The following is a 55,011-nucleotide window of genomic DNA, read 5'->3' on the forward strand; positions in this document are numbered from 1 at the left end:
CGGCACCAACGGTGAGGACTCCATCCTCGGCGGCACCCAGATCGTGCCCGGCGTCTCGCTCCCGATCACGGTCGGCGGCAACGCCATCTCCGTGATCGGCGACTCGTCGACCGGCGGCTCGAGCATGGTGGTGACCCCGGGCACCCCGGGCACTCCGGGAACCCCCGGCACGCCCGGAACCCCCGGCACGCCGGGCACCCCCGGAACCCCCGGCACCCCCGGAACCCCCGGCACCCCCGGCACCCCCGGCACCCCCGGCACGCCTGGCACCCCCGGCACCCCCGGCACGCCCGGTGAGGGTGGCGCCGCACTTCCGGGCGCCGCGCCGTCGGGCGTCATGACGTCGGGCACCGTTGCGGCGGGCATGACCACCGCACCCTCGGCCCTCGCGTCCACCGGCGCGGAGACCGGCGGGCTCGGACTCGCGGCGCTCTTGCTGGTCCTCGCCGGCATGCTCCTCGTGGGCTACCGGCGCATGGCGGCGGCACGGGACTGATCGGGTGACACGCCCTCGGCCGGGCAGGTACGGCGAACCCGCCGCCTGCCCGGCCGTCGGGCTGCCCGCGAGGCCCCCGGTGCGACCCGGGCGAGTCAGACGACCGCGGCGAGCACGCTCTGGTCGGGAACGGGCGTGCGGGCGAGCGAGCCCCACGCCCGCGCGAGCGCCTGCACCGCGGCATCCGTCACCTCGGGCGGGTAGCAGATCGGCAACCGCAGGAAGCGCTCGAAGGCGCCGTCGATGCCGAACCGCGGCCCCGCCGCGACGATGAGTCCCTCGGTGCGTGCGGCGAGGGCGAGCTGGGAGCTCACGGGCGCTCCGAGGCCGACCCAGGTGACGATGCCGCCGTCGACGTGCGGCACGTGCCAGCCGGGGAACGCGTCGGCGAGGAGGGACTCGAGGTGCTCCCGCCCGGCGCGCAGCTGCTCCCGGCGGAGCTCGAGGATGTCGTCCATCCGTCCGAGCAGGCGCGCCACGATGAGCTGTTCGAGGATGGGCGTGCCGAGGTCGCCCGGCGAACGCACCGCGAGCAGGCGACGGATCAGCGGCCGGTCGGCGCGGATCCATCCCACGCGGATGCCGCCCCAGACCGTCTTGCCGACGGAGCCCACCATGACGGCGTTGCCGTACGCGGCCAGCGGCAGCGGGTGCTCGGCACGGTCGATGTCGAGCTCGGCGGTCGTCTCGTCGGCCACGACGACGGTGCCCTGGCGCGCTGCGGCGTCGAGCACGCGCTCGCGCGCCTCGGCGCTCAGCGATCGGCCCGTGGGGTTCTGGAAGTCGGGCATGAGATACGCCGCGACCGGGTTGGCGTGACGGATGGCGCGCACGAGGTCGTCGGCCTCGTCGACCGGACCGAATCCCTCCGGGCCGACGTCGTGCGGGGCGACCGCGACCGGCACCAGCCGGGCGCCGGACCCGCGCAGCGCCTCGTACGCGTGCGGGTAGGTGGGCGCTTCGATGAGCGCGCGGTCGCCGCGCCCGACGAGCGCGCGCGACAGCAATGCGATGGCGTGCTGCGCACCGATCGTGACCATGATCTGCTCAGGGCTCGTCGGCAGGCCCCGCGCCGTGTAGCGGTCGGCGATCGCGGCCCGCAGCACGGGCGTGCCGATCGGGTCGAAGCCGGGGTCGCCGAGGTGCGCGGGCAGCTCGTCGACGGCCTCGCGCGCGACTTCCGCGAGCCAGGGCAACGCGGGCGGCGCCGCCTTCGAGAAGTCGACGTAGTCGGCGGCCGGCGGTGCCGGCAGGACCGCCGGCGCGCCGGGCAGCCGCGCCACGCTGCCGGAGCCGCGCACGCTGTGCAGCAGGTGCTGCTCGCGCAGCTCGCGGTACGCCGCGGTGACGGTCGTGCGGCTGAGGCCCAGCCGCTCGGCGAGGTCGCGCTCGGCGGGGAGCCGCGTTCCGACGGGGATCCGCCCGTCGAGCACCAGCAGCCTGATGCGATCGGCGAGGGCGCGGTAGGCGCTGCCGCCGCTCGAGCGCCAGTCGCCGAGGAGGGTGTCGAGCGCGCGGGCGCTCAGGGTGGCATCCATGGTGAAGCCACCATAGGCGAATTGGCTCTTTGCGGGAAGGCCAATCGGGGGATTGGATTGGGACCATGTCGCTCCGCACGTTCCGCGGCCTCCGCACCGCCGACCCCGCGCCCGTCTTCGCGCGCCGCCTGGTGCAGCTCGTCGTCGGCCTGTACCTCTACGGGCTCGGCATCGCGCTCATCGTGCGCGGCGAACTCGGCGTGGCCCCGTGGGACGTGCTCACCCAGGGCATCGCCAAGCAGACCGGCCTTGGCTTCGGCCTCATCACCATCATCACGAGCGGCGTGGTGCTGCTCCTGTGGATCCCGATCCGCCAGAAGCCGGGCTTCGGCACCGTCATGAACGCGCTGCTCGTGGGTCCGTTCGCCGACCTGTCGCTGTGGATGATCCCGACCGGCCTCGACCTGTGGGCGCGCATCGTCATGCTGCTCGGCGGGATCGTCGTGCTCGCCGTCGCAACCGGCCTCTACATCGGCGCGCACTTCGGCCCCGGCCCCCGCGACGGCCTCATGACGGGCCTGCATCGCCGAACCGGATGGCGCATCTGGGTCGTCCGCACCGGCATCGAGGTCACCGTCCTGGTCACGGGCTTCCTGCTCGGCGGCAACGTGGGCATCGGCACGCTGGCGTTCGCCCTCCTGATCGGGCCCCTGTGCGGCTACACGATCCCGCTGTTCGCGGTCAGGCGGCGAGCGGATGCCGCGGCGCCGGGCTCGGCACGGGACCGGGAGCTCCCGCACCCGGCGACGGGCGTGACGCCCGCGCAGGCCTGACTCCGGGCGCGGTCCGCCGATCCGGCATGGTGGCGGATCCGCCACCTGCGTCCGCCGTACCGCCGTGGATACACTCCCGGCAGGACGTCGCCGGCCGGCCCGCTGGAGCAGCGGGACCACGCGACAGGAGTCAGGGGGAACGCATGCGCTCACGAACCATCATCCTCGCCGCCACGGGCCTCGCGATCGTCGGCTCGGTCGGCCTCGCGGCGCCGGCCTCCGCGATCGAGGCGGGCCCGAGCTCGAACGCCTCGTGCGTGGGGCAGATCTTCGTGCCCCAGGCCACCGGCGACCCGGGCGCGATCGCGATGCGGATCGCCGAGATCCGCGGTTTCGCGGGCACCGGCTTCGGACCGGCCATCGCCGGCCTGGCCTCGCAGTGCGACGTCGGGTGACGCCGGCTCGACGAGTCCTCGCGCCACCGGTGCGGGCGGATGCCGCGGGGCTCGTGCCCCGCGGCATCCGCGCCGCCCAGCGTCGGCGACGGCTCCAGGCTCGCCTCCGCGGCAGCGCCTACAGGTTCGCCTCGGCGTACGCGCGTAGCGCATCGCGCACGAACGTCGCGCCCTGCTCGCCGCCGTAGTTGGCCGCGAAGCGCGGGTCGGCGACGTACATCTCGCCGAGACCCAGCACGTACGCCCGGACGTCGCCGCCGGGCGTGGCGGCCGGCGTGCCGGGCACCCCGGTCAGCCACGCGACGTGACGCCGGGCGAGCTCCTGGGCCTCCTCGCCGTCGGGCGCGACGCCCGACTCGGCGGCGGCGATCCAGTCGCGGCCGAGTGCGGCGGTGCGCTCCTTCCACGCCTGCCGCTCGTCGTCGCGCAGGCCGCGCCACCAGCGGTCGCCCTGCGCGTACGCCTCGGCGCCCCAGCGCTGCTCGACCTCGTCGCGGTACTGCGTGTGGTCGAACCCGTCGAACATGTCCTTCGCCATGATCTGTTCACCTCCCTCCAATGCCTCGATGGTCCGTTCGACCGACGCGACCTGTCGCGCCAGCCGGTCCTGCTCCTGCCGGAGCCACTCGAGGTGCCCCGCGAGCGCACGCGATTCGTCGCGCTGCCCGTCGAGCACCTCCGCGATGGCCGGCAGGCCGAGCCCGAGCTCGCGCAGCAGCAGGATGCGCTGCAGCCGCACGAGCGCGGCTCGGTCGTAGTAGCGGTAGCCGTTGGATCCGATGCGCGCGGGTTCGAGCAGCCCGATGTCGTCGTAATGACGCAGGGTGCGGCTCGTGGTGCCCGCGAGCCGGGCGACCTCCTGGATCGACCAGTCCATGCGCGTCTCCTCTCCTCCGGCATCCGCTTCACCCGATGCTAGAAGTTGACGCCGCGTCAAAGTCAAGCGGATGCTACGGCCCGACCCTTGACCTCGCCGCACACGCGATATATCGTGACTTGCGAACAACGCGATATATCGCGAAACGCGCCCGTCGGGCGCCGGCGGAGCGGCATCCGCTCGCCCAGGAACGAAGGAGCACCGCATGGCCATCGAGAAGTGGGTCGTGAACCCCGGCGAGACCCGGGTCATCGACCTCGAGCTCGTCCGCAAACTGAAGGTCAGCCTCATCGGCGGCAAGGTCGACATCATCGCGCACGACGACCCCGGCGCCCGCGTCGAGGTATCGAGCGTCACCGGCAAGGACCTGCTGATCCAGATCGACGGCGACTCGCTCGAGATCGACCACCCGCAGCTGCGGTGGGACAACTTCATCGAGGTCTTCAAGGGCTTCCGAGGCAGCGCGAAGGCCGAGATCTCGATCCTCGCGCCGCGCGCGGTCGCGATGAAGCTCGGCGTGGTCTCGGGCGACGCGCTCGTGTCGGGCTTCGACAACGACGGCAAGTTCAGTGCCGTCAACGGCGACCTCGTGATCGACAACCACGCCGGCGACATCGAGTGCTCGAGCGTCTCGGGCGAGGTCTCGGTCGGCGACCACACCGGCCGCGTCGTCGCCCACACCGTCTCGGGTGACGTGACCGTCACGGGCGAGGTCGGCTCGTTCAAGGCCGACACCGTCTCGGGCGACATGATCCTCGACGTGCGCGGAACCCCGAGCCGCGTCGACACGAACACCGTGTCGGGCGACCTCACCGTGCGCTTCGACGCCGGCAGCGGCGCCCGCTACCGGGTCAACACGGTCAGCGGCTCGCTCCTGCTCGACGACACCCAGATGCGCGGCATGCTCGGCAAGGGCTTCGAGCGCATCACGGGCGAACTGCAGGGCACCTGGCTCGACCTCGCCGCCAACAGCGTCTCCGGGAACATCTCGGTGATCCGCCGCCAGACCGCGGGGGCCACCGCCGACACGGGCGAGGCCTCCGCATGACGCCGCCCGTCTTCGCCCACGGCAACCTGCGCCTCTACCTGCTCGCGCTGCTCGAGGAGCAGCCGCGACACGGGTACGAGCTCATCCAGGCCCTGTCCGAGCGCTTCGGCGGAACCTACTCGCCGAGCGCCGGCACCATCTACCCCCGGCTCGCGAAGCTCGAGGAGGAGGGGCTCGTCTCCAAGCGCACCGACGGTCGCAAGTCGGTCTACGAGATCACCGACGCCGGTCGTGCCGAGCTCGAGTCGCGCCGCCACGAGCTCGACGCGATCGAGGATGACGTGACCGACTCGGTCCGCCGCCTCGCGCAGGGCGTGCGAGCCGAGGTGGATGCCGCGATGCGCACGCTGCGCGCCGAACTCGCCAACGCCGCGCGCGAGGCGAAGAAGGCCGCCTCCACCGAGCACCCGACCCCGCAGCCGAGCGCGGACGCCACCCGCGCCGTCCACGAGGCCGACCTCGCGATCACCGAGTTCCGGCAGCAGATCCGGCGCGAGCTGCGCAGCCAGGCCAACCGGGGCCGGGTCGACGCCGACACCGTCGCACTGCTGCGCTCGCGCCTCGCCGACGTCCGCGCCGAGGTGCTGCAGGAGCTCGCCCAGCGCTGACCGCACGGCGTCCGCCGCCATCGGCCGGGCAGGGGACCCGCATCATGACCGCTCCCGAGTCGCGGCATGATGCGGGTCCTCCTGCGTTCGCGGCGGGCCGAGCGGATGTCGGCGGCGCCGAGTTGACTGGGACCCATGACGGACGTCACGTTGCGCGCCTGGTCCGAGGACGACCTCGAGCTGCTCCGCCGCGCGAACACGCCGGAGCTCATGGACCAGCTCGGCGGCCCTGAGACCGACGCCGAGGTGCGTGCGCGGCACCAGCGCTACCTCCGCCTCGGTCGCGAGGGCACGGCGCACCAGTTCCGCATCGTCATCCCGGAGCACCCGGAGGGCGTCGGCATCGTCGGCTTCTGGCGCCGCGAGTGGCAGGGCCGGCCGGTTCTCGAGGCCGGGTGGTCGGTCGAGGCGGCGTACCGCGGTCGCGGGATCGCCCCGGCCGCGGTGATGGCGATGCTCGACACGGCGCGCGAACGTGGCGAGCGACTCCCGGTCCACGCCTTCCCTCGCGTCGACAACCCGGCGTCGAACGCGGTGTGCCGCAAGGCCGGCTTCCGGCTCCTGGGTGAGGCCGCCTTCGAGGTCGCGGACGGGCGCGTGCTGCACGCGAACGACTGGGTCGCCGACCTCGTCGCCACCGCTCGCTAGATCATGGCCATGATCTGCCGGGCGATCATGCGCCCGGCGCGGTTGGCGCCGATCGTCGACGCCTGCGGACCGTAGCCCGCGAGGAACACCCGCGGGTCGTTCCACGAGGCCCCCTGGCCCACGGTGACGCCGCCCGCCTTCTCGCGCAGCTTGAGCGGCGCGAGGTGGCGCAGCTCCGGGCGGAACCCGGTGGCCCAGATGATGGCGTCGGCACGGGCCGACGACCCGTCGCTCCACACGACCCGGTCGGCCTCGATGTGCTCGAACATGGGCTTGGCGACGAGCAGCCCGCGCTCGATGCCGGCCGCGATGCGGCGGCTCTTCGGCACGCCGGTGCCGCTCACGATCGACGGCAGCGCCCGGCCCGCGCGCGCCGCCTCGTCCTGCTTGGCCACGGCGGCCGACGCGCCCTCCAGGTCGAGTTCCTGCCGGTCCAGCCAGTCGATCGGCCGACGGGAGACCCAGGTCAGCTCGGCCGCGACGTCCTCGAGCTCGAGCATGAACCCGATGGCCGACGTGCCGCCGCCGACCACCACGACGTGCTGGTCTCGGAAGGCCTCGGCGTCCACGTAGTCCGAGGTGTGCACGTGCCGGCCCCGGAAGTCGCCCATGCCCGGGTAGTACGGCACGAACGGCGAACCCCAGGTTCCCGTCGCGTTCACGAGGAACTGGGTCCGCAGTTCGCCGACCGGCGTCTCGGGCCGCTCGGGCTCGCGGAACGTCTTGCGCCGGCGTCCGAAGAACCCTCGGGACTTCTCCTCCTCCACGGGCTGCGGCGCGAGGTCGCCGTACTCGATGCGCAGGTCGACGCCGTCGTTCGCCACGCGCCGCACGTCGATCGGGCGGTGCACGCGGAGGTCGTAGTGCTGCTCGAACCGGCCGTAGTAGTCGGCGACGACCTCCTTGGCCGGCAGCGACCGGTCGGCGGTCTCGAAGCTGAGGCCGAGCTCGGCCATGCCGGGCAGGTCGTTGACCTTGTGGGCGGTGCCGAGCCGGAGCGAGGACCACCGGTGCTGCCAGGCGCCGCCGGGCCCCGGCGCTCGGTCGAGCATGACGAAGTCCTCGTCGGCGACGAGCTCGAATCGCCGCAGGTAGAACGCCACCGACAGGCCCGCCTGACCGGCGCCGATCACCGCCACCTTCACGCGCTCGGGGATCGATTCCACCCGTCTATCTCAGCACGTTCCCGCGTTCACCGCGGGCGGGGAGGGCAACTCCGCAGGCGCCGCGGGGGACGGCGTCCGGGCGTCCCGGCGGTGCTAAACTATCGGCCGGGATTGATCATTATCAGAAGAGCCGGGTGACGTACATCCCACCCGGCCAGACGTCGTAAGGGGGTCACGCATGGGGCGCGGCCGTCAGAAAGCCAAGCACACCAAGGTCGCGCGGGAGCTCAAGTACTTCAGCCCCGCGACCGACTACAGCGCGCTCGAGCGCGAGCTCACGGCTTCCAACCACGACCACTACGACGACGAAGCGTCGAAGTGGGCCGAGTACGCAGCTGACGACGACTCGTTCGTGGCCGACGACGGAACGCACCGGGCCTCCTGATCCCACCGCATCCCCCTCGCTGACGCGAGGGCGGCCCTCTACGACCCTGCGCCGTTCGTCGGCGCCGGCTCGACCCGCACCTCGTAGGTGCGCACGTCGAGGCCGGGGACCGTCAGCGTGCGGTCCGCCGAGGCCATCACGAATCCCGCCCCGGTGAACGGACCGCGGACCTCGCCGGGCTTCAGGACCACGCGTCCGCCGTCGGGAAGTCGCACCTCGATCGTGTCGGTGCGCTCCCCCGACCTCGCCGCGGCGAGCTCGAGGTCGACCCGCTCACCGTCGCAGCCCGCGTCCGCGATCCGGTCGAGGGCCTGGCTGCGGCCGTCCCACACGGCGAGCACGTACGCGTCGCCGTCGGACCCGCACGCGACACCCCAGCCCGCGCCGGACTCCCCCAGCACCGTGATCCCGCCGACGAACAGGTCGTCGCCGGCGACGCCCGGTGGCAGGTCGAGCGTCGCCGACACCGTCATCGCGTCGGTGGCGGGCGAGGCGGTCCAGAACGGCTGCATCGCGCCCGGGGCGACGGCCCGCAGCCGGAGCACCGACCCGGCGACCTCCGCGGTCCAGCCGTCGTCCGAGGCGACTGGTCCATCGGGCTCGTCGGCGAAGTCGACCGACTGCAACGAGACGAGGTCGCGCGAGTCGTCGGTGCCCAGCAGCTGCACGCCCACAGCGGTGGCGCCGGCCGCGGCCAGCACGAGCGCGACGGCGCCCGCGACGGTCCGTGCTCGACCGGCGCGGCGCGGGCGCGGGTCCGGTGCGCCAGCGGTGTCGGCACCGGCCCGTTCGGCCGACTCGATCGACTCCCCCATCGCCTTCCCCCACGATCGGATCCGGCGCGCCCCGTCGCCGGTCGCCGGCCGGAGGCTGCGGTCGCGGCATCCGTCCCGGCGATTGCGATCACGGTACCGGCCGTTCGGCGCGCGGCCCGAGGCACAAGGTCCCGCGTGTCGCCCGGTCAGCGACGTGTCATCCGTCGCAGGCCCCACCCGGTGACGAGCGCGACGGTGAGCGCCATGAGCACCCCGCCCATCGCGAACCACGCGAACAGCTGCGCCGTCGGAGTCGACTCGTCGATGAACGGCGACGGCAGGAACGTGAACCCCAGCCCGACCAGCCAGGCCGCCATGTTGAGCGGCACCCACCGCCAGGCGCGCGGCACGCCCGCGGCGCGGAGCACCGGCCACTGGGCCACCGGGATCGTCGCGAGCAGCACCAGCCCGCCGGCGCTGACCGCGACCCACGTGGCGGGCGCGGTGAAGTCGAGCGGCGAGCCGAGGTCGGCGAGGGTGGGCGGCAGCATCCCGATCGACCAGGCGACGGATGCCGCGACCGCCGTCGCCGCCACCCATCGCCCCACCCGCACCGCGGCGCGCGTGCCCCGCAGCGCCAGCGACTGTCCGAGCCCGAGCAGCGCGCCCTCGCCCGCGCCTGCGCCCACGAGCAGCCCCCAGGCGGCCCAGCCGTCGAGGCCCAGCGCCGAGGCGATCCAGAAGCCGGTCACCGGGATGAGGAAGCCGACGCCCTCGCCCGCGACCACCAGGGCCGTCCAGCGGCCGAGGCGCACCGGCGTGCCCCCGCGCTCGGCGACCGCGGGGGCCGGGGTCTCGGACCGGAGGCTCATGCGGCCACGGTAGCCGCGGCCGTCGCGACGCGGACACGGCCGATGGTCCCGCAGCGGGGCACCCGCCGGCGCCGGACCGGTTCAGGCGAGCGAACTCCGCCAGCGCGCCGCCTCGTCGGCGAAGCGCTCGAGCTCGTCGAGCGTCCCGTCGGCGGTGATCGCGCGCAGGACGACCTCGTCGACGACGTCGTACGCGGCCAGGCGCTCCCCGCGGTCGATGGTCGCGTCGATGGGCTGCACGCCGAGGCGCGCGAAGTTCGCCGCGTACGAGGGGAACGAACCGTACCGATCGGCCTCGCGCCGGAGGGCCGCCCGGGCGGCCGCGTCGGCGATCGTGCGAACGTACAGCACGCCCCGCACCCGGTCGGCCCGATCCCCGGCATCGCGTCGCAGCTCGGCCATCGCCTGCTCGGCGGCGGCCGGGGTGAGCCAGTTCAGGACGACCGCGTCGGCCCGCCGTGCGGCGAGCCGTCGCATGCGGGGGCCGAGCGCGCCGACCGCGATCGCGGCATCCGTTCGGCCTCGGAGTTCGGCGATGCCGTCGGCCACGACGCCGAGCGGATGCCGCGAGCCGCCCGAGCCGATGCCGAGGGTCGTGCGCTCGACGGGCAGGCCGCCGAGGTCGAGGCTCGCCGCGGGCCGGCGGTCGAGCGGGATCACACCGGTCGCGAGGCGCAGCCGGTCGGTCACCTCGGCGACGGCCCGCAGCCCCGCGAGCGAGTCGCCGCCGGGCACGTCGTTCAGCCAGACGCCGTCGAACCCGAGCCGCTCGAGCCGCGGGGCGAGCGCCCGAAGGAGGTCGTGGTCGGTGGTGCCGGCGAGGCCGATCGAGACCGCGGCGCGCACGGTCAGCTCGCGTAGGTCCCGACGAGGCGCACGGCGCCCCCGTCGACGCCCTTGGCGCCCTGCTCCCAGGCGTCGGGCCCGCCCTCCGCCGCCCCCGGCCGGTCGCCGAACCCGACGGTCCCGACCTGCCACGACGGCAGCCCCAGCGCGTCGAGTTCGGCGATGACGGATGCCGCGGCGTCGGCCGCGACCACCGCGAAGAAGCCGATGCCGAGGTTCCAGGTGCCCTCGGTGGACTCGAGCGTGGCGCCCGCGAGGTCGTTGAGCACGCGGAAGACCGGCTGGGGCGACCACGTCGAGCGGTCGACCTCCACCCATGAGCCGCGCGGGAGCACGCGCGCGAGGTTCGCCGCGATGCCGCCGCCCGTCACGTGCGAGAGCGAGTGCACGGCCGTCCCGAGCGTCTCGTGCGCGAGCAGCTTCACGAGCGGCCCCGAGTAGAGGCGGGTGGGCTCGAGGAGCGCCTCGCCCCAGGTGGTGCCGAGGTCATCGGACCGATCGGCGTAGCCGATCTCGGCCAGACGGAGGATACTGCGGACCAGCGAGAAGCCGTTCGAGTGCAGGCCGCTCGACTCGATCGCGATGACCGCGTCGCCGTCGACCACGCGCTCGGCGCCGAGGGCGCGGTCGGCCTCGACCACGCCGACCGCCGCACCCGCGACGTCGTAGTCGTCGACGCCCATGAGTCCCGGGTGCTCGGCGGTCTCGCCGCCGACGAGGGCCGTGCCGGTCTCGGCGCACGCGCGGGCGATGCCCGTGACGATCGACGCGATCCGGTCGGGCACGACCTTGCCGCAGGCGATGTAGTCGGTCATGAACAGCGGCGTCGCGCCGACCACGACGATGTCGTCGACGACCATGCCCACCAGGTCCTGCCCGATGGTGTCGTGGCGGTCGAGCGCCTGCGCGATCGCGATCTTCGTGCCGACGCCGTCGGTCGAGGTCGCGAGCAGCGGCCGGCGGTAGTCCTTCGCGAACGACAGGTCGTACAGGCCCGCGAACCCGCCCACGCCGCCGAGCACGTTCGGCCCGTGGGTCTTCGCCACCGCCTCCTTCATCAGTTCGACGGCGAGGTCGCCGGCGGCGGTGTCGACTCCGGCAGCGGCGTAGGACGAGTTGGCGCTCACGCGTCAAGGCTACCCGTGCGGCTGCGCGCCGCCGGGCCGGGTGACGGGGGCCGGCGGTAGAATCGGGACATGCACGCGGGGTCCACGCCGTCGTGGGTGATTCGCGAGAATGCGAGCACCGGGGTGCTGCTCGCCCTCTACCTGCGCGAAGTGCTCGGCATCGCCTCACCCGCCGAGCTGCCGCGCCTGCGCGACGTGGGCCGCATCGGCTCCGACCCCGCGCCGCGCGACGTCGACGCGCACGACGCCCTCGAGAAGCAGTGGCGCGAATGGTGGGCCATGACCGTCGAACCCGAGGACCACCCCTCGCCGGTGCCGCTCGAGCTCATCGACGAGTACGGCACGGCGGTCGCCCTCCCCGTCTCGGGCGCCGAGGCGCTCGCCGCTTCGATCCGGCCGCACGCGGAGGCCGCGCTCGCCTGGGCCGACTGGGCGCACGAGCGCTACCGGACCGCGTCGGCCGCCCGCTCCGGCGACACGTACCGGGCCTACGCGGGCACGATCGCCGAGCACGAGCGCGAGGTGGGGCGGCGCGCGCACTCGTTCGAGCTGAACGTCGAGGTGCTCCCGCTCGCGGCATCCGGGGTCTGGTGGGTCGGCCGCAAGACGGTCGCCGTCACCGACCAGCTGCGAGCGGATGCCGCGGCCTTCGACGACGCGATCCACCCGATCATCGCCGAACTCGCCTGACGCCCCCGGGTGGTCGAGTGGGACGCGAAGCGCCCGTACCGAGACTCCGCCGCCGAACTCGGCGCCCGTGGCAGACTCGAGCGCATGAGCATCTGGTTCGGCGAGCCCTCGCTGGAGTGGGCGAACTCGCGCGGCGAGCACGCCATGATCCGCACCCTCGGCATCGAGATGACCGAGCTGACCGAGGACTCGCTGAAGGGCCGCATGCCCGTCGACCACCGCACCCGCCAGCCCGCCGGGGTGCTGCACGGGGGTGCGTCCGTCGCGCTCGCCGAGACGCTCGCGAGCTGGGGCGCCTCGTTCACGGTGGACCCCGCGCAGTTCTACTGCGTCGGCATGGAGATCAACGCCAACCACGTGCGTCCCGTCACCGAGGGCTGGGTGTACGGCGAGGCCCGTCCGATCACGCGCGGGCGCACCACCCAGGTGTGGGACATCCGCATCACCGACGAGCAGGGGCGCCTGGTGTGCGTATCGCGCTGCACGATGGCGGTGCTCGCGACGCCCTCGCAGTACTGACGCGGACCCCGCCTCGCGCGTATCGTGGGGCCGTGAAGCCGTTCGTCCTCCTCGCCACGCGGGCCGAGGACGTGCCCGCCGACCAGGAGTACGCGCTCTTCCTGCGCGCCACCGGGCTCGACGAGCACGACCTCCTGCGGGTGCGGCTCGAGGCCGAGCGGATGCCGCCCCTCGACCTCGACGAGCTCTCGGGCATCTTCGTCGGCGGCGGCCCGTTCAACGCGTCGGACCCGCCCGAGCGGAAGTCGGCGGTGCAGCACCGGGTCGAGGCCGAGTTCGCGAGCCTGCTCGACCGGGTCATCGCGAGCGACTTCCCGTTCCTCGGCGCCTGCTACGGCGTCGGCACGGTCGGCGCGCACATCGGCGCGACCATCGACCGGACCTACGGCGAGCGCATCGGCGTCGTGCCCGTGACGTTGACCGGGGCCGGCGAGACCGACCCGCTGCTCGCCGGGATGCCCCGCACCTTCAACGCGTTCGTGGGGCACAAGGAGGCGATCCGGGCGCTGCCGGGCGCGGCGACCCTGCTCGGTTCGTCGCCGGGGTGTCCGGTGCAGGTGTTCCGCGTGGGCCGGAACGTGTACGCGACGCAGTTCCACCCGGAGCTCGACCTCGACGGCATCATCGTGCGCATCCACGCCTACGCCGACCACGGGTACTTCGCGGCCGACGAGCTCGAGCTCACGCTCGCGTCGGCCCGTCGGGCGGAGGTGTCCGAGCCGAGTCGGATGCTGCGGACGTTCGTGGAACTGCACGCCCGGTAGCCCCGCCTCCGCTCGCCGGGCACGACGGAGCGCCCCGCACCGACGAGTGTGCGAGGCGCTCCGGTTCGGTGGGTCAGCCCGCGGCGGCGGTCGCGTAGGTGCTCTGCGCGACCGAGCCGTAGTACGGCCCGAACATCACGTCGGGGATGTTGTTGTAGCCGAAGCTGTTCACCGAGTTCTGCGCGCCCGACGACAGGAACCACGGTCCGCCCGACGAGCCGCCGGTCATGTCGCACGGGATCCCCTGCGACTGCGTCTGGCCGTACGGGTCGGGGCTCGCGGTGCCCGCGCAGGACTGGAGGGTCTGCCCGTCGAACGGTGCGGCGGCGGGGTAGCCGAACGCGTCGTAGGCGAGACCGCGCGCCTGGTTGAACGCGATGGGCGTCGCGCCGACGGTCGCCGAGAGGGTGCGGCCGTTGAGCGGGGCGACCTTGGCGAAGGCGACGTCGTAGGTGATGTCGCCGCCGCGCGTCCACTGGGTCGGGGCGGTGAGCGTCGTCGCGGTCCAGCGGCCGTACGGTGCGCTGCCGTTCTCGTACGCCGGCACGAACACCCAGTTCGTCGCGTACTTGCCCTTGCCGCCGTGCACGCAGTGCGCGGCGGTGGCGACGAGGCTCGCGTTGGCGGCGCTCACGGAGTTGCCCGAGCAGACGTAGTTCTTCCCGCTCAGCGTGAAGAACACCTTGCCGATGTTCGACACCGGCGCCTCGGCCGCGACCATCGCGGTCGCCGACGCGCCGTAGGTCGTCGGGGCGCCCGCGGCGACCTTGCTCGCGGGCGTCGACGCCGTCTTTCCGGCGAGCAGGACGTCGGCGGGGATCGCCGCGCGCATGCGCTCCGCGGTCCAGTACGAGGATGCCGCGGCCGCCTCGGCGGCCGGGACGGCGCGCTGGTCGATCCCGGGCGGTGGCGTGGGCGGTGCGGCCGAGGCCGCGGTCGGCACGGCCAGCAGGCCGCACGCGACGAGTGCCGCGCCGGTGAGGGCGGCGCGGAAGGAGGTGAGTTTCATGGACGGATGGTCCTTTCGTCGGAGATCGTGGTGGGGCGTGCCGGGCCGCGTTCGGCACCCGGAGGGAGCGGGGCGCCCGTCCCGAGGCGCCCCGCTGATCGCGTCAGTAGGACGCGATGGCCGAGTAGGTGCTCTGCGCCACCGTGCCGTAGTACGGCCCGAACATGACGTTCCGGATGGCGTTGTAGCCGAAACTGTTCACCGAGTTCTGCGCACCGGACGACAGGAACCACGGTCCGCCGGACGAACCGCCCGTCATGTCGCACGGGATGCCCTGCGACATGGTCTGGCGGTACGGGTCCTGCGTCGCGGTGCCCGAGCAGCCCTTGAGCGTCTGGCCGTTGAACGGCGACGCGGCCGGGTAGCCGTAGGCCTTGTACCAGAGGCCTCGCGCCTGGTTGAAGGCGATCGCCGTGGAGCCGACGGTCGCGGAGAGGGTGCGACCCGACAGCGGCGCGACCTTCGCGAAGGCGACGTCGTAGCTCATGTCGCCGCTCTGCGTCCACTGCGATGGAGCGACGAGCGCCGTCGCGGTCCAGCGACCGTAGGGGGCGCTGCCGTTCTGGTAGGCGGGGACGAAGACCCAGTTCGTGGCGTAGGCGCCCGGTCCGGAGTGGACGCAGTGGGCCGCGGTCGAGACGAGGCTGGCGTTCGGCGCGCTCACCGAGTTGCCCGAGCAGACGTAGTTCGCTCCGTTCAGGGTGAAGAAGACCTTGCCGATGTTGCGCACCGGGTTCTCGTTCGTGGCCTTCGGCTGCGGCGCGTCTCCCTTGACGGGCTTGCCGTAGGTGACGGGCGCGCCGGCGGCGACCTCGGGTGCGGGCGTCGTCGCCCGCTTGCCCTGGAGGAGCACGTCGGCAGGGATCGCCGAGCGCATGCGCTCGGGCGTCCAGTACTCGGCGGCGGCAGCCTGTTCGGCCGCCGGGACGGCCCGGCGGTCGACGCCCGGCGGCACTTCCGGCGGTGCGGCGTTCGCGGCGAGCGGCGCAGCCAGCAGGCTGCAGGCGACGAGCGCCACGCCGGCGAGGCCGGCACGGAAGGAGCGTTTCATCGGTTGCCCTTTCTGTAGGCGTTCCGAGCCGGAGGTAGGGTTCCGGCCCGGGTGTGTTCGGTGCGGTGAGCCTGACATGCACCCCCCGTTCGGGGGTAGAAGGGGGTCACGATTTCGCGGATTCCGACAGCGTGATACCGCTATCCCGAAAAGGTCGGCACAAGAGCCCTTCCGTGCAGTAGCGTTCATCGTTTGCGCCGCCGCGGCGTCCGGCGGTTCACGGCGCACGCCGGCGCTCAGGTGAGCACCGACATCCGCCCAGCCGGCTCACACGCGCGCGTGTGGGAGGATTGAGCGTCCAGCTCGGACTCCCACCCACCCCTACGAGGAGCCATCGCGCGCATGTGCGGCATCGTCGGCATCGTCTCCACCGAGCCCGTCAACCAGCAGATCTACGACAGCCTGCTGCTCCTGCAGCACCGCGGCCAGGACTCGACGGGCATCGCCACGGCCGACGGCTCCGTGTTCCACATGCACAAGGCACGCGGCCAGGTGCGCGAGGCGTTCCGCACGCGCGACATGCGGTCCCTGCTCGGCACGATGGGCCTCGGGCACGTGCGCTACACGACCAAGGGCGCGGCCGAGCGCGAGGAGGAGGCGCAGCCGTTCTACGTGAATGCGCCGTACGGCATCATCCTCGTGCACAACGGCAACCTGACGAACACGCGCGAGCTGTCGGGCGACCTGTTCCGCATCGATCGGCGCCACGTGAACTCCACGAGCGACACCGAGATGCTCCTCAACGTGCTCGCCACCGAGCTGCAGGGCCAGATCACGGGCCTCGAGCTCGACCCCGACCAGGTCTTCCGCGCGGTCGAGCTCGTCCACGAGCGCGTCGAGGGTTCCTACGCCGTCATCGCGATGATCGCCGGCTACGGGCTGCTCGCCTTCCGCGATCCGTTCGGCATCCGGCCGCTGATCCTCGGCAAGCGCACCACCGAGGCCGGCAAGGACGAGTGGATCGTGGCATCCGAGTCGCTCGTGCTCGAGAACGGCGACTACCAGGTCGTGCGCGACGTCGAGCCCGGCGAGGCGATCTTCATCACCCTCGACGGCGAGATGATCTCGCGCCAGTGCGCGACGGCCCCGCGCCTCGTGCCGTGCTCGTTCGAGTACGTCTACCTCGCCCGACCCGACTCCGTCATGAACGGCATCTCGGTGTACGAGGCGCGCCTGCGGATGGGCGACCGGCTCGCGACCACCATCGAGACCCACATGGACCAGGGCGACATCGACGTGGTCATGCCGATCCCCGACTCGTCGCGCCCCGCCGCGATGCAGGTCGCGCAGAAGCTCGGCATCGAGTACCGCGAGGGCTTCTACAAGAACCGCTACGTCGGCCGCACCTTCATCATGCCGGGGCAGGCGCAGCGCAAGCGCTCGGTCCGCCAGAAGCTCAACGCCATGGGCACCGAGTTCCGCGGCAAGAACGTCCTCATCGTCGACGACTCGATCGTGCGCGGCACCACGTCGAAGGAGATCGTCGAGATGGCCCGCGCGGCGGGCGCCAACAAGGTGACCTTCACGTCGGCGGCGCCGCCCGTCCGCTACCCGCACGTCTACGGCATCAACATGCCGAGCCGCGCCGAGCTCATCGCCCACGGCCGCCGGATCCCCGAGATCGCGCGCGAGCTGGACGCCGACAACATGATCTACCAGGAGGTGGCGGACCTCCAGGCGGCGATCACCGAGGGCACCGGCATCGGCGAGCTCGACCTGTCGTGCTTCACGGGCGAGTACGTGACGGGCACGGTCACCCCCGAGTACCTCGACTGGGTCGAGCGCACCCAGCTCAGCTGACGCCGGCCCGGGCGTCCTTCCAGCCGGGCCACGGCGCTTCTCCAGCGTGCGCTGGCACGATGCGGTGATGGGCGAGACGACGGATGCCGCGGCATCCGCTGCACCGACGGTCGACTACCTCGGCGTGTACGACGCCGACGGGGGCGTGGTCGGCGAGGTGAGCTACGTCATCGGCCACCTGCTGGGTCGCGCGGAGTGCGCCCTGTGCGACATCACCCACACCTGGCGGCGCAAGCCCGCCTGGGACGCGATGGTCGCGCGGCTCGGTGCGTCGTTCGCGCTCGCGCACCGCAACGAGGTGACGGATGCCGCCGCGCAGGCGGTCATCGCGGAGACCGGGCTGCCCGTGGTGCTCGCGCGCGATCGGGCGGGAGGCTGGCGCGCGGTGCTCCGTCGGGCCGACCTCGAGCGCGCGGGCGGCAGCGTGGACCAGTTCGAGCGGATGCTGCTCGGGACCCGCGGGGCAGGACCGTCACCGCCCCCGCCGGCTCAGGACGCGCGGTCGTCGTCGACGTAGTGCGTGTCCTCGTGCTCGGCCACGGCGGAGCGGCCCCGACGCGCGAGCATCCGATCGACCAGGAGGGCGACGATGCCGCCGACCGCGGCGCCGATCGCGCCCGCCCACAGCAGCAGGAAGCCGAACACCTGCCCACGATCGAACTCGGCGTTCTCGGGGAACGCGAACGTGAGCACGAGCGCGACCACCACGCCGAGGGCGACCCCGGCGAGGATGAACGCGGGATAGCGCGGCGCACGGCGGACCGTCACCGCGTCGCTCGTCACGTCGGTCTCGAGCTGCTCGCCCGGCTCGGGCTCGACCTCCATGCGCTCCACCCGCGGGTGGTCCGCCTCGGGCGTGACGACCCGGTCGACGGATGCCTCCGGCGCCGCCGGTCGCGTCGGCTCGCCCGGCGTGCTCGGCTCGGGGTCGGTCGGCTCGGGGCGGTTCGGCGCATCGGTCACCGTGCCATTCTCCCCCACCCGCCTCAGCGTGGGATGGGTGCCGTCAGCGGAGCCGCTCGGCGTCGATCACCGGCACCGTGCCGGTGAGGTCGGCGCGTTGCCCGGAGGCGTGCACGCGCCCGCTCGACCGGGCGCCCTCCCAGTCGAGCCGGCCGGTGGCGAGGGCGAGCCAGGTCGCAGCATCCGTCTCGACGACGTTCGGCGGGGTGCCGCGGGTGTGCCGCGGACCCTCGACGCACTGCACGGCGCCGTAGGGCGGCACGCGGACCTCGACCGACCCGCCCGGCGCCTGCTCGGCGAGCAGTTGCAGGGTGTAGCGCACCGCGAGCGCGAGCGTGGTGCGGTCGACCGACGGCGCCTCGCCCGACGCGAGCCCGTCTCCGCCGACCTGCACGACGACCGCGACGGCGGCCCTCCCGATGTCGTCCCCGATCCGCGCGCGTGCCATGCGCCCATCCTCCCCCAATGTCACGGCCCGTGTCGCCGGGAGGGCGCTCCGGTAGCCTGACGGGGTGAGAATCCTCGTCCTCGGTTCGGGCGCGCGCGAGCACGCCATCATCCTCGCCCTGCTCGACGAGGAGGCGGGGCACGAGATCGTGGCCGCGCCCGGCAACGCGGGCATCGCGGCATCCGCCACGTCGTCGGCGCGCGGGAGCGTCGAGACCATCGCGCTCGACCCGACCGACCCGGTCGTCGTGGCCGACTACGCGATGGACAACGACATCGAACTGGTCGTCATCGGCCCCGAGGCGCCGCTCGTCGCCGGCGTCGCCGACGCCCTGCGCACGCGCGGCATCGCGACCTTCGGCCCGGCCAAGGCGGCGGCGCAGCTCGAGGGATCGAAGACCTTCGCCAAGCGCATCATGGAGGCCGCCGGGGTGCCGACCGGTCGCGCCGAGCTCGTCGACTCGCTGCCCAAGGTCATCGCCGCACTCGACGAGGTCGGCTCGCCGTACGTCGTCAAGGCCGACGGCCTCGCCGCCGGCAAGGGCGTCCTCGTCACCGACGATCGCGAGGCCGCGATCGCCCACGCTGCGCACTACCTGCAGCAGGGACCGGTGCTCGTCGAGGAGTTCCTCGACGGCCCAGAGGTCTCGCTGTTCCTGCTCTCCGACGGCTCGAACGTGCTGCCCCTCTCGCCCGCCCAGGACTACAAGCGCCTCCGCGACGGCGACGAGGGCCCCAACACGGGCGGCATGGGCGCCTATTCGCCGCTGCCCTGGCTCGACGAGCGCTTCGGCAGCGAACAGGCCTTCGTCGACGAGGTCATCGAGACCATCGCCCTGCCCACGATCCGCCGCCTCGACGAGGAGCAGACGCCGTTCATCGGGCTGCTCTACGCCGGCCTCATCATCACGAGCCGCGGCATCCGCGTCATCGAGTTCAACGCACGATTCGGCGACCCCGAGACCCAGGTGGTGCTCCCGCGCCTCGCAACGCCGCTGTCGGGCCTGCTCTACGCGGCCGCGACCGGCCGGCTCGCCGAGCAGCCGCGCCCAGAGTTCCGTCCGGATGCCGCGGTCACCGTCGTGCTCGCGAGCGAGGGGTACCCCGAGTCGCCCGAGACCGGCCGACGGATCGACGGGCTCCTGGATGCGGCATCCGTGACCGGGGTGCACGTCGCCCACGCCGCGACCGCCGTCGGTTCGACCGCCGACGACACCGAGCCGCACCTCATCGCCACGGGCGGGCGCGTGCTCAACGTCGTCGCCGTCGGCGACGGGTTCGCCGAGGCCCGCCGCCGCGCGTACGAGGCGATCGGCCACCTGCGTCTCGAGGGCGGCCAGTACCGCACCGACATCGCCGCGCGCGTCGCGGACTGACGAGGTTCGCCGCGCCCGCCGGGCTGCGGCATCCGTGACGAGGAGGAGACGGCCATGACCGACGCGAACGGACTCGACGGCTGGACGCACGTGTACTCGGGCAAGGTGCGCGACCTGTACGTGCCCACCGTGCTCATGACCGACGACGACACCTGGACGGGCGACCCGATGTCGCTCTCGCCCGTGGTGCTCGTGGTCGCGAGCGACCGCGTGAGCGCGTTCGACCACGTGCTGGAACCCGCGATCCCCGGCAAGGGAGCGCTGCTCACCTCGCTCACGCGCTGGTGGTTCGACCGCCTGCCCGAGGTGCCGAACCACCTCGCCTACGCCGAGGACGACCGCTATCGCGACCTTCCGCCCGTGCCGGCCGAGGTGGCCGACCGTGCGATGCTCTGCCGTGCGCTCGACATGTTCCCGATCGAGTGCGTCGTGCGCGGGTACCTCACCGGCAGCGGCTACAAGGAGTACGTCGAGACCGGCGGAATCGCCGGCATCCGCCTGCCCGAGGGCCTCGCCGACGGCGACCGGCTGCCGGAGCCGATCTACACCCCCGCGTGGAAGGCCCCCCTGGGCCAGCACGACGAGAACATCACGTACGAGCGCACCGTCGAGCTCGTCGGCGAGACCGTCGCCGAGCAGCTCCGCGCGGTCTCGCTGTCGGTGTTCGCGCACGCCTCGGAGGTCGCCGAGGAGCGCGGGCTGATCCTCGCCGACACGAAGTTCGAGTTCGGGGCCGACCGCGAACTCGGCATCGTGACCCTGGCCGACGAGGTGCTCACGAGCGACTCCAGCCGCTACTGGGACCTCGAGGCGTACCTCACCGGCCCGACGCCCGAGGTGCGGATGGCGAGCTTCGACAAGCAGATCGTGCGCGACTGGCTCGCCGCGAACTGGAACCAGGACGAGACCGAGGAACCGCCCGTCCTGCCGGCGGAGGTCGTCGAGCAGACGGCGGAGCGGTATCGCGCGCTCGTGGAACGGTTGACGCAGGGGCTCTGAGCACGGCACGGCGGCTGGCGCTCCGACTAGTCGGCCGGGCGCTTCCGGTGCGACATGTCGTGGAACGCATCGAATTCGAGCGCGACCCCGGGCAGGGGCGTGGCATCCGGTCGGGCCCGCAGGCCGTCGATCACGACCGTGAGCTGACGGCGCCAGTACGGGAGGTACGCACCGCCGTACTGTCCGAGCGAGCCGAGCATGTCGACGAGGATGCTGAGGTCGACCGCGGTCACATCGGGCCGGAGCGATCCCTCGGCCTTGGCGCGCTCGACGATGCCGTCCATGAGCGCCTGGAACTCCATGCCCGGACGGTGGTCGGGCTCGATCTCGGCCATCCGGCGCATGATGCCGGGGATGTACGGGCGCTCGGCGAGCCAGCCCGAGAGGAGTTCGAGCCAGCGCTCGACGGCCTGCCAGCCCGTCGGCGCCTCGAGGATCCGGGGACCGTACGCGTGGAGTTCGGCGACGCCGTCGTCGTACAGCGCGCGGATCAGCGCGTCCCTCGACGGGAAGTGCCGGTACAGCGTGCCGGCGCCCACCTCGGCCCGGTTGGCGAGTTCGTCGAGCGGAGCGTCGACGCCGCGCTCGGCGAAGAGTCGCTTCGCCTCGACGATGAGGCGCTCGCGGTTGCGTCGCGCATCCCTGCGCATCGTCACGGGGGATTCCACGACCACAATCTACGCCCGTCGCCTGCGATTCCTTCGGGCCCTTGTGCCCGCGCCGTGGGGCTTGGCTCGCCCGATGCCGGCGGGTAGGATTCGGACAGCATCCTCCGCTTGGTACCCGAACCCGGGGGAAGCTCGCCCACGCGGCGAACCGCGACGCGGCGGATGGCGGGCAGCCCACTGCCCGGGGGAACATCCGCCGCGTCGTCCCGAACGAGATCAGTCGAGCGTGCGGATGACGACCTCCACCGGCTCGCCCGGCTCGACCCCCTCGGCCTCGCGCACGGCGCGCTTCACGGGGAGCGCGTACCGCTCGCGGCCGGGGAAGATCGAGGTCCGCCACGTCGTGCCGCCGATCGTCGCCTCGACGCGGATCGAACCGAACCCGCGCGGCATCCGGGGGCGGTCGCGGATCTCGTCGGACTCCTCCTCGGGCACGTCCACGAAGTACCAGGTGTCGGATGCCCGCTCGCTCCACCGGTAGAGCTCGCTCGTGAACCGGTAGGTCTCCTCCATGGCGCCGACCCTACCCCTGTCCTCCGACCCGTCCGGAGTACCGGACCCGACCGTCCCGACCGCCCTGACGGCGCGACCGGCCCGCTGGCTAGGCTGGCCGGGTGGCAGCACACGACGAGCAGCTCGCCGACGACGGGGTCGAGGCGAACACGCGGCGGATCGAGGCATCCGTCGTCACCGACTTCAGCGACCGGATGAGCTACGGCGGCTACCTCGACCTCGACACGCTGCTCTCGGCGCAGCGCCCCATCTCGCGGCCCGAGCACCACGACGAGCTGCTGTTCATCATCCAGCACCAGACCACCGAGCTCTGGCTGAAGCTCGTGCTGCACGAGCTCGAGACCGCACGCGACCTCATGCGCGCCGACGAACTCGCTCCGGCGCTGAAGTGCATCGCACGCGTCAAGCACATCCAGAAGACCCTCACCGAGCAGTGGTCGGTGCTCGCCACGCTCACGCCCACCGAGTACGCGCAGTTCCGCGGCGTGCTCGGCAACGCGAGCGGGTTCCAGTCGTACCAGTACCGCGCCGTCGAGTTCGTGCTCGGCAACAAGAACGCCAGGATGATGCAGGTCTTCGAAGCGGATGCCTCGGCGACCGCCATCCTGCGCCACGCCCTCGAGTCGCCGAGCATCTACGACGAGTTCCTGCGGTTGCTCGCGCGCGCCGGCTACGACATCCCCGCCGAGGTGCTCGAGCGCGACGTCACCGAGGCCTGGACCTTCCGGCCCGAACTCGTGCCCGTGTTCGCCGCGATCTACGCCGATCCCGACCGCCACTGGTCGGCGTACGAGACGTGCGAGGAGCTCGTCGACCTCGAGGACAACTTCCAGCTCTGGCGGTTCCGGCACCTCAAGACCGTCGAGCGCATCATCGGCTCGAAGACCGGCACCGGCGGCTCCAGCGGCGCGCCGTTCCTGCGGCGAGCGCTCGAGCTCACGTTCTTCCCCGAGCTGTTCGCCGTCCGCACCGAGATCCCGGGGTGACCGCGATGACGGATGCCGCCGACACCTCGGACGCGCTCGGACCGCTCGCGCGACGCGTGCGCCGCTCACTGAACGGCGACCACCCGGGGCAGACCGGCACGATGCTGCCGCCGCTCGTCGACCACCACGTGCACCTGCAGCTGACCGATCCGGATGCCGCGGTCGCGCGCGGCGTCGCCGCGGTCGTCGACCTCGGCGCCGACCCGGGTGCGATCGCGACGATCGCGCGCACCGAGGGCCTGCCGCACGTCAGGTATGCGGGGGCGTTCCTCACGGCGCCGGGCGGCTACCCGGCCGGTCGGTCGTGGGCCCCCGCGGGCAGCGTCCGCGAGCTCCGGCTCGTCGGCGAGGGCGCGGGCGAGGGCGCGGGCGATGCGGCGCTCGAGCACCGGGCGCTGGCCGGCCCGATCGAGGCCGCCGTCGACGAGCAGCACCGGTTCGGCGCCTCCGTCGTCAAGGTGGCGCTGAACGCGTCCGCCGGGCCGGTCTTCGACCGCCCGACCCTCGACGCCGTCCTCGCGGCGGCCCGGAGCCGCGGGCTGCCCGTCGCGGCCCACGCCGAGGGTGCGGGCATGGCCGCGCTCGCCATCGAGGCGGGCGTCGACGTGCTCGTGCACGCGTCGTTCACGGAACGGCTCGACGACGCCCTCGTCGCCGCCGCGGTCGCCGGGGGGCAGGCGTGGATCTCGACGCTCGCGATCCACGTGCGCGACGACGCCGCGGCGGCCGAAATCGCCATCGACAACCTGCGCCGCTTCCACGCCGCCGGCGGCCGCGTGCTCTACGGCACCGACCTCGGCAACGGCGACCTCTCCCCCGGCGTGAACCCCCACGAAATCGCCGCGCTCGTGCGGGCCGGGCTCGCGCCATCCGCCGTCATCGCCGCGCTCGCCGACCCGTGGCCCGAGCGCACCGCCGACTGGACCGATGCGGGCGTGGCCACGTTCGTGCCCGACCCGGCGCCCGCGGGCGCCGCCCTCGCCGAGCCCGAGGCGTTCGCCGCGTGGCTCGCGACCGCCCGGATCGTCCCCACCGAGGAACTGGAGCCCCGCTGACATGGACCCCCGGCTCGCCTACGCCCGACGCATGGACCGTTCCGACGGCCTCGCGCACCACCGCAAGCGCTTCGTCGGCGCCGACACCGACCTCGTCTACTTCGACGGCAACTCGCTCGGCCGGCCGCCGGCGTCGGCGATCGACCGCGTCGCCGCGTTCATGCGCGAGGAGTGGGGCGGGCGCCTCATCCGCGGCTGGGACGAGTCCTGGCTCAACCTGCCGTACGAGATCGGCGACCAGATCGGCCGTGCGGTCATCCAGGCCAAGGCGGGCCAGACGGTGATCGGCGACTCGACGACGGTGCTCATCTACAAGCTCGCGCGGGCCGCCGTCGACGCGCAGCTCGCGCGCGACCCCGAGCGTCGCGAGATCGTCGTCGATCGCGACAACTTCCCCACCGACCGGTACGTGCTCGAGGGCGTCGCGAACGAGACCGGATGCCGCCTCCGCTGGATCGACGTCGACCTCTCGCGCGGCGTGACCTCCGAGCAGCTCGCCGAGGCCGTCGGCCCGAAGACCGCCCTCGTGGTGCTCAACCACGTCTCCTACCGCTCGGCGTACCTCGCCGACGCACCGGAGCTCACCCGCATCGCGCACGACAGCGGCGCGCTCGTGCTGTGGGACCTCTGCCACTCGGCCGGATCGGTGCCCGTGCACGCGGATCTCTGGGACTTCGACCTCGCGGTCGGCTGCACGTACAAGTACCTCAACGGCGGACCCGGCTCGCCCGCGTTCGCGTACGTGCGCGACGACCTGCACCGCCTGCTGCGGCAGCCGATCCAGGGCTGGTTCGGCACGGCCGACCTGTTCGCCATGGGGCCGGAGTACGTGCCCGCGAGCGGCATCCGTCGCTTCGTCAGCGGCACCTCGCCGATCTCGGCGATGATCGCGATGCGCGAGACGCTCAGCATGATCGAGGACGCGGGCATGCCCGCCGTCCGGGCGAAGTCGGTCGCGCTCACCGAGTTCGCGATCGACCTCGCCGACGAGTGGCTGGCGCCGCTCGGCGTCACGGTCGGCTCGCCGCGCGACCCCGAGGAGCGGGGCGGCCACGTGATCCTGCAGCATGAGGCGATGCGCGAGGTCACGGCGCGACTCTGGCAGCGCGACGTGATCCCCGACTATCGCGACGTCGGCGGGCTGCGCATCGGGCTCGCGCCGCTCTCGACGAGCTTCGAGGAGGTGCATCGCGGCCTCGACGTCACGCGCGAGGTGCTCCGCGAGGTCCTCGCCGAGCGCGCCGGGCTGGGTTAGGTCGCGCGGGACGCGTCGGCACGGTGGCGTTCACGGCCGGCGCGGCGGTCGCCCGCGAGCACCGCAACCACCACCGCGAGCGCGAGTCCGGATTCGGACAGTGCCGAAAGCCAGAGTTCCGGAGCCGTCAACAGCAGCGTCAGCCCCAGCACCACGTGCATGCCGCCGAAGGCGAGCACGAGCGCCCGACCCGCCGCCACCTGCCCGCGCCGCACGAGGGCGATCCCGATGACGGTCGCGATCCCCATCAGCATGTTGTACACGCCGACGTTACGAGTCCAGAGGGCGACGGCATCGTACTCGCCCGGTTCGATGAGGAAGATCGGGTAGAGCGCCGCGCTGCGGAAGAAGAAGGTCTCGAGCGCGCCGACCACGATCAGGGTCAGCGCCATGAGCCCGGCGAGGACCTGCGCGGTGAGGGTCATAGGGCGGATGATCCTCGCCCACCGGGTCGCCCGCCACCCCCGAACGGGGTGCACGGGCGTCGTTACGCGGTGTCCGCCGACGTGTCAACGGCCTCGACCTCACCGGCCGGACGGACGAGACTGCTCCGGTGGCGCTTCGCAGCATCCGCGGACGCCTCGACCGAAGGAGCGACGAGCATGAGCGACGAGAAGACGACACGCACCGACGCCGGAGCCTCGGGAACCGAGGACTCGACCACGATGCCCCCGACCACGCCGATCGGCTCGGAATCGGTGACCGGGACGACCGCTTCGGGTTCGACCGGTTCAGGTTCGACCGGTACGTCCGGTTCGACCGCGGCGCCCGCCGGCCCCGGCGAGGACGTCGACAGCGGTGACCGCGAGGCCGTCGACTCGGTCGGCGCCCCCTCGGGCACGCCGCTCGGCAAGGCGACGGATGCCGCGGCCGAAGCCGCCCGCACCGCGGCCGCGAAGCTTCGCGAGGCCGCCGACAGCGCCGACCTCGACAAGTTCGCCGAGGACGCCAAGCGCGTCACGGGCGAATGGTCGGAGAAGGTCAAGGAGGAGTACCGGCGCCGGCCCGGCGTCGTGATCGGCGCGGCGGTGGCGGGGCTCGTCGTCCTCGGCACCATCGCGCGAGCGCTCGGACGGCGTCGATGAGCGGCGACGGCCGGGCCGTCGACGGATCCGACGGCATGGGCGGCACGGACGGCACCGAGGGCACCGGCACCTCCACCGGCAGCACCGGGTCGTACGGTCGCCCGGGCAGCGCCTCGCCCGACCCCAAGCAGCCGGTGACGTCGATGGACACGGCCGCGGCGGACGGCGACGCCGAGGAGCACGACGACCCGGCGGCGCACGGCGGACCGGAGTTGCGCGAGCTGCCCACCACGGAGGACGGCGTCGTCGCCGACGACGCCTCGAAGGACCACGGCGTCGGCGGACGCGCGTAGCATGGCCGGATCACCACGCCGACCCCGGGTCGGCGTGAACGCTCCGATGGAAGGGACGGGTCCATGACGGATGCGACGAACCAGCCGGGCGACGAGCTCGACGAGCGGGTGGAGGCGGCCGTCGACGAGGCCAAGGCCGCGGCCGATCGGGCCGCGCGCGAAGCCGACGCGTCGCTCGAGGCCATGCGCAACGCCGCGGCGGACGCGGCGGAACGCGGGGCCGCGGCGCTCTCGGATGCGGCCAGCCAGGCGCGTGCGGTCGCGGTCGACGCGCTCGACGACGCCGAGGACCTCTTCGAGGACGCGTCGGACTGGCTCGAGGAGAAGTACCGCGAGAACCCCGCCCTCGTGCTCGGGGTGGCCGTCGCGGCGGGCATCGCGCTCCTCGTGGGCGTCGGCGCCATCGCGCGCGCGATCTTCCGGCGCTGATCCTCACCCGCCGACGGCAGGGCCCCGCATCCCGTCGAGTGCGCCGATCCGGTCGAGCTCGGCCCGGAGCGCGTCGCCGAACGCCCGTGCCGACACGGCGTCCGCGTCGCAGTGCACGGCGCAGTGCAGTCGCCCGTCGTACGACAGCGCCGACACCCCCAGGCGGACGTTGCCCTGGATGGGCGCGAGTGGCCACGCCCGCTCGAGCGGGGCGCCCGCGACGGCGAGCGGATGCCGCGGCCCCGGCACGTTCGTCACGAACATCGCGATCAGCCGCTGGTACCGCACCAGTCGGCGGAACAGCACGGTGCCGAACCGGGTCCGGGTGAGCTCGTAGGACCCGCGCGACCGCGCGTCCGCCTTCCGCGCCCGAGTCAGCTCGGCGATCCGCCGCACCCTCGTCGACGGGTCCGGTTCTCCGGTCGGCAGCGGCACGAGCATGACGCCCACGGCGTTGCCGGACCGACCCCGGTCGGCGAGCGCGACCGGCACGCTCGCGGGAACGGCGGGCGGCACCGGCTCGCCGCGCTCCCGCAGCGCGGCTTCCGCCGCCGCGACCGCCGCCGCGAGGAGCGCGTCGTTCACGGTGCCCCCGGCGGTCGCGGCGCCGCGCGCGAGCGCGTCGAGCGATGCGTCGACGAACGCGACGCCCCGTCGCGGCCCGATCCGCCCGAGCAGCACCGTCGGCGGCAGGGCCGGCCGGAACACGGCGGTCGTCCGCTCCCACCCCGAGCCGAGCGTCCGCAACCGTTCGAGCAGGCTGCGACGCGGGCGCGGGGCCGTCGCCGACGCGGGCGGCGCCGCGGCATCCGTCGGCCCCTCACCCGCACCGAGCAGCACCTCGACGAGCCGGACCGCGGCGAGGCCGTCGGCGAGCGCGTGGTGGATGCGCAGCACGAGCCCGACCCGCGAGGACGCCGCACCGGGCACCACGAGCAGCTCCCACAGGGGCCGGTCCGTCGGCATCGGGGTGACCATGAGGCGCGCGCACAGGGCCTCGAAGCCCGCCGGACCGTCCACGGCCTCCAGGAGCCGGACGTGCCGGTCGAGGTCGACCGCGGCCTCGACCCACACCAGGCGCCGACCCTCCCGGGCGACGCGCTGCGACAGCCGCGCCTCCCGCGGGAGGCGCGCGGCGAATCGGGTGCGCAGGACCGCCAGGTCGACCGCCCCGTCGGAGGCGACGACGCCGCCCGGAGCCAGCAGCCCCGCCATGAGGAACGCGTTGACCTGGTCCGGCGCGTCGATCACGATGTTCGACGCGTCGGCCGGCGAGAGCGGCTCGTGCCGCACGCCCACCTCCCCCATCGCCGCAGTCTACGACCGGCGACGACCGGCGGGTCGGCGCCCGGTAGAATCGGAGCGACCCTCACCGTCCCCACCGAACGGAGCACCGCTGTGCCCACCATCGTCGTCGACGTGATGCCCAAGGCCGAACTGCTCGACCCCCAGGGGAAGGCCGTCGCCGGCGCCCTCGCCCGCACCGGGCACGGGTCGATCACCGGGGTCCGGGTGGGCAAGCGGTTCGAGCTCACCGTCGACGGGCCGATCGACGACGCGATCAAGGCCGAGGTGGCGGCGCTGGCCGAGAACGTGCTCTCGAACGCCGTCATCGAAGACGTGGTCGGCATCCACTACGAGCAGTCGAACGCCGAGCTCGCGGCCGAGGCCGCCGACGCGGCATCCGCTCACCACGACGGGTACGAAGCGCCCGCGGGCGAGACCCACTGACCGAGACCCACGGAGGCACCCGCATGCGCATCGGCGTCATCACGTTCCCCGGCTCGCTCGACGACCGCGACGCCCAGCGCGCGGTGCGCCTCGCGGGCGGCGAGCCCGTCGCGCTCTGGCACGGCTCGCACGACCTCGAGGGCGTCGACGCGCTCATCCTGCCCGGCGGGTTCAGCTACGGCGACTACCTCCGGTGCGGCGCTATCGCCTCGCTCAGCCCGATCATGACCGAGGTCGTCGACGCGGCGAACCGGGGCATGCCCGTGCTCGGCATCTGCAACGGCTTCCAGATGCTCACCGAGGCGCACCTGCTCGAGGGCGGACTCATCCGCAACGACCACGGCGCGTTCATCTGCCGCGACCAGGTGCTGCGCGTCGAGAACGACGACACCGCGTGGACCACCGAGTTCGCGAAGGGCCAAGAGATCACCATCCCGCTGAAGAACGGCGAGGGCGGCTTCATCGCGTCGGAGGAGACGCTCGACCGGCTCGAGGGCGAGGGCCGCGTGGTGTTCCGCTACGTGGGCGTGAACCCCAACGGGTCGCTGCGCGACATCGCGGGCATCACGAACGAGCGCGGCAACGTGGTCGGCCTCATGCCGCACCCCGAGCACGCGGTCGAGCCCGGGTTCGGCCCCGACACCGCGGCCGCGATGCGGTCGGGCGTCGACGGGCTCGGGTTCTTCGCGAGCGTCGTGCGCCGCTCGCTCGTCGAGGCGTAGCCGCTCCGGCCTTCCCGCGTCGCGCCGCGCCCGCGACGCCGGACGCGTTCGCTCTCCGAGGGGACGCGACACGCCGCGGCCCTGCGGGCTCGCGCGGCGTGTCGCGTCCCCTCGCGGCGCGTCGACGGCGCCCGCCGCGACCGACGCCCAAGCCGGAGATGGGAAAGGGCGGGGTGGCCGCCGGCCACCCCGCCCCTCCTCGGACCGGGGTCTCAGTACCCGATCGGGATGACGCCGGTGTCGGTCTGGTAGCCGGTGACGGGCGCGTGCGGGATCTCGTCCCAGCGCGCCGGGTCCTCCTGCTGCACCTCGCCCGTGGCCATGCCGACGAGCAGTTCGGTCAGCGCCAGCACGTTCTGGCGGATCGACTTGCCGCGCGCCTTCTGGCCGAGGCTGCCGTCGCTCGTGTTGCCGCTGGTCTCGAAGAAGATCGCCGGGTTGCTGTGCCCCTCGGGGTTGAGCCCGTCGTGGTCGAGGCCGAGCATCATGGCCGACACGACGCCGCCCTTGATGTCGATCTCGAGGCTTCCGCCGACCTGATAGCGGTCCATGTTGACGTAGCCGGCCTTCTGCAGCTCGTCGTAGACGTGCACGTGCATCTGGCGGGTGAGCACGTCGTACGCGCCGCCCTCGATGCCGGGCAGCGTCGGGCCGCCGGGCGCGAGCGAGATGCCGAGGGAGAGGGTGACGTCGTCGCCGGTGCCGTACTCGCGCTTGAGGCCCTGGTGGTGGATGTCGATGGCGAACGCCGGGTCGACCATGGTCCAGTACTCGTAGAACGCCTCGGACTCGGCGGCCTCGAACTTGCCGACGCCCCAGTCGCGGTTGAGGTCGATCCGCTTCGACGTGCCGACCTGCAGCACGGTCTGGCGGATGTTCAGCTCCGAGCCGTCGGGGTTGTACATCGGGATCACGTGAAACGTGTACGTGTCGCGGAGGAGCTGCCAGTCGGGCGACCCATTGGTGCCCATCTCCTTCAGCACGGCGAGCAGCGACTCGGTGCCGTACGGCTCGTTGCCGTGGATGCGGCCCTGCAGCCACACGTGCTCGTCGCCCTCGCCGACGGTCGCGACGTAGAGGTCGCGGCCCTGCTCGGAGGTCGAGACGGCGGTGCCCACCTCGGCGAGGGTGAACACGTCGACGCCGAAGCGCGAGGTCTTCTCGAGGCGCTCGAGCTGGGTGATCAGGTCGTCGTAGGTGACGATGCTCGAGATGTTGGTGTTGCCCTCGGGCGACGGGAAGTTGGGCCCGGCGAGCGCCGGCCCGCCCGACGTGAACGGGATGGCGACGGCGAACGCCGCGGCGGCGGCGATGGCGGTGGTGCGGCGGTGGCGGTGCGGTGGCTTCGGGCCGTAGGTCATCGTTGACTCCCCCATGGAACGGACGTGCCGGTGAAGGCGGCACGCGTCCTCGGGACGGCCACCCGGAAGAGGCTTTCCCAAGGACGTGGGCCCGAGCCTACGGACGCGGTCGGCGTGGGGGCAAGAGCCGCGCGTCCGGAGTCGACCGTCCGCTCCGCACCGATCGTCCAACAATCGGCGCGGAGCGGACGAACCGGGATCCGCGACTAGGCCGCGGCGTCCTCGTCGGCGTCGGGCTGCTGCGGAGCCTCGGCGTTCACGCCCCGGGCGTACGCCTCGCGCAGCGAGGTGCCGAGCTCGGCGTCGACGTTGGTCCAGTAGAGGAAGAACCGCTCGCGGATCTCGTCGATCGTGATCGCGTGCGCCTGGCCCGACAGCGTCTCCAGGAAGCGCGCCTTCGCCTCCGCCGAGAACACGTCGCGGTAGAGGGTGCCGGCCTGGCCGAAGTCCGAGTCCTCGGCGCGCAGGGTGTACGCCGTGCGCACGAGCTCGCCGTCGGCCTCCCAGCCGCCCTCGCCCGCGATCGCGGCGTCGGCGACCGGTCCGCCGAACGAGTTCGGCGCGTACACCGGGGCGGTGGGCGCGTTGAAGTGGTAGCGCGCCGCGCCGTCCTGCGAGTAGTTGTGCACGGATGCCGCGTGCGGCGCGTTCACCGGCAGCTGGTTGTAATTCGTGCCCACCCGGTAGCGCTGCGCGTCGGGGTAGCTGAAGACGCGCGCCATGAGCATCTTGTCGGGGCTGATCGCGATGCCCGGCACCGTGTTCGCCGGCGAGAACGCGGCCTGCTCGATCTCGGCGAAGAAGTTCTGCGGGTTGCGGTCGAGCGTGAGCGTGCCGACGGGGATCAGCGGGTAGTCGCCGTGCGGCCACACCTTGGTGAGGTCGAACGGGTTGAAGCGGTAGGTCTTCGCGTCCTCGTACGGCATGACCTGCACGTGCAGGTCCCACTTCGGGAACTCGCCGCGCTCGATGGCGTCGTAGAGGTCGCGGCGGTAGAAGTCGGCGTCGGCACCCGCGATGGCCTCGGCGGTCGGGGCATCCAGGTGGAGGTCGCCCTGCTGCGAGCGGAAGTGGTACTTGACCCAGAACTTCTCGCCGGCGGCGTTGATCCACTGGTAGGTGTGCGAGCCGTAGCCCTGCATCTCGCGCCACGACTTCGGCAGGCCGCGGTCGCCCATGAGGTAGGTGACCTGGTGGGCCGACTCGGGCGAGAGGGTCCAGAAGTCCCACTGCATGTCGGCGTCGCGCAGGCCCGAGCCCGGCAGGCGCTTCTGCGAGTGGATGAAGTCGGGGAACTTGATGGCGTCGCGGATGAAGAACACGGGGGTGTTGTTGCCGACGATGTCGTAGTTGCCCTCGGTCGTGTAGAACTTCAGCGAGAAGCCGCGCACGTCGCGCCAGGTGTCGGGCGAGCCCTGCTCGCCGGCGACGGACGAGAAGCGCAGGAGGGTCTCGACCTCGGTGCCCGGCTGGAAGAGCGCGGCGCGCGTGTAGGCGGACACGTCGTGGGTGACCTCGAACCGGCCGAACGCGCCGCCGCCCTTCGCGTGGACGATGCGCTCCGGGATCCGCTCGCGGTTGAACTGCGCGAGCTTCTCGACGAGGTACCGGTCGTGCAGCACCGTGGCGCCGTCGGCGCCGACGGTGAGCGAGTGCGCGTCGCTCGCGACGGGCGTGCCCGTCTGCGTGGTCGTGACGGGCGGGTTCGCGGGGTTCGACATGTCGTCCTTCTCTCTTCGGTGAACGGATGCCGCGGCCGGGTCGGGACAGGACGTGCGGGCACGACGAGCACCGCCCCGGTCGGGCGGTCGGCGCGCAGGGGCGCCGGGGCGAGCGGATGCCGCCGGCCTAGCCGGTCAACTCCCGCTGGCAGTCGGCGCAGAGGCCCCAGAAGGTGACCTCCGCGGTGTGGATGGCGAAGCCGCCCGCGGTGGACGGCACGAGGCAGGGCGCCTCGCCGACGACGCAGTCGACGTCGGCGACGGCGTGGCAGCGCGTGCACACCACGTGGTGGTGGTTGTCGCCGATGCGGCTCTCGTAGAGGGCGGCGGACCCGGCGGGTTCGATGCGGCGCAGGAGACCGGCGCCGTGCAGGGCGCCGAGCACGTTGTAGACCGACTGCAGCGGCGTGCCGGGCAGGGCGTCGACCACGCGGGCGTGCACCGCGTCGGCGTCGAGGTGCCCGTTGCCGGTGACGGCCTCGAGCACGGCCAGGCGCGGTGCGGTCACCTTGAGCCCGGCGGCGCGCAGGTGCGCCTCCGCCTCGTCTCGGTGCATCGCGGTCGCCATGCCTCGAACCTAGCAGTTGTTTTGAATGGATCAAAACAACTGAGGCATGCGCATCTCTGTTCAGCGACGGGTGCCGTCGGCGTCCTCGACGCCGGGCTCGACGACCGGGATCGCGGCCGTGAACTCCGATGCGCGCTGCTCGCCCTCATCGCTGCCCGAGAAGAGCCCGGCGCGCTCGCGCGGCGCGGCGTCGTCGGGGCGTCGGGCCCGCGGCGCGGCATCCGCTCGCCCCTCGTCGGTCGTCGCCTCGCCGGCCTCGCCGAGGAGGACGCGCTGGTGGGGCAGCGCGTCGCGGTCCTGGTCGCGCACCCACTCCACGAGCTCCTCGCGCACGAGGCAGCGCAGGTCCCACAGGGCGGCCGAATCGGCCGCGCTGACCAGGACGCGCACGCGCACCAGCCCGCCGGTCGCCTCGGTGACCTGCAGCACCTTCGTGCGCCCGTCGAAGAGGTCGGTGCCGTCGAGCACGCGGTCGAGCTCCTCGCGCATGGCGTCGGTCGACACCCGCCAGTCGACGTCGAGCTCGACCGAGCCGATGAGCGCACTGCCGTACTTGGTCCAGTTCTGGAACGGCTTCGTCGTGAAGTAGGTGCACGGCAGCACGACCGTCCGCTCGTCCCAGGTCATCACCACCACGTACGTGAGCGTGATCTCGCGGATGCGACCCCACTCCCCCTCCACGACCACCACGTCGTCGACGCGGATCGCCTCGGAGAACGCCAGCTGGACGCCCGCGAACACGTTCGCGAGCACCGACTGCGCCGCGAGACCGGCGACGATCGACGCGATGCCGGCCGAGGCCAGCAGGCTCGCACCCACCGCGCGCACGCCGTCGAACGTGAGCAGGATCGCCCCCATCGCGACGAGGGCGACGACCACCACCACGAGCCGGCGGACGACCTGCAACTGCGTGTGCACCTTGCGGGCCACCCGGTTGTCGGCGACGCCCACGTCGTACCGGCGTTCGCCCACGTCGGCGAGGAACAGCAGCACCTGCGCCACGAGCCACGCGCCGGCGCCGATGAGCGCGATGAGCACGGCGTGGTCGACGACCGGCCGCCACGGCTCGTCCGGGAAGGCGAGGGCGACCGCGATCGCGATGCCGCCGATGAGGAGCACCGTGCGGAACGGCCAGCGCGCCCGCCGGATCAGGATGTTCGCCGAGCTGCGGCGCCGCGCGACCGCACGCACCACGAGCGAGGCGATCGCCGAGACGACGAAGACGGATGCCGCGACCGCGAGCAGCGCGATCGCGAGGACGGCTCCGGGCGGCCAGGTGGCGGTGTCGGGCATGTGGAGACTCCCTCCGGTCGAGGCCCAGCGTAGGCTGCCGACGAGGGGGTGGCATGTCCGATCGATCCAACGGGACCCGCCGCAGGCTGTCCGCACTGTCCGAAGCAGTGGCCTCCCGCCTCTGGCCCATCCCGGCCGCGGCCCTCCTGGTCGGCGTCGCGCTCGGCGTCCTGCTGCCGGAACTCGACCGCGCCGTCGACGAGGAGCTGCCGTCCACGATCGCGGCGTGGGTCTTCAGCGGCGGCGTCGACGCCGCCCGCGCCGTCCTCACGACCATCAGCGGGTCGCTGATCACTGCGACCTCGCTCACGTTCTCCCTCACCGTGGTCGCGCTGCAGCTCGCGAGCAGCCAGGCGTCGCCCCGGCTGCTGCGGCTCTTCGCCTCCGACCCGATGGTCCATTGGACGCTCGCGGCCTTCCTCGGCACCTTCGCCTACGCGCTGGTGGTGCTGCGCACCGTCTCCGACGCGGGCGGGAACCTCGCCGTGCCGCGGATCTCCGTCACCTTCGCGGTGCTGCTCACGGTCGTGAGCATGCTCGTGCTGATCCTCTTCCTCGGCCATCTCGCGCGGGTCCTCCGAGTCGACACCATGCTCAAGGACGTGCACTCGGAGGCGTCGCGCACGATCGAGCTCCTCGCGGAGGACCGGCCGGAGGGCACCGAGACCATCCCGGCCGCACCGGCGGACCGCACGGAGCATCGGGTCGTCGCCAACCGGTCCGGCTTCGTCACGTCGATCGACCGGGCCCGCCTCGTCGACCTCGCCGAACAGCACGACGTCGTCATCCGCGAGCGGCGGGCCGTCGGCTCGAGCATCGTGGCGGGCACGCCGATGGCCTCGTGGTGGACGGCCGAGGACGCATCGGCGATCCCCGATCGGGCGGGGGCCGATCCGGTCGGCGATGGCATCAGGGACGCGGTCTCGATCTCGTACGAGCGCACGCCCCGCCAGGACATCGGGTACGGGGTCCGCCAGCTGGCGGACATCGCGACGAAGGCCCTGTCGCCCGGCGTCAACGACCCGACGACGGCCGTCCACGCCCTCAGCCACCTGGCCGCGGTGCTCGCCGATCTGGCCGAGCTTCCCCCGGAACCGCCGTCCCTCGTGGACACGGCCGGGCGCGCCCGGCTGGTGCCGTGTCGCACCGACTTCGCAGCCCTCCTCGAGACCGCGCTGCAACAGCCGCGACGATACGGCGCCGGCGATCCCGACGTCGTGTCCCGGCTCTACGGGCTCATCGCAGACGTCGCGTGGCGCACTCACGATCCGGAACGACGCGCAGCGCTGCGAGGGCAGCTCGAGCGCCTCTCCGCCTCCGTTGCACGCCAGGATTACGACGAGGTCGAACGGCGTCGATTCGCCCAGCTCGAGGCCGACGCGCGACGTGTCCTCGACCCGGATGACGAGCCGACACGGCCCTGACGCTCGGCGCCGGCACGCGCACCGGCACGGCGGCCGGTTCCCGGTGGAACCGAGCCTCGGCGGTCCACCCTGGGGCGTCGGCGGCGACCGCGCCCGCGGCATCCGTCATCGACGCGGCACGGCAGCGCCGCCCCTGGTCCCCCGCGCGGACGGACGCGGCATCGACGCCGACTGACTCGCGCGCGCCTCAGCGGTACTCGGGATTCGGGTGATCGGGCGCGGGCACGTAGCCGAAGTGCTCGCCCTCGTCCCACTCCGATCGCACGTTGCCGATCGCGGGGATGCCGCCGGCGTCCTTCAACAGCTTCGCCACGTGCATGAGGTTGTACGTCATGAACGTCGTGTTGCGGTTGGTGAAGTCGTTCTCGGGCCCGCCGGAGCCCTCGTCGAGGTAGCTCGGCCCCGGACCCGCCTCGCCGATCCACCCCGCGTCGGCGGCGGGCGGGATCGTGAAGCCGATGTGCTGCAGGCTGTAGAGGATGTCCATGGCGCAGTGCTTGATGCCGTCCTCGTTGCCGGTGATGATCGCGCCGCCGACCTTGCCGTAGAACACGTACTGCCCCTTGGCGTTCTTCTCGCCGCTCATCGCGTAGAGCCGCTCGATGAGTCGCTTCGTCACCGACGAGTTGTCGCCGAGCCAGATGGGGCCGCCGATCACGAGGATGTCGGCATCCTCCACCTTCGGCCAGATCTCCTCCGGCCACGCGTCGTACTGCCAGCCGTACTCGCGCATGTCGGGGTAGACGCCCGTCGCCACGTCGTGGTCGACGAAGCGGATCGACTCGACCGAGACGCCGTGCTCGCGCATGAGCCGGATGCTCGAATCCATGAGGCCCTGCGTGTTGCTCGTCTCGGGCGAGCGCTTGAGGGTGCAGTTGACGAAGAGCGCGGTCAGATCGCTGAAGTCCGGTTCGGCTGCCATGGGCCGACGCTACTCCGGCCAGGGGCGGATGCCGCGGGGTTGTCAGCGAACGCACACCTCGCGCACCGCCCGCAAGCGGCATCCGTTCTCGTCGGTCAGTAGCGCAGCACGCTGTGGACGTCGTACCGGCCGGCGAGCATGCCGCGCCCGCCGAGCGCCTCGAGCTCGATCGCGACGGAGACGCCGGCGACGGTCCAGCCGGCGCGCTCCACCAGGCGGGCCGCCGCGCCGACCGTGCCGCCGGTCGCGAGCACGTCGTCGACGATGAGCACGCGCGACCCCGGCGGAAGCTCGCCCTCGTGCACCTCGAGCGCGGCGGTGCCGTACTCGAGGTCGTACTCCTCGCGGAGCACCGCGCGCGGGAGCTTGCCGGCCTTCCGCACCGGGAGGACGCCCGCACCGCAGAGCGCCGACGCGGCGCCCGCGAGCAGGAACCCGCGAGCTTCGACGCCCGCGAGGACGTCGAACCGGCCGGCGAACGGCGCCGTCAGCGCCTCCGCGAGCGCATGGAACGCGGGGCCGTCGGCGAAGACCGGCGTCAGGTCGCGGAAGAGCACGCCGGGCTCGGGGAAGTCGGGGATCGTCGCGAGCTTCGACTCGACGAGCTCGCGCACCTGGGCATCGTCCACCGGCCCACCCTAGCCCCGCCGGGTCGCGGGCGGCGGTTCCCGAGGAGCAGCGCGGCCGCCGTCAACCCGGTTCCGCCGCCTCGGCCGCCCGGGTACGTTCGCCGGATGACGGATCGCCACCTGCCCCGCGCCGCCGCCGCGACCGCCATCGCCGTGGTCCTGGCGCTGTCGGGCTGCTCGGCGCCGTCGTACCAGGCCGAGACCGCCGCAGAGCTGCGGGGCGACGTGCACGCCATCGCGGCGTCGAGCGCCGCCGGCGACTGGGCCGCGGCCGTCGCCGGACTCGACGAGATGGCGGACCGGCTCGAGCGCGCGCACTCTCACGGGAGACTCGACGACGACCGGTTCCAGGCCATCGCCGCCGCGATGACCCTCGTGCGCAAGGACCTCGAGGTAGCGATCCTCGCCGCCGAGAGCGAGGCCGAGCGGCAGGAACTGCTCGATGCGCAGGCGACGCTCGAGGAACGACTGCGCGAGCTCGCCGAGCAGCAGCAGTCCTCGGGCGGAGGCGACGACGGGAGCGGCGGAGGCGGCGGAGGCGGCGATTCCGGCTCGGGCGGCTCCGGCGACTCCGGCGGGCCGGGCTCGAAGGACTCCAACCCCGGCAAGGGCAAGGGGAGCGACAAGGGCAACGGCAAGGGGCCCAAGGGCGGCAGGGGCTGAGGCGGCCCCGGAATCGCGAAACGGAGCCCGCCGCGGCATCCGCTCAGCCCTTCGTTCAATGCGGTTCGCAGGTCGACTTGCGAAGATGGACCGGTGAGCTCCCCCGACTCCCCCATCCTGCCCGCGCCCGCCACCACCACGACCGTCACGTCGGTCGCCCCCGGCCTCACCCCGAAGCGGTTGTTCCGGCTGCTGGCCTTCGCCGAGGCGATCACGTGGACGATGCTGATCACGGGCCTCATCATGCGGGCGACGCTCGGACTCGACTGGGCGGTGCTCGTCGGCGGTTCGATCCACGGGTTCGTCTTCCTCGCGTACGCGTTCACGGCCGTGCTCGTCGGCGTGAACCAGCGCTGGCCGCTCGGCCTCATGGCCCTCGGCGTCGTGTCGGCGATCGTGCCCTACGCGACGATCCCGTTCGAGCGGTGGGTGCTGCGCCACGACCGGCTCGAGGGCGGATGGCGCCGCGAGGCGACCGACCACCCCGCCGACGGCAACGTCATCAACCGGATGCTGCGGTGGTTCCTCGCGCGGCCGCTGCTGCTCACGATCCTGTCGGTGCTCGGCATCGCCGCGGTGTTCACGATCCTCCTCATCATCGGCCCGCCCGGCGGCCGCGACTGACCTCCCGCCCTCCTTTCTCAGGAACCGCTCGCCGATACCGCACGTTTCTCAGGACGACACGCCGCGCCACGACGCGACCCGCCGGATAACTCCTGAAAAGGGTCGGAAGAATCGTGCGGGGGCGTGTGACGTCCTTACAGCACGACGAAGGGCGGGGCGGATGCCGTGGCATCCGCCCCGCCCTCGTTCGTCGGGCTAGGAGCGCCCGGTCACTCGACCGTGACGCGGTCGATCGACACGGTGCCCTTGCCGGCGAACGTCAGGGAGTAGCCCTGCACGTCGGTCAGCGTGAGGCCGTCGTCGGGCGCACCCTCGGGCTGCTCGTCGGCCCGCTCGAACGCGTCGAACGGGACGGTGACCTGCTGCCACCCGGTGCCGCGCACGACGGTGCTCGCCGTGAATCGCTCGGCCGTGTCGGGCGCCTGGTAGACGCGCACGTAGTCGACCGTGAGCGACTGCGGGAACTCGAGGTCGTCGCCGAGCGCGCCGCCGAAGTTGCCGCCGATCGCGACGTTGGTCAGCAGCGAGAACGGGTGGTCGAAGACCCACTCGTTCGGCGCGACATCCGCCGGGTCGGCCTGGTGGTAGACGATGCCGTCGACCGACCAGACGATCTCCTCGGGCGTCCACTCGACCGCGAACTCGTGCCAGTCGCCGGGCACGGGGGCACCGAAGTCGTAGATCCCGCCGTACGACTGGCCACCGGAGTAGCCGGGGCCGTGGATGGTGCCGAAGATCTCGTTCGGCAGGCGGCCGACGAACTCCATGACGTCGATCTCACCGGTCTGCGGCCAGCCGACCTCGCGGAAGTCGGTGCCGAGCGACCACACGGCCGGCCAGATGCCCGAGCCCTCGGGCACCTGCACGCGCGACTCGATGCGGCCGTACTCGAACTCCTGCTTCTGCTCGGTGATCAGGCGCGCCGAGGTGTACTCGCACGGTCCGTACCAGCACTCGAGGTCGGTCGTCTCAGGGTCGATCTCGCGGGCCGTGATGACGAGGTTGCCCTCACCGTCGAGCGCCGCGTTGTCGGTGCTGTCGGTGTAGTACTGGAGCTCGTCGTTGCCCCAGCCCCAGCCGCCGGTCTCGTATGTCCAGTTCTCCGGGTTCGCCGGTGCGCCGGCGGGACCGTCGAACTCGTCGCTCCACGCGAGCTCCCACGTGTCGGGGCCCTGGTCGGGCGCCGGGTCGTCCAGGATCTCGACGGTGATCGGGGTGGCCTTCTCCGAGCCCTTCACCCAGAAGCTGAGCCCCTCGGCGTCGGACCAGTCCTGCCCGCCCGCGAACTCGCGGCCGAGCGTCGACTTGCCCCGGTAGGAGAAGTCGGCCACGCTCTCGAACGCGTCCTGGCCCTCGTAGCCCGCGCCCGAGTCGGCGGCGATCTCACGCGTGGTGAGCACCGACTTGCCCGACGTGTCGAACAGCCACGGCGTCGACTCGAAGTCGTCGACCAGCGACGGGTCCTTCTCGTCGTCGTCCTGGATGCTCACGGTGGCGGTGCGCACGAAGCCGAACTCGGCTCCCTGCGGGTCGGACAGCCGGACGACGAACGTCTCGTCGACCTCGTACTTGCCGTCCTGCAGCGTGGGCAGCTCGATGGTGGCCTCGCGCTCGCCGGCCGGGATCGTGACGGTGCCGCTGACCGGCGTGAAGTCGCGGTCGGCGGTGGCCGAGAGGTCCTCGGTCGCGGTGCGCGCCTCGATCGAGAGCGACTCGTAGGCGACCGTGACGTCCTCGTCGGCGACGCGGTTCAGGCGGATGACGCCCGTGAGCGTGTCACCCTCCGTGACCTCGTATCCGGCCCGGTCGAACCCGACCGAGAGGGCCGGCGGCTCGACCTCGCCGTAGAGCAGCACGTCGTCGTACCGGAACGTCAGCGGCGCGTTCGTCCGGAGCGAGCCGAACGCGTAGCCGTGCATCTCGGTGAGCGTCAGGCCGTCGTTCGGGGCCGTGTTGCCGATGTTCTTGCGCGTGAAGTCCGCGAAGTCGAACGTGAGGAACTTCCAGCCGCGCCAGTCGTCCTCGTACGAGACCACGAAACGCTCGGCGTCGTCGACGGTCGAACCGGGGTTGCGGTTGTCCAGCAGGTCGAGGAACAGGTCGGTGCCCGAGCCGTTGCCGTACTGCCAGAAGCCGATGCCCTGGTAGGTCGACCAGTCCTGGGTGGTCCAGGCGTCGGCGGTCTCGTTCGTGAAGTTCCGCACGACGACGCCGAAGCTCGTCACGTCGAAGTCGGCGTCGAGCACGTGGTTGCCGGCGGGGGCGCCGGGAACCGGCGCGGGCGCGGCATCCGTGCGCTCGAAGGCGACCGAGCTGTTCGGGTCCTGCGCGCCGAACCACCCGACGGGGATGCCGCCGGCGTCGCCCTGCACGAGCGGGGTCTCGTGGTCGTCGACGATGAGCGTGCGGCCGTCCGGCGGGCCGACGACCTCGCCGTCGTCGTCGAGGATCGTCACCGTCTGGCTCGACGGCGACCCGAGGGTCGCGCCGGAGACGTCGGCGAGCGTCAGCACGAGCGTCTCGTTCGGCTCCTCGACGTCGTCGGCGACCGTCTCGAGGTCGATCGTGCGGCTCGTCTCACCGGCGGCGAACTCGATCGTGGTGCTCGGGTCGACGTAGTCGTCGCCCGCCACGGCGGTGTCATCCGTCGCCTGGAGGGCGACCGTCACGGGCGTCTCGAGCGCGCGGTCGAGGCGGACCTCGATGGAGCCGGTGTCGCCCTCGATGAGACTCGCGGTCGAGCTCGCGAACGAGACGGCCGGCGGCACCTCGATGCCCGAGTAGACGGCGATGTCGTCGATGCGCACGGTGTTGGCGCCGTTGACCGCCGGGAGCGCGTAGCCCCACACGGCGGCCTTGCCGAACCCGTCGTTCGGGGCGCCGTCGGGCTGGAAGTCGGTCGCGCGCTGGAAGGCCGACCAGGGCAGCGTCACCTGGCGCCATCCGGCGGCGTCGTCGACGATCGTGGTGTCGAAGCGCTCGGACGCGTCGGGGTTCGCGCCGCCGTCGAAGAGCTCGAACTGCAGGGCGGTGCCGTTGCCGGACCCGTTCATCCAGAAGGTGACGCCGTCGTAGGCGCTCACGTCGCGGGTCGCGATGAACGTCTCGCCGACGCCGCCGAAGCTGCCGCCGGCGCTGACGTCCCACCCGTAGGAGAGGACCTTGGTCGGCCCCTCCTGGCCGGGCTTCGCGTCGGCCGTACCGGCGGCGACGTCGACCACGCCGAAGCCGGCAGAGCCGTAGCTGAAGAAGCCCGAGGGCGCGCCGCCCTCGAAGTCGGTGATCACGGTCGTGGTTCCCTCGGCCGCCGCCGCGGTCGCGGTCGCGCCGAGGGGAACCAACAGCGCCGCGGCGACGACGGCGGCGCCGCCTCCGCGTGAGAGCGCTCTCATTCTTGCCTGCATGTCTGCTCCGTCACAGTACGGCGGCCCCCGTTGGCCGCACCTGGACATGATGACACGTGTCACCTGCGATCTCAACGGCGAGGTGGACGCGCGTCCGGCCGGCCGGGGGCGGCGGCGGACGCGAATCGCCGCCTCAAGCGCGGCGATGCGACGATTCGCGCCCGAGGCGCGCTCGAGCCCGGCGCACCCGGGCGAGAATGGGGCGCATGCCCATCCTGAACAAGGACATGCAGGTCTGCATCTCCCTCTCCGGCCGCCCGTCGAACCTCGGAACCCGGTTCCACAACTTCCTCTACGACGAGCTCGGGCTGAACTTCATGTACAAGGCCTTCACGACCGACGACCTCGAGGGCGCGATCCGCGGCATGCGCGCCCTCGGCTTCCGCGGCTGCTCCGTGTCGATGCCGTTCAAGGAGGACGTGATCCCGCTCGTCGACGAGCTCGAGCCGTCGGCCGCGGCGATCGAGTCGGTCAACACGATCGTGAACGACGGCGGCCGGCTCACGGCATCCAACACCGACTACGAGGCCGTCGCGCAGCTCATCGCCGAGCACCGGCTCGACCCGGCCTCGCGCGTCGTCGTGCGCGGCTCGGGCGGCATGGCGAAGGCCGTCGTGGCGGCGTTCCGCGGCGCCGGCTTCGACGACCTGAAGGTGCTCGCGCGCAACACCGAAGCGGGCCCGGCGCTCGCCGCGAAGTACGGCTACGAGTGGGCGGCCGAGGACCCCGAGGCATCCTTCGACGTCATCGTCAACGTCACGCCGCTCGGCATGCAGGGGGCGGATGCCGCGGCGCTCGCGTTCGACGAGCGGTTCATCGAGCGCGCCTCGACGGTGTTCGACGTGGTCGCCTTCCCCGCCGAGACCCCGCTCATCCGGGCCGCGCGCGCCGCCGGCACGCCCGTCATCACCGGAGCCGAGGTCATCGCGCTGCAGGCCGCGCGCCAGTTCGAGCGCTACACGGGCGTCGCACTCACGCGCGACCAGGTCGAGCGCGCCGCCGCCTTCTCCCGCGCCGGGTAGCGCGCCCGCGCCCCACGCCCCACGCCCGCGCCCCGCGCTCCGCGCCATCCGTCGGATCCCGTTTTCAGGAGCCCGGGCCCGGAACCGTGCGTTTCTCAGGACGACACGCCGCTGCGACACGCGACACGCCGCATAACTCCTGAGAAGGGGAGGCAGCACCTCGCGACTGCTCAGGTGAGCACGGCCGGTAGACTGGCGGGGTCCGGCATCCGCCCCGCGGCATCCGCTCGCCGCCACCCTCTGGAGCTCGCCACCCGTGACCATCGAGACCTCGTCCACGCCTGCCAGCCAGTACCCGCAGCCGGACGCCCCCGGCGCGGCCGACGCCGAGATCATCGAGGCGCCCCGCACCGCGCAGCTCGACACCGTCGAGGTCGCCATCGCGACGCCCGAGAAGGAGCAGCCGTACGCGGCGCTCGGCGTGAAGCCCGACGAGTACGAGCGCATCCGCAACATCCTCGGCCGACGCCCCACGAGCGCGGAGCTCGCCATGTACTCCGTCATGTGGAGCGAGCACGCGTCGTACAAGTCGAGCAAGGTGCACCTGCGCCAGTTCGGCAAGAAGGTCACGCCCGAGATGAAGCAGCACCTCATGGTGGGCATCGGCGAGAACGCGGGCGTGCTCGACATCGGCGAGGGCTGGGCGGTCACGTTCAAGATCGAGTCGCACAACCACCCGTCGTTCATCGAGCCGTTCCAGGGCGCCGCGACCGGCGTCGGCGGCATCGTCCGCGACATCATCTCGATGGGCGCGCGCCCCGTCGCGGTCATGGACGCGCTGCGGTTCGGCGCCATCGACGACCCCGACACCGCACGCGTCGTGCACGGCGTCGTCGCGGGCATCAGCTTCTACGGCAACTGCCTCGGCCTGCCGAACATCGGCGGCGAGACCTGGTTCGACCCGGTGTACCAGAAGAACCCGCTCGTGAACGCGCTCGCCGTGGGGGTGCTCCGGCACGAGGACCTGCACCTCGCGAATGCGAAGGGCGTCGGCAACAAGGTCGTGCTGTTCGGTGCGCGCACGGGCGGCGACGGCATCGGCGGCACGTCGATCCTCGCGTCCGACACGTTCGCCGAGGGTGGCCCGACCAAGCGCCCCGCGGTGCAGGTCGGCGATCCGTTCGCCGAGAAGGTGCTCATCGAGTGCTGCCTCGAACTGTTCGCCGGCGACCTCGTCGAGGGCATCCAGGACCTCGGCGCCGCGGGCATCTCGTGCGCGACGAGCGAGCTCGCGGCGAACGGCGACGGCGGCATGTCGATCGTGCTCGACGACGTGCTGCTGCGCGACCCGTCGCTCACGCCCGAGGAGATCCTGATGTCCGAGAGCCAGGAGCGCATGATGGCCATCGTGCGCCCCGAGAAGCTCGACGGCTTCATGGAGGTCGTGAAGAAGTGGGACGTCGAGACGAGCGTGCTCGGCGAGGTCACCGACTCCGGTCGCCTCTCGATCACCTGGCGCGGCGAGGAGATCGTGAACGTCGACCCCCGCACCGTCGCGGTCGACGGGCCCGTGTACGAGCGGCCCATGACCTACCCGTCGTACCTCGACGCCCTCCAGGCCGACTCCGCCGCCGACCTGCCCCGCCCGCAGACCGGCGACGAGCTCCGGGCGCAGTTCCTGCAGCTCGTCGGCTCGCCGAACCAGGCGGATGCCGCGTGGATCACGAAGCAGTACGACCACTACGTCCTCGGCAACACCGCGCTCGCGGCGCCGGATGACGCGGGCATGATCCGCGTCGACGAGGAGTCGGGGCTCGGCGTGGCCGTGGCGACCGACGCGAACGGCCGCTACTGCCAGCTCGACCCGCGCCGCGGCGCGCAGCTCGCGCTCGCGGAGGCGTACCGCAACGTCGCCGTGACCGGTGCGACGCCGATGGGCATCTCCGACTGCCTCAACTTCGGCTCCCCCGAGAACCCCGAGGTCATGTGGCAGTTCGCGCAGGCCGTCGAGGGCCTCGCCGACGGATGCCTCGAGCTGGGCATCCCGGTCACGGGCGGCAACGTCAGCTTCTACAACCAGACCGGCGACGTCCCGATCCACCCGACGCCGGTCGTCGCGGTGCTCGGCGTGATCGACGACGTCGCGCGCCGCGTTCCGTCGGGTTGGCAGGACGACGGGCACAACATCTACCTGCTCGGCGAGACGTACGCCGAGCTCGACGGCTCCGCCTGGGCGGGCGTCGTGCACGACCACCTCGGCGGCATCCCGCCCATGGTCGACCTGGGTCGCGAGAAGCAGCTGGGCGACCTGCTCGCGGCGGCCGCACTCGAGGGCCTCATCGATTCGGCGCACGACCTGTCAGACGGGGGCCTGGCAGTCGCGCTGGCCGAGGCCGTCTCGCGGTTCGGCGTCGGCGCCCGGGTGGTCCTCAACGAGGTCGTCGAGGATGGCGGCATCGACCTGGCGACGGCGCTGTTCTCCGAGTCGGCGTCGCGCGTCATCGTGACCGTGCCGCGTGAGGACGACGTGCGCTTCCGCGGCCTGTGCGAGGGTCGGGGCGTGCCCGTGCGTCGCATCGGCGTGACGGATGCCGCGTCGGGCTCGCTCGAGGTGCAGGACGCGTTCACGGTCTCGATCGACGAGCTCCGCACGGTCAACCGGGCGCCCCTGGCGGACGCCTTCGGTCCGGTCGTCGGCTACTAGCCGCGCACCGCATCCCCGGCGCGGCGGCGGCATCGCACGCCCCGCGTCGGACGGCGGCACCCGGTAGGGTCGCCGCATGAGTCGGACGGACCTCGCGAGCCTGTTGATCCACGCCGATCGCGAGGCCGTGTTCGCCGCCCTCGTGGATCCCGACGCGCTCCTCGCCTGGCTGCCGCCGAAGGGCATGCGGGGGCGGTTCGAGCGGTTCGACCTGCGCGACGGCGGGTCGTACCGCCTCGTGCTCACCTACGACGACGCGGCCGGCGCGCCCGGTAAGAGCGACGCCACGTCCGACGTCGCCGAAGTGCGGATCGCGCGCGTCGTGCCCGGCGAACTGATCGAGCAGCTCGTCGACTTCGAGTCCGACGACCCGGCGTTCGGCGGCAGGATGCGGATGGCGTGGAGCCTCCGCAGCACGCCCGAGGGCACCCTCGTCGAGTTCGCGGCGCGCGACGTGCCCGACGGGGTCCGAGCTCGCGACCACGCCGAAGGGCTCACGTCGTCCCTCGTGAACCTCGCGGCCCATTTCGAACCGGGGGCGGCGGCGCACGTGCCGGAGCCCGATCCGGGCGACGAACCGCAGTCCTACCCCGCCGAGTACGCCGCCGCGCACGGGTCGTTCGCGCTCATCCCAGCCGCGTACGTCTTCCTCGTCGACGGCGACCGGGTCCTGCTGCAGCAGCGCGAGGGCACCGGGTACTACGACGGCTGGTGGGCGGCCTCCGCCGCCGGCCACGTCGATCCGGGCGAGTCGGTGCTCGCGGGCGCCGTCCGGGAGACCCTCGAAGAACTCGGCGTCGAGGTCGACGAGGGCGACCTCGAGCCGGTCACGGCGATGCACCGCACCGCACCGACCGGGCGGCCCGTCGACCAGCGGCTCGACGTGTTCTTCGTCACCCGCGCATGGCGCGGCATCCCGGCGCTGCAGGAGCCCGACAAGGCGAGCGCGCTCGAGTGGTTCGCGCTCGACGCCCTGCCCGAGCGCCTCGTGCACCACGAGCGGTACGCACTCGAGGGCTGGCGCGACGGCGGCCTGCCCGCCGTGACGGCGTTCGGCTTCTGACCGCTCCCCCGGTCAGGATTCCTGCGTGGGCCGGACGAGCAGTTCGACCCGCTCGGCGAGGTACGGCTCGAGCGGCATGAGCGCCCCGGTCGTCGAGGGGTTCCACCGCACGGCCACCACCGCGCCCTCGGGTCCGTCGATGAGCGCGAGCGGACCCGACCCGGCAATGAGCGCCGCCTCGTCGAGTTCGACCGCCGCGGCGTCGAAGACCACGGTCGCACCCTCGGGGATGCCGCCCTTCACCGCCGCGGCGCGGTAGGCGCGGTGCTCGGCGACGGACTCCGCGATGACGCTCTTCCGCACGGGTCGCTCGGCGCGGATCACCCGGCCGGTGGCGTACAGCCGCCCGTCGGCGTCGAGCAGCAGGACGCCGAGGCGCCACACGGGGCCGATGGGCGACATGCGCGGGGCGCGCGGCACGCCGAGCACGCGTCGCGCCGGCACGTACTCGGCCAGCGTCTCGGTGCGGGCGGATGCCGCGGCGAGCGCGCGCACGGCCCGGTCGACGGCCTCGCGCGCCCGCGCGACGGCCGCCGAGGCATCCGCAGTGTCCATGCCGACGAGCCTACGCACGCATCGCACGCGCGATGGGGACCGCCCCCATCAGGTCGTGAAGCTGGACCCCCCTCACGAACGCGGCATCGCCATCCGCTCGGCCCGCCTCGATGACGAGTGTCCGACGGATGCCGCTTCATCCGGTTCGTACCCGCATCCGTTGGACACTCGGCGCCGCCGAGCACGAGGCGAACCGCCGAGCACGAGTCGAACCGCCGAGCACGAGTCGAACCGCCGCGCGAGCGGGGTCAGCGGGTGCGTTCGATCAGGGCGAGGAGCGCGAGCCCGTAGGCCTCGGCGGGGTCGGGGTGCTCGAAGCGGCGGGTCGCGCCGTCCAGCTCGATCTCCACCTCGAACGCGTCGGGCAGGCGGCGCAGCCCGCGGAACGTGGCGCGGAGCAGCTCGCGCAGCTGGTCCTCTCGCGGGAGCCACACCGCGTCGGCGATCGCGACGGAGTCGAGCGCCCACTCGGTGGTGCCGTTGAAGCCGAGGATGGTCCCGGTCGGGTAGCGGTGGGTCTCGATCGTCATGTCCGAGACCGTGAACGTGTCGGCTTCGACGTCGGCCTCCACATGGCTCGGCAGGTCGAGCTGGAACCGGTCGCCCGACTCCGGATGCCAGACCAGGCCGGCATCGCGCAGCTGGAGGGCGAGTTCGCGGCTGATCATCGCGGCGGCTCCGCCGGGCCGCCGCGCGGCCGGATGCGTGCGGGACCGGCCGCGGCGCCGAAGCCGATCAGGAGGATGCCCGCGAAGACGAACCCCCACCGGGTGGTCGCGAACGCGACGAGCACCAGCACGATGCCCGCGACGACGAGCACACGCGCGATCCGGAGCCGCGTACGCGGCGACGACCACCAGCGTCCGACGAGGTTCCGGATCATCGGCCGACCGCCTCGACGTCGAACGCCGCGCCGACGGCCTCTTCCGCGAACGCCCACACCGCGGCGCCGATGGCCGGGTCGCGCGACGTCCGGGTCGGGGTGCCGAGCGACGGAGGGCCCTTCACCTCGTACCGCGGCCCCCAGAACTGCCCGCCCTCGACGTCGTCGGCGGCGGCCGCGTGCACGATCACGTCGGCGCCGCGATGCTTGCCCTGCGCGAACGGGGACTGCAGCGCGTCGGCGAACCGCTCGACGCGGGTCGGCTCGTTGACGCCGGGCACGCGCGGGGTGCGACCCGAGATGGAGTAGCCGGGGTGGGCGATGAGGCTGTGCACGCGCGGCGTGACGGATGCGGCGCCGACCGACTCCGCGGCATCCGTCGCCGCACGGCGCAGCCGCCGGTCGAGCTCGAACGCGAGCGCGGACGCCGCGATCTTGGACTGCGCGTATGCGCGCCACGCGTCGTACGACCGGCGCAGCTGGAGGTCGCCGGTGCGGAACGTCGACAGTCGCGTGGAGAGCGATCCGATCGTGATGACGCGGGCGGCCGGCGCCAGGTGCGGCAGCGTGCCCCCGAGCAGCGCGAAGTGGCCGAGCACGTTCGTGGCGAGCACGAGCTCGTGGCCATCGACGCTCTCGTGGCGGGTGGCGGGCGTGTGCACCATGCCCGCGTTCAGCACGACGGTGTCGAGCGGCGCCCGGTCGAGCAGCCGGTCGACGCCGGCACGCACCGAGTCGAGCGAGGCGACGTCGATGACGAGAGTCTCGACGGATGCCGCGGGGATGCGCCCGCGGATCGCCGCGACGGCCGCGGCCAACCGGTCGGGGTCGCGTCCGGAGAGGACCACGTGCGCCCCGGCCTTGGCGAGCCGGGCGGACGTGAAGAACCCGAGGCCCGCGTTCGCGCCGGTGACGAGCACGGCGCGGCCCGCCTGGGACGGCGTGGGCGTCGGGTACCAGGTCACAGCTCGTCCGACCCCCCGTTGCCCGCGAGCTCCTCGTGGTGCTGGATGACTTCGGCGACGACGAAGTTGAACCACTTCTCGGCGAAGGCGGGGTCGAGGTGGGCGTCCTCGGCGAGCGCGCGCAGCCGCGCGATCTGGCGCTTCTCGCGGTCGGGGTCGCTGGGCGGAAGCCCGTGGCGTGCCTTCAGCCGCCCGACCTGCTGGGTGAACTTGAACCGCTCCGCGAGCAGGTGGATGAGGGCGGCGTCGATGTTGTCGATGCTCGAGCGGATGCCGAGCAGCTCGCTCATCGCCGCGTCGCGTTCGTCGACGGCGCCGCCGACCCCGGACACGGCGGGTGCGGGGTCGGCGGCGCGGTCGGAGGTCTCGGCGGTCATGCTTCGACCCTACGGCGTGTCAGGGCCGCACGCCCCCGACGCTCGAGCGGAAGGCGCGCAGCCGCAGGCTGTTGCCGACCACGAACACGCTCGAGAACGCCATCGCGGCACCGGCCAGCATGGGATTCAGCAGGCCGAGGGCCGCGAGCGGGATGGCCGCGACGTTGTACGCGAACGCCCAGAACAGGTTGCCCTTGATGACGCGGAGCGTCCGCCGTGCGAGCCGGATGGCGTCGACGGCGGCCAGCAGGTCGCCCCGGACGAGCGTGAGGTCGGCGGCCTCGATGGCGACGTCGCTGCCCGTGCCCATCGCGATCCCCAGGTCGGCCTGCGCGAGCGCGGCGGCATCGTTCACGCCGTCGCCGACCATCGCGACCGTGCGCCCCTCGTCCTGAAGGCGGGCGACCACGGCGACCTTGTCGGACGGCAGCACCTCGGCGATCACCCGTTCGATGCCGACCTCGGCGGCGACGCGTCGCGCCACCGTCTCGTTGTCGCCCGTGAGCAGGATCGGCTCGAGTCCGAGGCCGCGCAGCTTCGCGACCGCGTCGGCGCTCGTGGGCTTGATCGCGTCGGCGACGGTGAGCGCGCCGCGCACGGCGCCGTCCCACGCGACGACGACGGCGGTGCGCCCCTCGGCCTCCGCGGCGGCGACGGATGCCGCGACGCGGGCGTCGGGCTCGATCGACCACTCGGCGAGCAGCGCGGGTCGACCGACGAGCACGAGGTGTCCGTCGACCACGCCGTGCACGCCGAGGCCCGGGCGGTTCTCGAAGGACTCGGGCGCGGGCAGGGCGCCGACGCGGGCCGCGGCACCGTCGGCGATCGCCTTCGCGACGGGGTGCTCGGAGGCGTGCTCGAGCGCGCCCGCGAGGCGCAGCAGCTGGGCTTCGTCGACGCCCTCGGCGGGGTGGACCCCGGCGAGCGACATCCGCCCGCTGGTCACCGTGCCGGTCTTGTCGAGCACGATCGTGTCGACGCGGCGCGTGGACTCGAGCACCTCGGGGCCCGTGATGAGCACGCCGAGCTGGGCTCCGCGGCCCGTGCCGACGAGCAGCGCGGTGGGCGTCGCGAGCCCCAACGCGCAGGGGCAGGCGATGATGAGCACGGCGACCGCGGCGGTGAACGCGGCGGCCGGCGGGAATCCGCCCCCGAGCCACGCGCCGAGGGTTCCGGCGGCGATGAGGATCACGACGGGCACGAAGACCCCCGAGATGCGGTCGGCGAGCCGCTGCACCTCGGCCTTGCCGGCCTGCGCGTCCTCGACGAGCCGCGCCATCTGCGCGAGCTGCGTGTCGGCGCCGACGCGGGTCGCGCGGACGACCAGCCGGCCGCCGGCGTTGACGGTGGCGCCGACGACGGCATCGCCGACCTCGACCTCGACCGGGACCGACTCGCCCGTGACGAGCGAGGCGTCCACGGCGCTGCGGCCGGAGACGACGGTGCCGTCGGTCGCGATCTTCTCGCCCGGGCGCACGACGAACTCGTCGCCGACCGCGAGCTCGTCGACCGGGATCCGGACCTCGGTCCCGTCGCGGAGGACGGCGACCTCCTTCGCCCCCAGCTCGAGGAGCGCGCGCAGGGCGGCGCCCGCGGCGCGCTTGGACCGCTTCTCGAGGTAGCGGCCGAGGAGGACGAACATCGTGACGCCCGCCGCGACCTCGAGGTACAGGTTCGACGCGCCGTCGCTCGGCGCGACGGTCAGCTCGAACGCGTGCACCATGCCCGGCTCGCCGGCGGTGCCGAGGAACAGCGCGTACAGTGACCAGGCGAACGCCGCGCTCACGCCGAGCGAGATGAGCGTGTCCATGGTCGCCGCGCCGTGGCGCAGGTTGACGAGCGCCGCCCGGTGGAACGGCCAGGCCGCCCACGTGACGACGGGCGCGGCGAGCGCGAGGGTGGCCCACTGCCAGTAGGTGAACTGGATTGCCGGGATCATCGAGATGAGGATCACCGGCACAGCGAGCACGGCCGAGGCGATGAGGCGCGTCCGGAGCGAGCGCAGCTCGACGTCCGCAGGCATCTCGCCGGTGGCGTCGGATGGCGCGCCGCCGGCTTCGCCCGGAGCGGGGGCGGGCGGCGCGGGCGGGACGGCCCGGTAGCCGGCGGCCTCGACCGCGGCGATGAGCTCGGTCTCGCCCACGCCGGCCGGAGCCGACACGCGGGCCTTCTCGGTGGCGTAGTTAACGGTCGCGGTGACGCCGTCGAGCTTGTTGAGCTTCTTCTCGATGCGCATGGCGCACGAGGCGCAGGTCATGCCGCCGATCTCGAGCTCGATCACGCGGTCGCCGGATGCGGTGACGTCGGTCATCGGCCCGCCTCCCCGTGGTCGTCGTCGTGGCCGTCGTCGTGGTCGTCGTCGTGGGTGCCGTCGTGCGCGGCCCCGCCGGCGGCATCCGTCGACCCCGCACCGGCCGTGAGCACCAACGGGATGGAGTGCACGACACCGTCGAGCTGCACGTCGAGGTAGAGCAGGTAGCGGCCCGCCGTCGGTGCGGTCGCCATGAACGAGATCTCGGGACCGGCCTCGGCGACACCGTCGCCCGGTTCGCCCATGGGGTGCACGTGCAGGTAGGCCAGATCGCCCTGGCGGAGCGCGACGAGGTGTCCGTATGCGCCGAGGTACGGCTCGAGCGTCGTGACGGGCTCGCCGTCGCGCGTGACGGTGAAGACGAGTTCGCGCTCGGCTCCGGCGACCAGCTCGCCCTCGACCTCGACGGTGATGCCGTCCACCGTCGCGGCGGTCGCGTCGCTCGTGCGCGGCTCGGGCGCGAACCCGCCCGCGACGTCGACGGTGGTCGTGAGGGTCACCGTCTCGCCGTGCCCGGCCGGCACGAAGTCGGCGAAGACGCGGTAGGTGCCGGCCGCGTCGAAGGCGAACGGGAGGCTCCATTCGCCGCGATCGTCGATGACGGGGTGCACGTGGCGGAAGTGCGCGCCGTCGGTGCGCACGACGATGAGGTGCAGGTCGCGCTCGTGCGACGTCTCGTAGTCGGTGAGCGGGGCGCCCGCGGCATCCGTGATGCCGAAGGCGAGCTCGCCCTGCTCGCCGGGTGAGGCCGGAGCGCGGAGGCCGGTGAGGGTGTAGCCGGCGTGCGAGACGGCGAGTCCGCGCACGTCGTCGGCGGATGCCGCGGCGCCGGTGTGCTCGTCGCCGTGGCCCGGTTCTGCGGTGGTCATGTGGTCATCCTCGTTCGAGGTCCATGCGGCCGACGCATCGGCCGGGATGACGAGCGGGGCGGCGACGAACGCGGCGGTGAAGACCGCCGCCGCGCCCGCCGCGAACAGCCCCAGCCTGGCTGCCGTGTGCATCGTCGTCAGACGCGCACGGCGGAGTAGCCGGCCTCCTCGACCGCGGCGATCACGCCGGCGTCGTCGAGGTCGGACGGCGCGTTGACCGAGAGCGTGCCGGATGCGGCGGACACCTGGATGTCCGTCACGCCGGTGAGCTGCTCGACCTCTTCGCGTACCGAGAGCTCGCAGTGGCCGCACGTCATGCCGGTCACCTGGTACTCGCGCTGCGTCATCTCGTTCTCCTCGTGGTCGGACCGGGTTCGATAGTACCCGGATGGGGTATGCAACTCCTGAACCGTATACCCCTCCGGGGTATTCCGCAAGGCGTCGAGCGCCGGCTGATCGCGCCACCGCTGTCAAGCGCGAGCGCGCCGCGGCATCCGAACCCGCCCCTGCGCGAGGAGGATTCCGGTCATCACCACGAGTGCGCCCACCGGCTCGTTCCACGTGAGCGGCTCGCTGAGGATCAGTACGCCGAGCACCACCCCGACCACCGGCGTGACGTACGTGACCGTGGAGGCGTTGGTGGGACCCCAGTCGCGGATCACCGCGATGTTCCACACGTACGCCAGGCCCGTGCCCGCGATGCCGAGCACCGCGAGGCACACGACCACGGCGACATCCAGCCGCACCGGACCCAGTGCGAGCAGGGGGGTGAGGAGCAGCATGACGGCACCCGCCATGCCCACCTGGAGGAATGCGAACGTCGTCGCCGCGATCGGCCGGCCGCTCAGGAACCGGCGCGTGTACCCGAACATCACGCCGTAGCAGGCGGTCGCGCCGAGGATCGCGAGCTGGCCCGCGAGGTCGCCGCCGAACGCCGCCTGCCACGGCCCGATGATGACGACCACCCCGACGATGCCGACGACCACCCCGAGCCACCGCGACGCGTCGAGCCGCTCGACGCGGAACGCGAGCGTCGCGATGAGGGCGGTCATGATCGGCGTGGTGGCGTTGAGGATGGACGCGAGGCTCGAGGTCACGGTCTGCTGCGCCCACGAGAACAGCAGGAAGGGCACGACGCACCCGGCGACGCCGATCACGAGGAAGTGCAGCCACACGACCGGTTCGCGCGGCAGCACCGGCCCGCCGGCCACGTGCGGGCGTGCGACGAGCACGACGACGCCGAGCGTCAGCGCGCCGAGCACGATCCGCGCCCACGCCACCTGGGTGAACGAGAGTCCCGTGAGCGCGACCGCGATGAACAGGAAGCTCGCGCCCCAGACCAGGCCCGCCGCGAGGAACTGCACCCAGGTGCGCACCCCGCCGCCGGGTCGGCGGTCGACGGATGCCGCGGGGCCGGCCTGCGAACGGACGGACGTGGAAGTCGGGGTGGGCGTGCTCACGGGCTCACGGTACGTCCGCCCGTGCCGCTCCACGAGCGGATCCGGACGCGATGTCCGGAACCCGCCGAACGTTGGCAGCCTCGATCGCCGTCGCCACCGTCGCCGTAGCCGCCGCCGTCGCCGCCGATGCGGGCGGGTGCCAGCGTCCCGCGACACGTCCGCGCGCAGCGCAACGGGGGCGGATGCCGGACCGTCGGTCCGTGGCATCCGCCCCCGTCGTGCCGGCGACGAGGCCAGGGCAGGCATTCCCACCCCGTCGCAGTCATTCCCGCCGGCCGCCCGCTCCCCCCGGTGCAGGGCGGCCCGCGGAGCCTAGTGGCTCACCGCCTTCTCGGCGCCGAGCCCGGTGAGCGAGCGGACCTCC

General features: G+C 72.8%; 58 protein-coding genes and 2 pseudogenes (1 of these 60 only partly in view). 28 read left to right on the plus strand and 32 right to left on the minus strand.

All coding sequences use genetic code 11. The annotated features are described in order from the left end of the window. Positions 1-496 (plus strand): annotated as a pseudogene (locus RH861_RS12610) (hypothetical protein); the annotation flags it as partial. Positions 497-591: 95 nt separating this feature from the next. Here RH861_RS12610 and yczR read toward each other — a convergent pair. Continuing rightward, the gene (yczR, locus tag RH861_RS12615) at positions 592-2,034 is read right to left on the minus strand and encodes a MocR-like transcription factor YczR (RefSeq protein WP_310521264.1); all 1,443 of its coding nucleotides are present in this window, start codon (positions 2,032-2,034) and stop codon (positions 592-594) included. Positions 2,035-2,099: 65 nt separating this feature from the next. Here yczR and yczE point away from each other — a divergent pair, with 65 nt between their 5' ends. Both yczE and RH861_RS12625 read left to right on the plus strand, forming a co-directional pair. Then, positions 2,100-2,807 (plus strand): membrane protein YczE, encoded by a 708-nt coding sequence (yczE, locus tag RH861_RS12620; RefSeq protein ID WP_310521265.1) that lies wholly within the window; start codon positions 2,100-2,102, stop codon positions 2,805-2,807. Positions 2,808-2,950: 143 nt separating this feature from the next. Beyond that, entirely contained in the window at positions 2,951-3,202 is a 252-nt protein-coding gene (locus RH861_RS12625; protein ID WP_310521266.1) for a hypothetical protein, read from the plus strand. A 118-nt stretch (positions 3,203-3,320) separates the two neighbouring features. On the opposite strand, the gene RH861_RS12630 is transcribed toward RH861_RS12625, so the two are convergent. Then, positions 3,321-4,079 (minus strand): MerR family transcriptional regulator, encoded by a 759-nt coding sequence (locus RH861_RS12630; RefSeq protein WP_310521267.1) that lies wholly within the window; start codon positions 4,077-4,079, stop codon positions 3,321-3,323. Between the two features lie 205 nt (positions 4,080-4,284). Between RH861_RS12630 and RH861_RS12635 the strand changes: the two genes are divergently transcribed. The 3 genes from RH861_RS12635 (at position 4,285) to RH861_RS12645 (ending at position 6,383) form a co-directional block, all read left to right on the plus strand. After that, positions 4,285-5,127 carry a DUF4097 family beta strand repeat-containing protein gene (locus RH861_RS12635; RefSeq protein ID WP_310521268.1) on the plus strand — a complete coding sequence of 281 codons (843 nt, stop codon included), beginning with the start codon at positions 4,285-4,287 and terminating at the stop codon, positions 5,125-5,127. Further along, entirely contained in the window at positions 5,124-5,735 is a 612-nt protein-coding gene (locus RH861_RS12640) for a PadR family transcriptional regulator (RefSeq protein WP_067945629.1), read from the plus strand. Before RH861_RS12635 ends, RH861_RS12640 begins: the two co-directional genes overlap by 4 nt. A 135-nt stretch (positions 5,736-5,870) precedes the next feature. Then, positions 5,871-6,383, plus strand: coding sequence for a GNAT family N-acetyltransferase (locus RH861_RS12645; protein ID WP_310521269.1), 513 nt, complete (start codon positions 5,871-5,873; stop codon positions 6,381-6,383). Here the strand turns inward: RH861_RS12645 and RH861_RS12650 are convergent. Beyond that, complete coding sequence (locus RH861_RS12650) at positions 6,380-7,549, minus strand: NAD(P)-binding domain-containing protein (protein WP_310521270.1); 1,170 nt, start codon at positions 7,547-7,549, stop codon at positions 6,380-6,382. The genes RH861_RS12645 and RH861_RS12650 overlap by 4 nt on opposite strands. Before the next feature lie 178 nt (positions 7,550-7,727). Here RH861_RS12650 and RH861_RS12655 point away from each other — a divergent pair, with 178 nt between their 5' ends. Continuing rightward, positions 7,728-7,934 carry a DUF3073 domain-containing protein gene (locus tag RH861_RS12655; protein WP_067945635.1) on the plus strand — a complete coding sequence of 69 codons (207 nt, stop codon included), beginning with the start codon at positions 7,728-7,730 and terminating at the stop codon, positions 7,932-7,934. A gap of 38 nt (positions 7,935-7,972) precedes the next feature. On the opposite strand, the gene RH861_RS12660 is transcribed toward RH861_RS12655, so the two are convergent. The 4 genes from RH861_RS12660 to purM all read right to left on the minus strand — a co-directional run bounded on the left by RH861_RS12660 (position 7,973) and on the right by purM (position 11,534). Continuing rightward, positions 7,973-8,749, minus strand: coding sequence for a hypothetical protein (locus tag RH861_RS12660; RefSeq protein ID WP_310521271.1), 777 nt, complete (start codon positions 8,747-8,749; stop codon positions 7,973-7,975). Between the two features lie 146 nt (positions 8,750-8,895). Continuing rightward, a complete protein-coding gene (locus RH861_RS12665) occupies positions 8,896-9,561 on the minus strand; it encodes a hypothetical protein (RefSeq protein WP_310521272.1) in 666 nt (221 codons plus the stop codon). Between the two features lie 81 nt (positions 9,562-9,642). After that, positions 9,643-10,407 carry an LLM class flavin-dependent oxidoreductase gene (locus RH861_RS12670; protein ID WP_310521273.1) on the minus strand — a complete coding sequence of 255 codons (765 nt, stop codon included), beginning with the start codon at positions 10,405-10,407 and terminating at the stop codon, positions 9,643-9,645. Positions 10,408-10,409: 2 nt separating this feature from the next. Continuing rightward, complete coding sequence (gene purM, locus RH861_RS12675) at positions 10,410-11,534, minus strand: phosphoribosylformylglycinamidine cyclo-ligase (protein WP_310521274.1); 1,125 nt, start codon at positions 11,532-11,534, stop codon at positions 10,410-10,412. A 69-nt stretch (positions 11,535-11,603) separates the two neighbouring features. Between purM and RH861_RS12680 the strand changes: the two genes are divergently transcribed. The 3 genes from RH861_RS12680 to RH861_RS12690 all read left to right on the plus strand — a co-directional run bounded on the left by RH861_RS12680 (position 11,604) and on the right by RH861_RS12690 (position 13,507). Further along, positions 11,604-12,224 carry a zinc-binding alcohol dehydrogenase gene (locus tag RH861_RS12680; RefSeq protein ID WP_310521275.1) on the plus strand — a complete coding sequence of 207 codons (621 nt, stop codon included), beginning with the start codon at positions 11,604-11,606 and terminating at the stop codon, positions 12,222-12,224. Positions 12,225-12,308: 84 nt separating this feature from the next. Beyond that, complete coding sequence (locus RH861_RS12685) at positions 12,309-12,743, plus strand: hotdog fold thioesterase (RefSeq protein WP_067945645.1); 435 nt, start codon at positions 12,309-12,311, stop codon at positions 12,741-12,743. Positions 12,744-12,775: 32 nt separating this feature from the next. Then, positions 12,776-13,507, plus strand: coding sequence for a glutamine amidotransferase (locus RH861_RS12690; RefSeq protein ID WP_310521276.1), 732 nt, complete (start codon positions 12,776-12,778; stop codon positions 13,505-13,507). 73 nt (positions 13,508-13,580) lie between these two features. On the opposite strand, the gene RH861_RS12695 is transcribed toward RH861_RS12690, so the two are convergent. Next, positions 13,581-14,516 (minus strand): trypsin-like serine peptidase, encoded by a 936-nt coding sequence (locus RH861_RS12695; RefSeq protein ID WP_310521277.1) that lies wholly within the window; start codon positions 14,514-14,516, stop codon positions 13,581-13,583. Between the two features lie 103 nt (positions 14,517-14,619). Beyond that, a complete protein-coding gene (locus RH861_RS12700; protein ID WP_310521278.1) occupies positions 14,620-15,567 on the minus strand; it encodes a trypsin-like serine peptidase in 948 nt (315 codons plus the stop codon). Between the two features lie 342 nt (positions 15,568-15,909). Here RH861_RS12700 and purF point away from each other — a divergent pair, with 342 nt between their 5' ends. Beyond that, on the plus strand, positions 15,910-17,367 hold the full coding sequence (gene purF, locus RH861_RS12705) for an amidophosphoribosyltransferase (RefSeq protein WP_310521279.1): 1,458 nt from the start codon (positions 15,910-15,912) through the stop codon (positions 17,365-17,367). 67 nt (positions 17,368-17,434) lie between these two features. Further along, the gene (locus RH861_RS12710; protein WP_310521280.1) at positions 17,435-17,884 is read left to right on the plus strand and encodes a hypothetical protein; all 450 of its coding nucleotides are present in this window, start codon (positions 17,435-17,437) and stop codon (positions 17,882-17,884) included. Here the strand turns inward: RH861_RS12710 and RH861_RS12715 are convergent. Together RH861_RS12715 and RH861_RS12720 are read right to left on the minus strand one after the other, a co-directional pair. After that, the gene (locus tag RH861_RS12715) at positions 17,857-18,330 is read right to left on the minus strand and encodes a hypothetical protein (protein ID WP_310521281.1); all 474 of its coding nucleotides are present in this window, start codon (positions 18,328-18,330) and stop codon (positions 17,857-17,859) included. The genes RH861_RS12710 and RH861_RS12715 overlap by 28 nt on opposite strands. Before the next feature lie 43 nt (positions 18,331-18,373). Continuing rightward, on the minus strand, positions 18,374-18,778 hold the full coding sequence (locus tag RH861_RS12720; protein ID WP_067945658.1) for a sterol carrier family protein: 405 nt from the start codon (positions 18,776-18,778) through the stop codon (positions 18,374-18,376). A gap of 64 nt (positions 18,779-18,842) precedes the next feature. Here RH861_RS12720 and purD point away from each other — a divergent pair, with 64 nt between their 5' ends. Further along, complete coding sequence (purD, locus tag RH861_RS12725; protein WP_310521282.1) at positions 18,843-20,153, plus strand: phosphoribosylamine--glycine ligase; 1,311 nt, start codon at positions 18,843-18,845, stop codon at positions 20,151-20,153. Positions 20,154-20,207: 54 nt separating this feature from the next. Continuing rightward, entirely contained in the window at positions 20,208-21,152 is a 945-nt protein-coding gene (locus RH861_RS12730; protein WP_310521283.1) for a phosphoribosylaminoimidazolesuccinocarboxamide synthase, read from the plus strand. A 26-nt stretch (positions 21,153-21,178) separates the two neighbouring features. On the opposite strand, the gene RH861_RS12735 is transcribed toward RH861_RS12730, so the two are convergent. After that, a complete protein-coding gene (locus tag RH861_RS12735) occupies positions 21,179-21,820 on the minus strand; it encodes a TetR/AcrR family transcriptional regulator (RefSeq protein ID WP_248599123.1) in 642 nt (213 codons plus the stop codon). Positions 21,821-22,036: 216 nt separating this feature from the next. After that, a complete protein-coding gene (locus RH861_RS12740) occupies positions 22,037-22,333 on the minus strand; it encodes a DUF1905 domain-containing protein (protein WP_248599122.1) in 297 nt (98 codons plus the stop codon). Between the two features lie 101 nt (positions 22,334-22,434). Between RH861_RS12740 and kynA the strand changes: the two genes are divergently transcribed. From kynA to RH861_RS12755, 3 genes are read left to right on the plus strand one after another with little or no spacing between them, the layout of a single operon-like run. Continuing rightward, positions 22,435-23,319 carry a tryptophan 2,3-dioxygenase gene (gene kynA, locus RH861_RS12745; protein WP_067945668.1) on the plus strand — a complete coding sequence of 295 codons (885 nt, stop codon included), beginning with the start codon at positions 22,435-22,437 and terminating at the stop codon, positions 23,317-23,319. 5 nt (positions 23,320-23,324) lie between these two features. Next, entirely contained in the window at positions 23,325-24,374 is a 1,050-nt protein-coding gene (locus RH861_RS12750) for an amidohydrolase family protein (protein ID WP_310521386.1), read from the plus strand. Positions 24,375-24,405: 31 nt separating this feature from the next. Beyond that, positions 24,406-25,629: a kynureninase gene (locus RH861_RS12755; protein WP_310521284.1), complete on the plus strand. Its 1,224-nt coding sequence runs from the start codon at positions 24,406-24,408 to the stop codon at positions 25,627-25,629. Here the strand turns inward: RH861_RS12755 and RH861_RS12760 are convergent. Further along, positions 25,626-26,054 (minus strand): DUF1304 family protein, encoded by a 429-nt coding sequence (locus RH861_RS12760; RefSeq protein WP_067945672.1) that lies wholly within the window; start codon positions 26,052-26,054, stop codon positions 25,626-25,628. The genes RH861_RS12755 and RH861_RS12760 overlap by 4 nt on opposite strands. Before the next feature lie 177 nt (positions 26,055-26,231). Here RH861_RS12760 and RH861_RS12765 point away from each other — a divergent pair, with 177 nt between their 5' ends. The 3 genes from RH861_RS12765 to RH861_RS12775 all read left to right on the plus strand — a co-directional run bounded on the left by RH861_RS12765 (position 26,232) and on the right by RH861_RS12775 (position 27,436). Further along, on the plus strand, positions 26,232-26,714 hold the full coding sequence (locus RH861_RS12765; protein ID WP_310521285.1) for a hypothetical protein: 483 nt from the start codon (positions 26,232-26,234) through the stop codon (positions 26,712-26,714). Then, complete coding sequence (locus RH861_RS12770; RefSeq protein ID WP_067945678.1) at positions 26,711-27,007, plus strand: hypothetical protein; 297 nt, start codon at positions 26,711-26,713, stop codon at positions 27,005-27,007. The genes RH861_RS12765 and RH861_RS12770 overlap by 4 nt, the downstream gene beginning before the upstream one ends. A 63-nt stretch (positions 27,008-27,070) precedes the next feature. After that, complete coding sequence (locus RH861_RS12775) at positions 27,071-27,436, plus strand: hypothetical protein (RefSeq protein WP_310521286.1); 366 nt, start codon at positions 27,071-27,073, stop codon at positions 27,434-27,436. 3 nt (positions 27,437-27,439) lie between these two features. Here the strand turns inward: RH861_RS12775 and RH861_RS12780 are convergent, their stop codons facing one another. Then, positions 27,440-28,744 carry a wax ester/triacylglycerol synthase domain-containing protein gene (locus tag RH861_RS12780; protein WP_310521287.1) on the minus strand — a complete coding sequence of 435 codons (1,305 nt, stop codon included), beginning with the start codon at positions 28,742-28,744 and terminating at the stop codon, positions 27,440-27,442. Positions 28,745-28,834: 90 nt separating this feature from the next. Here RH861_RS12780 and purS point away from each other — a divergent pair. Beyond that, positions 28,835-29,068: pseudogene (gene purS, locus RH861_RS12785) on the plus strand (phosphoribosylformylglycinamidine synthase subunit PurS); the annotation flags it as partial. Positions 29,069-29,190: 122 nt separating this feature from the next. After that, positions 29,191-29,889: a phosphoribosylformylglycinamidine synthase subunit PurQ gene (gene purQ, locus RH861_RS12790; RefSeq protein WP_067945684.1), complete on the plus strand. Its 699-nt coding sequence runs from the start codon at positions 29,191-29,193 to the stop codon at positions 29,887-29,889. 212 nt (positions 29,890-30,101) lie between these two features. On the opposite strand, the gene RH861_RS12795 is transcribed toward purQ, so the two are convergent. The 4 genes from RH861_RS12795 to RH861_RS12810 form a co-directional block, all read right to left on the minus strand. After that, a complete protein-coding gene (locus RH861_RS12795; protein WP_310521288.1) occupies positions 30,102-31,250 on the minus strand; it encodes a M14 family zinc carboxypeptidase in 1,149 nt (382 codons plus the stop codon). A 206-nt stretch (positions 31,251-31,456) separates the two neighbouring features. Further along, positions 31,457-32,971, minus strand: coding sequence for a catalase (locus RH861_RS12800; protein WP_310521289.1), 1,515 nt, complete (start codon positions 32,969-32,971; stop codon positions 31,457-31,459). A gap of 127 nt (positions 32,972-33,098) precedes the next feature. Continuing rightward, positions 33,099-33,539: a Fur family transcriptional regulator gene (locus RH861_RS12805; RefSeq protein WP_310521290.1), complete on the minus strand. Its 441-nt coding sequence runs from the start codon at positions 33,537-33,539 to the stop codon at positions 33,099-33,101. A 60-nt stretch (positions 33,540-33,599) separates the two neighbouring features. Then, a complete protein-coding gene (locus tag RH861_RS12810) occupies positions 33,600-34,832 on the minus strand; it encodes a mechanosensitive ion channel family protein (protein WP_310521291.1) in 1,233 nt (410 codons plus the stop codon). A gap of 53 nt (positions 34,833-34,885) precedes the next feature. On the opposite strand from RH861_RS12810, the gene RH861_RS12815 reads away from it, so the two are divergent. Continuing rightward, a complete protein-coding gene (locus RH861_RS12815; protein WP_310521292.1) occupies positions 34,886-36,256 on the plus strand; it encodes a DUF2254 domain-containing protein in 1,371 nt (456 codons plus the stop codon). A 187-nt stretch (positions 36,257-36,443) separates the two neighbouring features. On the opposite strand, the gene RH861_RS12820 is transcribed toward RH861_RS12815, so the two are convergent. Both RH861_RS12820 and RH861_RS12825 read right to left on the minus strand, forming a co-directional pair. Next, complete coding sequence (locus RH861_RS12820; protein WP_310521293.1) at positions 36,444-37,178, minus strand: flavodoxin family protein; 735 nt, start codon at positions 37,176-37,178, stop codon at positions 36,444-36,446. Between the two features lie 95 nt (positions 37,179-37,273). Next, positions 37,274-37,807, minus strand: a complete 534-nt coding sequence (locus tag RH861_RS12825; RefSeq protein WP_067949056.1) for an adenine phosphoribosyltransferase — start codon at positions 37,805-37,807, stop codon at positions 37,274-37,276. Between the two features lie 105 nt (positions 37,808-37,912). On the opposite strand from RH861_RS12825, the gene RH861_RS12830 reads away from it, so the two are divergent. Both RH861_RS12830 and RH861_RS12835 read left to right on the plus strand, forming a co-directional pair. Beyond that, the gene (locus RH861_RS12830; RefSeq protein ID WP_310521294.1) at positions 37,913-38,470 is read left to right on the plus strand and encodes a hypothetical protein; all 558 of its coding nucleotides are present in this window, start codon (positions 37,913-37,915) and stop codon (positions 38,468-38,470) included. A 117-nt stretch (positions 38,471-38,587) separates the two neighbouring features. Next, complete coding sequence (locus tag RH861_RS12835; RefSeq protein WP_374760988.1) at positions 38,588-39,094, plus strand: DUF3817 domain-containing protein; 507 nt, start codon at positions 38,588-38,590, stop codon at positions 39,092-39,094. Between the two features lie 209 nt (positions 39,095-39,303). Here RH861_RS12835 and RH861_RS12840 read toward each other — a convergent pair whose 3' ends face one another. Further along, the gene (locus tag RH861_RS12840) at positions 39,304-42,486 is read right to left on the minus strand and encodes a carbohydrate binding domain-containing protein (RefSeq protein ID WP_310521295.1); all 3,183 of its coding nucleotides are present in this window, start codon (positions 42,484-42,486) and stop codon (positions 39,304-39,306) included. A gap of 218 nt (positions 42,487-42,704) precedes the next feature. Here RH861_RS12840 and RH861_RS12845 point away from each other — a divergent pair, with 218 nt between their 5' ends. The 3 genes from RH861_RS12845 to RH861_RS12855 all read left to right on the plus strand — a co-directional run bounded on the left by RH861_RS12845 (position 42,705) and on the right by RH861_RS12855 (position 47,227). Then, entirely contained in the window at positions 42,705-43,520 is an 816-nt protein-coding gene (locus RH861_RS12845) for a shikimate 5-dehydrogenase (RefSeq protein WP_310521296.1), read from the plus strand. A 331-nt stretch (positions 43,521-43,851) separates the two neighbouring features. Then, a complete protein-coding gene (gene purL, locus RH861_RS12850) occupies positions 43,852-46,164 on the plus strand; it encodes a phosphoribosylformylglycinamidine synthase subunit PurL (RefSeq protein WP_310521388.1) in 2,313 nt (770 codons plus the stop codon). Positions 46,165-46,240: 76 nt separating this feature from the next. After that, a complete protein-coding gene (locus RH861_RS12855) occupies positions 46,241-47,227 on the plus strand; it encodes an NUDIX domain-containing protein (RefSeq protein WP_310521297.1) in 987 nt (328 codons plus the stop codon). A gap of 12 nt (positions 47,228-47,239) precedes the next feature. On the opposite strand, the gene RH861_RS12860 is transcribed toward RH861_RS12855, so the two are convergent. The 10 genes from RH861_RS12860 to RH861_RS12905 form a co-directional block, all read right to left on the minus strand. Continuing rightward, positions 47,240-47,782: a hypothetical protein gene (locus RH861_RS12860; RefSeq protein WP_310521298.1), complete on the minus strand. Its 543-nt coding sequence runs from the start codon at positions 47,780-47,782 to the stop codon at positions 47,240-47,242. Positions 47,783-48,030: 248 nt separating this feature from the next. Beyond that, positions 48,031-48,450, minus strand: coding sequence for a pilus assembly protein CpaE (locus tag RH861_RS12865; RefSeq protein ID WP_248599101.1), 420 nt, complete (start codon positions 48,448-48,450; stop codon positions 48,031-48,033). Further along, positions 48,447-48,665: a hypothetical protein gene (locus RH861_RS12870; protein WP_067948331.1), complete on the minus strand. Its 219-nt coding sequence runs from the start codon at positions 48,663-48,665 to the stop codon at positions 48,447-48,449. The genes RH861_RS12865 and RH861_RS12870 overlap by 4 nt, the downstream gene beginning before the upstream one ends. Further along, a complete protein-coding gene (locus tag RH861_RS12875) occupies positions 48,662-49,630 on the minus strand; it encodes an SDR family NAD(P)-dependent oxidoreductase (RefSeq protein ID WP_310521299.1) in 969 nt (322 codons plus the stop codon). The genes RH861_RS12870 and RH861_RS12875 overlap by 4 nt, the downstream gene beginning before the upstream one ends. Next, positions 49,627-50,007, minus strand: a complete 381-nt coding sequence (locus tag RH861_RS12880; RefSeq protein WP_310521300.1) for a chorismate mutase — start codon at positions 50,005-50,007, stop codon at positions 49,627-49,629. The genes RH861_RS12875 and RH861_RS12880 overlap by 4 nt, the downstream gene beginning before the upstream one ends. A gap of 19 nt (positions 50,008-50,026) precedes the next feature. Next, complete coding sequence (locus RH861_RS12885) at positions 50,027-52,318, minus strand: heavy metal translocating P-type ATPase (protein WP_310521301.1); 2,292 nt, start codon at positions 52,316-52,318, stop codon at positions 50,027-50,029. Then, on the minus strand, positions 52,315-53,319 hold the full coding sequence (locus RH861_RS12890) for a DUF8832 domain-containing protein (protein WP_310521302.1): 1,005 nt from the start codon (positions 53,317-53,319) through the stop codon (positions 52,315-52,317). Before RH861_RS12890 ends, RH861_RS12885 begins: the two co-directional genes overlap by 4 nt. A 5-nt stretch (positions 53,320-53,324) precedes the next feature. Next, positions 53,325-53,534, minus strand: coding sequence for a heavy-metal-associated domain-containing protein (locus RH861_RS12895; protein ID WP_310521303.1), 210 nt, complete (start codon positions 53,532-53,534; stop codon positions 53,325-53,327). Between the two features lie 123 nt (positions 53,535-53,657). Continuing rightward, positions 53,658-54,647 (minus strand): DMT family transporter, encoded by a 990-nt coding sequence (locus RH861_RS12900; RefSeq protein ID WP_310521304.1) that lies wholly within the window; start codon positions 54,645-54,647, stop codon positions 53,658-53,660. Between the two features lie 312 nt (positions 54,648-54,959). Further along, positions 54,960-55,011, minus strand: the end of a protein-coding gene (locus RH861_RS12905) for a monocarboxylic acid transporter (RefSeq protein WP_067948346.1). The gene runs 1,562 nt beyond the window's last position; the window shows 52 of its 1,614 coding nt (coding positions 1,563-1,614); its start codon lies off the right edge, out of view; the stop codon is at positions 54,960-54,962.

The sequence above is a fragment of the Agromyces indicus genome (assembly GCF_031432295.1).
Taxonomy (GTDB): Bacteria; Actinomycetota; Actinomycetes; order Actinomycetales; family Microbacteriaceae; genus Agromyces; species Agromyces indicus.

Bases quoted from the DNA above. Each gene is read 5' to 3' on its own strand.
- RH861_RS12865 (WP_248599101.1), bottom strand. From the start codon at position 48,450: ATGATCAGCCGCGAACTCGCCCTCCAGCTGCGCGATGCCGGCCTGGTC.
- RH861_RS12805 (WP_310521290.1), bottom strand. From the start codon at position 33,539: ATGGCGACCGCGATGCACCGAGACGAGGCGGAGGCGCACCTGCGCGCC.
- RH861_RS12740 (WP_248599122.1), bottom strand. From the start codon at position 22,333: ATGGAGGAGACCTACCGGTTCACGAGCGAGCTCTACCGGTGGAGCGAG.
- RH861_RS12660 (WP_310521271.1), bottom strand. From the start codon at position 8,749: ATGGGGGAGTCGATCGAGTCGGCCGAACGGGCCGGTGCCGACACCGCT.
- RH861_RS12685 (WP_067945645.1), top strand. From the start codon at position 12,309: ATGAGCATCTGGTTCGGCGAGCCCTCGCTGGAGTGGGCGAACTCGCGC.
- RH861_RS12810 (WP_310521291.1), bottom strand. From the start codon at position 34,832: ATGCCCGACACCGCCACCTGGCCGCCCGGAGCCGTCCTCGCGATCGCG.
- RH861_RS12880 (WP_310521300.1), bottom strand. From the start codon at position 50,007: ATGACCGCCGAGACCTCCGACCGCGCCGCCGACCCCGCACCCGCCGTG.
- yczR (WP_310521264.1), bottom strand. From the start codon at position 2,034: ATGGATGCCACCCTGAGCGCCCGCGCGCTCGACACCCTCCTCGGCGAC.
- RH861_RS12700 (WP_310521278.1), bottom strand. From the start codon at position 15,567: ATGAAACGCTCCTTCCGTGCCGGCCTCGCCGGCGTGGCGCTCGTCGCC.
- RH861_RS12840 (WP_310521295.1), bottom strand. From the start codon at position 42,486: ATGAGAGCGCTCTCACGCGGAGGCGGCGCCGCCGTCGTCGCCGCGGCG.
- RH861_RS12780 (WP_310521287.1), bottom strand. From the start codon at position 28,744: ATGGGGGAGGTGGGCGTGCGGCACGAGCCGCTCTCGCCGGCCGACGCG.
- RH861_RS12655 (WP_067945635.1), top strand. From the start codon at position 7,728: ATGGGGCGCGGCCGTCAGAAAGCCAAGCACACCAAGGTCGCGCGGGAG.
- yczE (WP_310521265.1), top strand. From the start codon at position 2,100: ATGTCGCTCCGCACGTTCCGCGGCCTCCGCACCGCCGACCCCGCGCCC.
- RH861_RS12775 (WP_310521286.1), top strand. From the start codon at position 27,071: ATGACGGATGCGACGAACCAGCCGGGCGACGAGCTCGACGAGCGGGTG.
- RH861_RS12645 (WP_310521269.1), top strand. From the start codon at position 5,871: ATGACGGACGTCACGTTGCGCGCCTGGTCCGAGGACGACCTCGAGCTG.
- RH861_RS12720 (WP_067945658.1), bottom strand. From the start codon at position 18,778: ATGGCACGCGCGCGGATCGGGGACGACATCGGGAGGGCCGCCGTCGCG.
- RH861_RS12830 (WP_310521294.1), top strand. From the start codon at position 37,913: ATGACGGATCGCCACCTGCCCCGCGCCGCCGCCGCGACCGCCATCGCC.
- RH861_RS12665 (WP_310521272.1), bottom strand. From the start codon at position 9,561: ATGAGCCTCCGGTCCGAGACCCCGGCCCCCGCGGTCGCCGAGCGCGGG.
- purF (WP_310521279.1), top strand. From the start codon at position 15,910: ATGTGCGGCATCGTCGGCATCGTCTCCACCGAGCCCGTCAACCAGCAG.
- RH861_RS12860 (WP_310521298.1), bottom strand. From the start codon at position 47,782: ATGGACACTGCGGATGCCTCGGCGGCCGTCGCGCGGGCGCGCGAGGCC.
- RH861_RS12815 (WP_310521292.1), top strand. From the start codon at position 34,886: ATGTCCGATCGATCCAACGGGACCCGCCGCAGGCTGTCCGCACTGTCC.
- RH861_RS12870 (WP_067948331.1), bottom strand. From the start codon at position 48,665: ATGATCCGGAACCTCGTCGGACGCTGGTGGTCGTCGCCGCGTACGCGG.
- RH861_RS12730 (WP_310521283.1), top strand. From the start codon at position 20,208: ATGACCGACGCGAACGGACTCGACGGCTGGACGCACGTGTACTCGGGC.
- RH861_RS12895 (WP_310521303.1), bottom strand. From the start codon at position 53,534: ATGACGCAGCGCGAGTACCAGGTGACCGGCATGACGTGCGGCCACTGC.
- RH861_RS12625 (WP_310521266.1), top strand. From the start codon at position 2,951: ATGCGCTCACGAACCATCATCCTCGCCGCCACGGGCCTCGCGATCGTC.
- RH861_RS12680 (WP_310521275.1), top strand. From the start codon at position 11,604: ATGCACGCGGGGTCCACGCCGTCGTGGGTGATTCGCGAGAATGCGAGC.
- RH861_RS12760 (WP_067945672.1), bottom strand. From the start codon at position 26,054: ATGACCCTCACCGCGCAGGTCCTCGCCGGGCTCATGGCGCTGACCCTG.
- RH861_RS12710 (WP_310521280.1), top strand. From the start codon at position 17,435: ATGGGCGAGACGACGGATGCCGCGGCATCCGCTGCACCGACGGTCGAC.
- RH861_RS12765 (WP_310521285.1), top strand. From the start codon at position 26,232: ATGAGCGACGAGAAGACGACACGCACCGACGCCGGAGCCTCGGGAACC.
- RH861_RS12695 (WP_310521277.1), bottom strand. From the start codon at position 14,516: ATGAAACTCACCTCCTTCCGCGCCGCCCTCACCGGCGCGGCACTCGTC.
- RH861_RS12770 (WP_067945678.1), top strand. From the start codon at position 26,711: ATGAGCGGCGACGGCCGGGCCGTCGACGGATCCGACGGCATGGGCGGC.
- RH861_RS12800 (WP_310521289.1), bottom strand. From the start codon at position 32,971: ATGTCGAACCCCGCGAACCCGCCCGTCACGACCACGCAGACGGGCACG.
- RH861_RS12795 (WP_310521288.1), bottom strand. From the start codon at position 31,250: ATGACCTACGGCCCGAAGCCACCGCACCGCCACCGCCGCACCACCGCC.
- RH861_RS12755 (WP_310521284.1), top strand. From the start codon at position 24,406: ATGGACCGTTCCGACGGCCTCGCGCACCACCGCAAGCGCTTCGTCGGC.
- RH861_RS12820 (WP_310521293.1), bottom strand. From the start codon at position 37,178: ATGGCAGCCGAACCGGACTTCAGCGATCTGACCGCGCTCTTCGTCAAC.
- RH861_RS12635 (WP_310521268.1), top strand. From the start codon at position 4,285: ATGGCCATCGAGAAGTGGGTCGTGAACCCCGGCGAGACCCGGGTCATC.
- RH861_RS12750 (WP_310521386.1), top strand. From the start codon at position 23,325: ATGACGGATGCCGCCGACACCTCGGACGCGCTCGGACCGCTCGCGCGA.
- RH861_RS12640 (WP_067945629.1), top strand. From the start codon at position 5,124: ATGACGCCGCCCGTCTTCGCCCACGGCAACCTGCGCCTCTACCTGCTC.
- purQ (WP_067945684.1), top strand. From the start codon at position 29,191: ATGCGCATCGGCGTCATCACGTTCCCCGGCTCGCTCGACGACCGCGAC.
- RH861_RS12630 (WP_310521267.1), bottom strand. From the start codon at position 4,079: ATGGACTGGTCGATCCAGGAGGTCGCCCGGCTCGCGGGCACCACGAGC.
- RH861_RS12885 (WP_310521301.1), bottom strand. From the start codon at position 52,318: ATGACCGACGTCACCGCATCCGGCGACCGCGTGATCGAGCTCGAGATC.
- RH861_RS12890 (WP_310521302.1), bottom strand. From the start codon at position 53,319: ATGCACACGGCAGCCAGGCTGGGGCTGTTCGCGGCGGGCGCGGCGGCG.
- RH861_RS12855 (WP_310521297.1), top strand. From the start codon at position 46,241: ATGAGTCGGACGGACCTCGCGAGCCTGTTGATCCACGCCGATCGCGAG.
- RH861_RS12845 (WP_310521296.1), top strand. From the start codon at position 42,705: ATGCCCATCCTGAACAAGGACATGCAGGTCTGCATCTCCCTCTCCGGC.